Below are 57,671 nucleotides of genomic sequence, written 5' to 3'. Positions count from 1 at the left end.
TAGTTCAGCAAGTTATTGAACGCTTGAAAAATTTTGGGGCTGATTCCGTTAGGGAATTACATGGCCGCGAAGAAAATATTGTGTTTGAAGTGCCGAAAGAGTTACGAGTTGAAGTCAAAGAAATTCGCTAAATAATCACGATAAGTAAGAATAAAGTAGTGTGTATAATCTTTATTTAAAGTATTCATCTGACTGATCATCGTGTTAAATCAGGAAAAGGACTAACTTCATAGTGAGGGCTTATGGCTGATACAGATATTCGTGTTGCGATTGTTGGCGCTGGCGGGCGCATGGGACGTCAGTTGATTCAGGCTATTTATCAATTGGATGGTGTAGCTCTTGGCGCAGCTTTGGAGCGCTTTGGTTCTTCTCTGATTGGTACCGATGCCGGAGAGTTGGCGGGTGTTGGTCATACAGGTGTGACTGTTTGTGATGACCTGAAAAGTATCGTTGATAATTTTGATGTTCTTATCGATTTTACCCGCCCGGAAGGAACGTTGACTCATCTTGAAATTTGTCGCCAGAACGGTAAAGCGATAGTGATCGGTACAACGGGCTTTGATGAGGCTGGTAAACAGGCAATTAAAGAGGCTTCTGCTGATATCCCGATTGTTTTTGCCGCGAATTTCAGCGTGGGTGTAAATCTGGTACTTAAATTATTGGAAAAAGCCGCGAAAGTGATGGGTGAGTATAGCGATATCGAAATTATCGAAGCGCATCACCGCCATAAAGTGGATGCGCCATCAGGAACAGCTTTAGCAATGGGAGAATCTATTGCTCATGCTTTGGGGCGGGATCTTAAAGCGTGTGCTGTCTATGCCCGTGAAGGTTATACCGGTGAACGTGATCCGAAAAGTATTGGTTTTGCGACTATCCGTGCCGGGGATATCGTGGGTGAGCATACCGCTATGTTTGCAGATATTGGGGAGAGAGTAGAGATAACTCATAAGGCTTCCAGTCGGATGACGTTTGCAAATGGCGCTGTAAAGGCTGCTTTATGGCTAAGTGGTAAAAACAGTGGTCTTTTTGATATGAAAGATGTGCTGAATCTCGACTTACTTTGAAAGAAAATTTTTGTAATTTATTGATATCGCATAATTAAAAATTTTATTGTGCGATTTTTATTTCCTTTGTTTGATTTTATTATTTTTTGGTTTATTTTTTCTATTTTTGTCTTATTTTTAGCCTTAATTTTCTGCTTTTTTCTCTTTTTTATGATTATTTTCAGCTTTTCATCTGATAATCAAGTTTTCTATGCTGATTACCGTTTTCTAAATTAGTTTTGTTGCTGTTTTTAGTCTTATTGCATTAATTCACCCAGTGTAATGTGTAAAAAAATAAGAAAAGTAACATTTTTTGTAGACAACTCTCCCTCTCATCATTAGAATGCGCGCAATTTGCCAAAATTTTGCCTAAAAAGCAGCTTTGGCATTGATTTTGAGGAATAAATCTGAATTAATATGCACTAGTTGCGAGTAATTATTCTTTGGAGGGTGTTTTGGTTAAGTCAGCTATATTGGTTCTGGAAGACGGAACCCAATTCCACGGTCGTGCCATCGGTGCGGAAGGGGCGGCAGTTGGGGAAGTGGTTTTCAATACCTCGATGACCGGATATCAAGAAATTCTCACAGACCCTTCCTATTCCCGCCAAATTGTCACTCTTACTTATCCCCATATTGGTAATGTCGGTGTTAACTCAGTCGATAAAGAATCACTAAAAGTACAGGCCCAAGGGCTAGTGATTCGTGATCTACCACTGTTGACCAGTAACTTCCGCTGCGAAGAAACACTTTCCGATTACCTTAAACGCCATAATATTGTTGCGATAGCAGATATTGATACCCGTAAGCTTACGCGTTTATTAAGAGAAAAGGGTTCACAGAATGGTTGTATTATAGCAGGTAAGCAGATTGACGCTCAGGTTGCTCTGGAAAAAGCGCAAGCATTTCCGGGGTTGGAAGGAATGGATTTAGCAAAAGAGGTGACAACTAAACAGATTTATCCGTGGTTACAGGGAAGCTGGACGCTGGCGGAGGGATTACAGGAAGATAAGCAAGAACAGGATCTGCCTTATCATGTTGTTGCTTATGACTTTGGCGCGAAACGTAATATTTTGCGAATGCTGGTGGATCGTGGGTGCCGGCTGACAGTTGTTCCCGCCCAGACACCGGCTGAAGATGTACTGAAACTGAATCCAGATGGTATTTTCTTATCTAATGGACCGGGGGATCCGGCGCCTTGTGGCTATGCAATCGAAGCAATCAAAACCCTGCTTGAGACAGAGATTCCAATCTTTGGTATCTGTCTTGGACACCAATTGCTGGCATTAGCTAGTGGCGCTGAAACCATGAAAATGAAATTCGGTCATCATGGTGGAAACCATCCGGTAAAAGATCTTGAATGTAATGTTGTTATGATCACTGCCCAAAACCACGGTTTTGCTGTAGATGAGAAATCACTACCGTCAAATCTGAATGTGACTCATAAATCTCTGTTTGACGGTACGTTGCAAGGCATTCATCGCACGGATAAACCTGCATTTAGTTTCCAGGGGCACCCAGAAGCCAGCCCAGGTCCTCATGAAACAGCATCGTTATTTGATCACTTTATTGACCTAATTGAACAGTATTGTCAGAAAAATAATCGTCATAACACCAAGTAATCAGGAGAAAATAAAATGGCAAAACGTACTGATATTAAAAGTATCCTGATTCTGGGAGCTGGCCCGATTGTTATTGGTCAGGCTTGTGAGTTTGACTACTCAGGAGCACAAGCTTGTAAAGCGTTACGGGAAGAAGGTTATCGTGTCGTTCTGGTGAACTCGAACCCTGCTACCATCATGACTGATCCAGAAATGGCCGATGCTACTTATATTGAGCCGATCCACTGGGAAGTGGTACGTAAAATCATTGAAAAAGAGCGTCCTGATGCGATTCTGCCAACAATGGGCGGACAAACTGCGCTCAACTGTGCGCTAGAACTGGAGCGTCAGGGAGTTCTGAAAGAGTTTGGCGTTACCATGATTGGCGCTACCGCAGATGCGATTGATAAAGCGGAAGATCGCCGCCGTTTCGATATAGCAATGAAAAAGATCGGCTTGGAAACTCCGCGTTCTGGTATCGCCCATTCAATGGAAGAAGCGTTGGCAGTTGCTGATAAAGTCGGTTTTCCTTGTATTATTCGTCCTTCTTTTACTATGGGAGGAAGCGGCGGCGGTATTGCTTATAACCGTGAAGAATTCGAGGAAATTTGTGAGCGCGGTTTGGATCTTTCACCAACCAACGAACTCTTGATTGATGAATCTCTGATTGGTTGGAAAGAGTATGAAATGGAGGTCGTGCGGGATAAAAATGATAACTGCATTATCGTCTGCTCTATTGAAAACTTTGATGCGATGGGGATTCATACTGGTGATTCCATCACGGTCGCCCCGGCGCAAACGATGACGGATAAAGAGTATCAAATCATGCGTAACGCTTCGATGGCGGTATTGCGTGAAATCGGCGTAGAAACTGGGGGATCTAACGTACAGTTTGCGGTGAACCCAAAAAACGGCCGTTTAGTTATCATCGAAATGAATCCACGCGTTTCCCGCTCTTCTGCGCTGGCTTCGAAAGCGACAGGTTTCCCGATCGCTAAAATTGCCGCTAAATTGGCTGTCGGTTACACCCTTGACGAATTGATGAATGATATCACTGGCGGTCGCACGCCAGCTTCCTTTGAACCTTCTATTGACTACGTAGTCACTAAAGTTCCCCGCTTTAATTTCGAGAAATTTGCAGGGGCCAATGATCGTCTGACAACTCAGATGAAATCTGTTGGCGAGGTGATGGCGATTGGCCGCACTCAGCAAGAATCTCTGCAAAAAGCATTGCGTGGTTTAGAAATCGGGGCAACCGGTTTTGATCCGAAAGTCAATTTAGATGATCCAGAAGCATTGACTAAAATTCGTCGCGAATTAAAAGATGCAGGTGCTGAGCGTATCTGGTATATCGCTGATGCTTTCCGTGCGGGTATGTCTATTGATGGTGTTTTTAACCTGACTGATATTGATCGTTGGTTCTTAGTGCAAATTGAAGAATTGGTGCGATTGGAAGAGCAGGTGGCAGATCAGGGCATTAACAGCTTGACGGCCGACTTCCTACGTCATCTGAAACGTAAAGGTTTTGCAGATGCACGTCTGGCGCAACTGGTTGGTGTGGCCGAAAAAGAGATCCGTAAACTGCGCCACAAATATAATCTATATCCGGTTTATAAGCGCGTTGATACCTGTGCGGCAGAATTTGCGACTGATACTGCATACATGTATTCCACTTATGAAGATGAGTGTGAAGCTAATCCAAATAGTGACAAGCCAAAAATCATGGTATTGGGTGGCGGCCCTAATCGTATTGGGCAAGGGATTGAATTCGACTATTGTTGTGTGCATGCAGCCTTGGCGCTGCGTGAAGATGGGTATGAAACCATCATGGTGAACTGTAACCCGGAAACCGTTTCAACAGATTACGATACTTCGGACCGCCTCTATTTTGAACCGGTGACTTTGGAAGATGTTCTTGAGATTGTACGTGTTGAGCAACCAAAAGGGGTGATTGTTCAGTATGGTGGTCAGACTCCGCTGAAATTGGCGCGTGAACTGGAAATTGCCGGTGTTCCCATTATTGGCACCAGCCCGGATGCGATTGATCGTGCGGAAGATCGTGAACGTTTCAAACAGGCAGTCAATCGCCTTGGCCTGAAACAACCTGAAAATGCTACAGTGGCCACGATAGAACGCGCAGTTGAGAAGGCAAACATTCTGGGTTATCCGCTGGTGGTTCGTCCATCTTATGTTTTGGGCGGCCGTGCAATGGAAATCGTATACGACGAAGCTGATTTACGCCGTTACTTCCAGACTGCGGTCAGTGTCTCTAATGATGCCCCGGTATTGCTTGATTGCTTCCTTGATGATGCCGTGGAAGTGGACGTTGATGCTATCTGTGACGGTGAACGGGTATTGATCGGCGGCATTATGGAACATATTGAGCAGGCTGGAGTACATTCCGGCGACTCAGCTTGTTCACTGCCTGCTTACACCCTAAATCAGGAAATTCAGGATGTCATGCGTCAGCAGGTAGAAAAACTGGCATTTGAATTGGGTGTACGTGGCTTGATGAATGTCCAGTTTGCCGTCAAGGATGACGAAGTTTATCTGATTGAAGTTAACCCGCGTGCAGCTCGTACTGTGCCATTTGTTTCTAAAGCGACCGGTTTACCACTGGCGAAAGTTGCAGCTCGTGTGATGGTTGGTCAATCTCTGGCTGAGCAAGGTGCAACTGAGGAGATCATCCCGCCATACTATTCGGTGAAAGAGGTTGTATTGCCTTTCAATAAATTCCCCGGTGTGGATCCGATTCTTGGGCCTGAAATGCGGTCAACCGGAGAAGTGATGGGAGTTGGGCGTACATTTGCCGAAGCTTTCTCAAAAGCACTATTGGGGTGTAGCGCTAAAATTCCGCAAAGTGGTAGAGCGCTTCTGTCAGTGCGTGAAGGTGATAAAGGCCGGGTTGTGGATTTGGCCGCTAAGTTGCTGAAACAGGGTTTTGAACTGGATGCGACTCATGGTACTGCGGTTGTACTCGGTGAAGCCGGGATTAACCCTCGTCTGGTGAATAAAGTTCACGAAGGGCGTCCACATATTCAGGACAGAATCAAAAATGGTGAATATAGCTATATTGTAAACACGACTGCGGGTCGTCAGGCAATTGAGGATTCCAAACTTATTCGCCGTAGCGCATTGCAATATAAAGTACATTATGACACCACATTAAATGGTGGGTTTGCTACAACAATGGCACTAAGCGCAGATCCAACAGAGCAGGTGATTTCTGTACAAGAAATGCATGCGGCGATTAATAGCCAGTCCGTATTATGATTAATTGAAGTAATAAATAAGGTGCGCTTGAGAAAGCGCACTTATTATTTATTACTGACAAAATGCCGGATAAAAAAATCAGCGCTTTGTTAATAAATTGAACCCCAGCCTTTTAACTGAGGTGGTTATTATTTCTTATTTTCAGGGTAATTATAGTGGTCTGGGATCTTATAATTTTCAGGAATTTTCGGCCAATTATATCGATCTGTCCAACCTATCATTTCGATATCTTCAAAGATTCCATCAAAAAAATTACGTAAATTCATTGCATATATCCTAGCCATTACTAATGCTGTCTGAACTGCAACCATATCATTTTGGTCAAGGGCTTTTTTTGATACTGCAAACATGGATATCAATTTTTTGAGCTCATCTTGCAGTTCATCATCCAAATTTAACGAATAATCAAGGCTACCATCATTATCAAGCTTATTTTTTGAGATATTGCAAGCTGCTGCTAGCTCGACTAAAATCGTTTTTATGTCATTTAACTTGTTTATTTCAGTCAATTTTAAGTTTCCTCCCTTGACCAGCTTTGGTCTTATCCACATTTACTGGACTATCTAAATTAAGGGTTGCTTTAAAATTATTTTTACTATCAAAAAGTTCAAGATGATTTTTATGCGCACCATCCAGATACATTTGATTGTCTTTCTTGATTATATCACCCAGTTTACCCTGAGCTTGATAAATACTCTGCCCTAATATCGTTTGCTGGTTTTAAGTGTGCCGTCTTTAATCTGGTCCCAAATCTTGGCTGTTTAAAAAACTCTCCTATATTACTAACAGCACCTTTATTCGGCTGATAAGGCTGTTTATTCTTCCCAACAATCGAAGTAACCGAAGCTTTACCGCTGATAGCACCGCCAATACCGGCAGATTCTACCGCTTCTTTGGCTATTAATGCACCTTTTTCCCAGGCAGGCAGCGAGTTATACAACAGCCCTAAATCGTTCTGATTTTCTGTCGTCACAAACTGGCTGATGCGATGGGCATCTTCAGCCGATAAGTTAAACATCCATCTTAAGCCACTAATCGCATCCGCTGTTTTTATCCCACCGTCCATTTCAGCTTGATAGGTCAATGTACATAACCCACCGTTCCCGGCACAGGTAGACAACATTTCTGCCCGTTGCGCAGCGCTCAGTTTGTTGTATTTGTTCCAGATTGCTTCGGTAGGCGTTCCTTGCTTATTGGCTTCTTGGTGTATTACTAGCTTGTTTACGCACATCTGGTGATTATTGGTAAAAGGCCGAAAGCCCACGTGATGTGGGCTTTCGGTTCATACATGGTTGGGATTATTATTTACTAGATGGATAAATGTAATTATCAGGGATCTTTGGCCAGCCATTCAGACCAAGCAATACTTCTACATCTTCAGTTATTGCTTCAAAGAAACTAGATAAACTCATTGAATGACTACGGATTCTCAATAAAGCTGCTTGTGCAGTTACTTCATCTCTATTTTCTGTCGCATTAGCTAGCAACTCAGCGGTATCACACAATAAAGTTAAATATCTTTTTAGTCTTTTATCTAAGTGGTCATTGTAGTTTACTGATAGGTTATCCGTATCTATCGTACCAATAGATTTTTGGTTGAGAATAAGCAAAAAGTCTTTTTTCATTCTATCAAGAGGAATATGGTCTATCATTTTGGCAATCTCCGTCCTTCAGCCATAGCTTTTTGAGTTTTAACTTCATTGTACGAACCATCTAAATTAAGAACAGATTTGAATTTCCCATTCTTATCAAATATTTCAATATGATTTTTATGCATACCATCAAGATAATATTTATCACCTTTAGCTATATGATCTCCGACCACATCTTTAGCTTGATAAACACTTTGGCCTTGATAGATTTGGCTGGTTTTACTTGAGCTATTCTTTATCTGACTTCCAAATCCGGGTTGTCTAAAAAATTCTCCCATATTACCAACAGCACCCTGATTAGGTTGATAAGGTTGTTTATTCTTCCCAACAATCGAAGCAACCGAAGCTTTATTGCCGATATCTCCATCAGTTACTCAAGAGAGCTCCTTTCTGGAGGAAAAATTTAGATGGCTTTAACATGCTGGCAAATTTTTATTGGAGCCAAATACCGACTAAAAATCAGCACTTTTTTAATAAGTTGAACCCCAGCCTTTTAGCTGGGGTGGTTATTATTTTTTATTTTCAGGGTAATTATAGTGGTCTGGGATCTTATAATTTTCAGGAATTTTCGGCCAATTATATCGATCTGTCCAACCTATCATTTCTATATCTTCACATATATTCCCGAAAAAATTGCTTAGATCCATTGAGTTAGCTCGTGCTCGATTTAAAGCAGCTTGAACAGCGATCATATCTTCCTGATCAAGTGCTTTTTGTAATAAAGAAAAAGCATCCAATAATCGATTGATACTGAGATTCAGTTCCTCATCCAGATTGAGTGTATAATCTGTATTTCCTTCATCATATAATTCACGTTTGGGAATATTACAGATTTGAGCCAGTCTAACTAACGCTTCTTTTGATTCGTTCAATGAACTGATTCTAGTCAACTTTTAGCCTCCTTCCCTTTCCTGCACGAGTTTTATCATCGTTTATAGTCCCATCCAAGTTAAGAACGAACTTGAACTTATCTTTACTATCAAATACTTCTAAATGATTCTTGTGTGACCCGTCTAAATATATTTGGTCACCTTTACTAATATTGTCACCCATTTTGGTTTTAGCTTGATAAATACTCTGCCCCTGATATCGTTTGCTGGTTTTAAGTGTACCGTTTTTAATCTGACTCCCAAATCCCTGTTGCTTAAAAAATTCTCCCATATTACCAACAGCACCCTGATTCGGTTGATAAGGTTGTTTATTCTTCCTAACAATTGAAGCAACGGAAGCTTTACCGCCGATAGCACCACCAATACCGGCAGATTCTACCGCTTCTTTGGCTATTAGTGCACCTTTTTCCCAGGCAGGCAGTGAGTTATATAACAGCCCTAAATCGTTCTGGTTTTCTGTCGTCACAAACTGGCTGATACGATGAGCATCCTCAGCCGATAAGTTAAACATCCATCTTAAGCCACTAATAGCATCTGCTGTTTTTATCCCACCGTCCATTTCAGCCTGATAGGTCAATGTACATAACCCACCGTTCCCGGCACAGGTAGACAACATTTCTGCCCGTTGCGCAGCGCTCAGTTTGTTGTATTTGTTCCAGATTGTTTCGGTAGGCGTTCCTTGCTTATTAGCTTCCTGGAGCTCTCTCGCCAGATTGTAGGCATTCATGGAGTTCAGGTGGTTAAAGAGAATAACCATTTCTCCGGCATTGGCCCCACTGTTAGCGCCTTTGGCGCTATTGGTCGCAATGGCGCCTGCAACGCTGCCAATGATTTTGCCGCCCGCCTGAATTTTCATTGGATCATTGAATGTTTTATCCAATGTTATCGCGGCCAATTCTGCCGCTAATGCCCCGGCAGCCGCCCCTTTGGCATCACCGCCGCCAATTTCCGCCGCAAGGGCAGAAACCGCCGCGTGGCTGATGGCTTTTCCGGGTAAACCTAACACCTGACCATTCTTGCCAATCAACCCGGCACCCTCGGCGTTAATCTGGCTGCCAATATTAGCCAGTAATGCGGTGGTAAAATTGTCCTTAAAACTCCCGCCATTGATGGCTGTACCCAGGCTGGAACTGATAAGGGATTGACCTGCGATCCGTTGAGCCACTTTGCTCCAGTCCCTATTGCTCAGTTTAGGTAGTGTCGCTTTTGCCGGGTCAATTTGTGTGCCATTGGCGGCTTTATCCCATCCCATCACGTTATCAAAACCCGCCAGTGCGCCGCCAATTGCCATTGAAGTGACAGTTGATTTAACCGTATCGCTGCTTCCCATTACTTTTAAGGTTTTGGATAAGTCACCTTGATTATCCACCAACGCTACTGCTGCCTGAGAAGCGAGAGCGGCCATGCCGGAAGCGGTCGCGCCGTAAGCGACTGAACTCATGGCGGCGGCAGTGCTGGCAGTAGCGCCCGCTGCCGTGGCGGCTGAACCCGCGGTACTGGCGGCTGATCCGGCAACGGAAACCGTTAATCCGGCTCCCGCTGTCGCAGCGGCGACTGCAATCGCGATGACCGCAGAGACCACCGGATTTAGATGCTGACTTTTATAATCCCAACTGTCATAGGCATCTTTGACTAAATTCCATTGAACGTCTTTACGTTCATTGAGTCCTTTCAGCCAGGCGGTTTCCGGCGTATTGCCGAATATTGATACTGCATTTTGTAGCGCTTGACCATGTTGGGCTTTGATATCCGCGCTAACTCCTTTGGCCGCCTCTACGGTGAATTTTCCGCCGATATGAATAGCAGGGAGCACCCATTTGTTTTCGGTATAGCCTTTATCGGTCTGCTTGATATAAAAGCCTTTGGAATGGGTAATCGTCTGTTCAAAGGTACTGTTTTTGACCGCTTTGAAATTGACTTTACCGTGAGTACTGGTCAGTTTGGCATTTTTATTGGCGGCGATTTTACTGGCTTCATAGGTGCTGTCATCCCGGCTTAACAGATTGATATCGCCGCCAGCGGTAAATTCGGTGACTTTGTTCGTAACATCATGACGAGTGCGTGTGGTGGTTTTCTTTTTGCCGTACCACCTGCGTTTGGTTTCTGTTTTTTCATAGCGGCTGGATTCTTCCATCGCCTGAGCGTAGAGATAACCGCCTTTCGCCGCGATATCCATTGCCCCTTTGGACGCGAGTTTGGTGGCCTGGAATAGAATGCTGCCGTTTGAAATAACCGTCAGTATGCCGCCGCTGGTCAATTCAGTGCCGTTCTGAGTCACTGATTCGGTGGATTCACTGCCGTTTTCCCGATAAGTGTGATTTTGCACTGATTCTAAGCGCATATTGCCACCGGAGGAAAGTATGACATCACCACCCGAAGTCAATTTAGAACCCGCTGTGGTGATAGCGCCATTTGCCGCTATTGTCAGTTTTTTATCGCCCCGGATTTGAGCCATGAAATGGAGATTCTCTTTGTCGTTATCATTGCGATATTGAATTGGGGAATAAACATAAGTCAGGAAAGGTAATGTGATATTTCTGCCTGCGGATAATAATGTGTTTCCGTTGGCCTGTATCTGAATGGCTTTCCCGTTAATATCTCCACCACTCATTATGCTGATATTATTTTTTGCCGTGATTCTGCTACCTAATTCTATTGAACGTAAAGGTGGGACATAATTACCCGATAAGAAAAGCTCTTCTAGTCTATGAAAAATCAGTTCACGAGAATTGAGCGCAATATGCTTTGCCGCACTTAAATAAACATCTTTTCCGGCTGAGATGAAAGCCCCTTGAGTGAAAAGATTACCACCAGCCTTAATCATCAATGACTCTGAGGCAGTTAAAACGCCGGTCATGGGTAATAGAGGCTTAAAACTTGCTTTCTCTTGTTCAGGCAAAATAGCATTAAGTAGATTTTTATCCCATTGGTCTGGATGCATAGGACCCGTTTGTCGTGAGAATAGCAGTCCATTGTTTTCTATTTCAATATCATTATTTGCTGTCAGAGAGATATGAGTACTTGGCGTTAAATATGTATTTTGTAAAAGTAGATTTTTACCGGCGTTGATTGTTAAATTACCATGAGCCTCTAATGTATTCATTCTGCGGGTATTGTCTGCATTAAAATAACCGGTTTTTTCACTGCTCTGGAATCGTATATCTCCATTTCGGCTGATAAGAGTAATATTTTTTCCTTTTATCTCACTTTGCAGAGAATGAATATTATTGATGGCTGTCATAGATAAATTATTTGATGACAGCAGTGAGGCATCATTAAGATTAATATCTTTTTCAGATATAATATCTAATGCATTAATTGCCTTTATTTTATCAGTAATATTAATTTGACCGGCATGGAGAATAATATTTTCTGCTGATAATGTTGCTGGCCGTTCTTTAATATTAACTTCTGAGACCGTTTTAATGTCATAAGGAAGTGCGGTATTAATATTAATACTGTCTTTGAAATCAGCAACAATGCTACCTTTCGCGATGACGCTTGCTGGCTCAATGACATTGTCCTCATCATTCCAGATTTTGGTTTCTCCTGATTTTTTATAAGTATATACCGTTGGCGCGGGCTCAAGTTTAAGATCATAAATAATAAAATTATTGAGTGAACTTTTTCTTTTGCTTTCATTAATAAACCTATTTCCAGACAGGAAAATATCTTTTTCAGCCTTAATCTGACTGATTTGATTGGACACATTATTACTGTTAATGTAAGCGTTTTTTCCAGAGAAGATAAGACCGGGCTGAGAATTGTTTAATACAATACTGTTAATCCTGCTATTATTTAAATAAGCTTTTCCTGTCCCATCCTCTTCAAGGCCAATACCACTAAAATAGGCATGCCCAAACCATTTGTCAGGAAGGGGAGTCAACTCTGCTGTTATCGTATAGGGTGAGCCAAAAATACTGATATCACTAAAGATAGTCATATCTCTATCTGTGAAATCTGGCGTGGCTTGCTTATTTTGCATGACAAAGATATTGCGAGTATTATTCAATTCCTTTGTCCTGACGACCAAATCCCCCTTCACGGTTTTTATCGTCGCAGATCTATTCTCGACTAATTTACCTTTATTCCCCTGAGCATCTTTCTGTATCCACATATTATCATTGGCTTGTAGCAAAGCTTTGTCGCCTGTATTTCGCACAGTGTCGCCAAAGATCCGCATATCGCGACCTGCGGTTACACTGCCTTTATTCTCTAGCGTGGTATTTTCCAGAGTAATATCCCGTCCCGCTTGCACTTTAATATTTGGCGCAATATGGGTTTCTTTACCAACAATATTCAGGTCCGTTTTAGCTGTGATATTTCCCAGTTCAATTTTGCCATTGGCGTTTAAAGTAATATCACGCTGGTGACTGGTTAACTCTTTTAAATTCACGCCAACGCCATCTTCAGTGGCAACCAGTCGGATTTTATTGGCGTACATGCCGCCTAACGCTTTGGTGTCAATGGCTAATTGTGGTTTAGCACCCTCGCCAGCGACAGGTTTAACTGTGCCGTCTTTTAAGCTGATTCGGTTAGCGCCTTGCGTCAGAGACAGGTTATTCGCCTGAATTTTTCCATTCAGTTCAGTCGCCCGGCTGATAATATCGACATAATCTGTCGCCTTGCCATCTAACCCTTTGCCGCCAATGGTGATTTGGCCTTTTTTAACTTCCAATGCTTCCAACGCGCCCTGTTTATCAAATTGGGGTTTACCCGTGGTCAGCGTTGCACTCGAAGTATTAATAAAACCACAGCCATCACAAGTAATGCCATTAGGGTTGGCAATCATCACATTGGCTTTATTGCCGAAAATCTCCAACTGGCCTTGCAGATTAGATCGTCCGCTGCCGGTCACTTCATTAATAATCAGTTCCGCTGCTTTGCCATGCAGGTTAGGGTTAGCGTTAAGTTGTCCTGCCAGTTGTGATTTAGCCGTTTGAGTGGCGTTATTCAGTACGGCGCCTTGAGTGGCGACATTGAACTCTTTATAGGTGTTGTGAGATATCCCCGCGTCATTCGGCGTAGCAATATTCACCACCGGGACATTGCCCTGATTTTTTACCTGAGTCTGGTTATTATCCGGTGTGATTCCCGCGGCAATCGCCGGGTGTAGCGGCTGGATTGCCGTCAGGTAAATTAAAAGATAACTCGTGCCTCTCGCCACGGAGTTGATGAGTTTACTCATCGTACTTTCCCTTTTGTTTAATTTAAGTGTAAAAACGTCAGCGGCGCTGACCAATAAGTGACCTAATTATCTGTGGTCAGGCTTCGGTGATAAAATGATCATCTACCCACAGAGAATATTGATGATTTAATAGTGACATCATTAAACTATTCTAATGTGAAATTAATTGACTGTCAGAATGAATAGTACGAAATGTGATCAATGATCGGTTTTTTAATCCTGATAATGGGGAATCTATTATATTAAATGTCGTTAAATCACGATAAGGATGGAGATATTGTTACTTACGCCAGACATGACTCTTTCAGTTTTCGCGTGATGGTATCTGGCAATCGGGATAGGATGAGCTCCCACGATGAAAGGGCGGGTAAAAAATTTAATCATTAAAGGTAAGAGGCCGTGATTAAAGATTTTTTAAAGTGGATGAAAAACTCAATCCAATACTGATATTGGAAGAGAAAATGTCAGGAAAAACGGGTTTTAAGTTGATAAATTAGGTGGCATCACAGTGTTAACCCAATAACAAGAATAATGTACAGACTCGAATAAATCAGCGCTGGATTTTGAGGTGCGCTTTATTAAGCGCACTTTTTTATGTTGATTGAAAAATTAAAGAGAAAGAATCGTTGTCTGTTATCCCAGCGCCACTTTGACACCTAAGCCAATCAAAATAATGCCTAGTAGTTTATCGATAATTTTCTGAGTTTTAGCTAATCCGCGGCGTACTGGAGCACTCTGGATCAATATGACTAATAGCGGCCAATAGATGACCGACAATCCCCAGATAATAGAGGCATACCATAATTTCTCACCAACACCAGAATTGACGTTTAGCACTTGAGTAAATATTGCCAGAAAGAACAACGTTGCTTTGGGATTGAGCAAATTACATAAGAACCCCTGCATAAACGCTTTTTTGAAAGTAACAATTTGGCGTGGTTGATCATCGAAAGTGAGAGTGTTTCCACCGCGTGAAAGCAGGCTATTGATCCCAATCCAAATAAGATAAGCCGCTCCGGCATATTTCATCAGATTAAATAGCCACGGTGTTGTGGTGATAACAATAGCCAACCCGGCGACGCAATAAGCCATATGGCAAGTGATAGCGGCGATTAAGCCCACTACTGTCATCATGGCGGCAGAGCGTTGGTAACGTATGGCATTTTTGACTACCAGAAAGAAATCAGGACCGGGAGAGAGCATACCCAACGTTGAGATAGTGATGACGACTAGTGATGTTTCCAGCATAATGTACCCTATAGTTAATATTAGCTTTGTTATTATTTTGATCAATAAATGTCTTAAGTAATAAAGCAAGTATAAATTAATCTTTTGTACTTAAGAAAGCGTTGAGCCTATCGACTGGGTACATCCCTTTCCGTATAGTGTCATCAATTTTTATACTATTTGCCTATAAGGTGACTTAATGAATATCAGCTTGATCGCTGCTTTAGCTATGGATCGGGTTATCGGCATGGAGAATAAAATGCCGTGGAATCTGCCGGGGGATTTGGCCTGGTTTAAACGTAATACATTGAATAAACCCGTTATTATGGGGCGAGTGACTTATGAAGCCATAGGTCGCCCATTACCGGGGAGGCTCAATATTGTATTGAGTAATCAGCCGGGTAATGATGAACGTGTAACCTGGGTCAGCTCAGTTGATGAAGCACTGGCTGTGGCGGGTGATGCAGAAGAAGTTATGGTCATGGGCGGCGGTAAAGTTTATGACCAATTTATTTCACGAGCGAGCCGTATGTACCTGACGCACATCGATGCAGAAGTGATAGGTGATACGCATTTTCCTGACTATGAACCGGATGAGTGGGATTCTGAATTTACTGAATACCATGATGCCGATGAACTAAATTCTCACAGCTACTGTTTTGAGATTTTACAACGTCGCTTCTAATTTGATAGAACACGCCGATGAGCTTTTTTCACGGCGTGTCTGGCTTTAATGCTGTTTTACTGCGGTAATGACGATTGTGTGAAGTACTGTTTATCTTCCCAACGTAGCATTGTTAGTTGTCCTCCCCAACAACACCCTGTATCCAATGCATAAAATCCATCGGGCGTTCCTTGGCCTTCTAATGATGCCCAGTGACCGAAAACGATGGCATATTCTGATGAGATCTGGCGTGGCAGTTCAAACCAAGGCTTTAGTGGCGCAGGGGCGTTTTCGGGTTTATCTTTGCACAACATGTCCAATTGACCATTTGGAAAACAGTAACGCATACGTGTCAATGTATTGGTACTGAAACGTAAACGCGCCAGTCCAGAGAGTTCTGGTGACCAGTTGTTTGGCATATCCCCATACATGGAATTGAGAAATAGGGGGTAACTGCTACTGTTGAGCATGGTTTCAACTTCGCTGGCGCACATTTTGGCTGTTTCTAAATCCCATTGAGGCGTAATGCCGGCATGTGTTATGAGCAGCTTTAGATCATCATCGCACTGTAGTAACGGTTGTTTGCGTAACCAATTAATTAATTCATCGGCATCTGGCGCAGACAATAACGTATCAATTTTATCTTTAGGTTTATTACGGCTGATCCCGGCATAAACGCCCAATAAATGGAGATCGTGATTGCCTAATACCACTTTTGCGGCTGAGCCTAACTGTTTAACATACCGGAGAACTTTAAGAGAATCCGGGCCGCGGGCAACCAAATCTCCCGTTAACCACAACGTGTCCTTTTTAGGATCAAAATCGACTGTAGTTAATAAAGCACGTAATTCACGATAGCAGCCATGAATATCACCAATGAGATATGTAGACATAATCAATTAATCAGCGTTGGGATAGCTAGGCGGAAAACCGGTATGGCAACGCGAAATGGCTCACCATTGTGATCGACCATTTCATAATGGCCTTGCATAGTACCCAAAGGTGTTTCCAATATTGCGCCGCTGGTGTAACGGTATTCGGTCCCTGGCTGGATTATGGGTTGCTCACCAACAACGCCTTCCCCCTGAACTTCCGTTTGATGGCCATCACTGTTGGTAATCAGCCAGTAACGATTAATTAACTGGACCGGTTCGCGCCCAAGATTTCGGATAGTGATTGTATAGGCAAAAACGAAACGCTGTTGATCGGGACACGATTGGCTTTCTACGTAAACACTTTGTACCTGAATAGAAACCCTGGGCGTATTAATCATAATTGACTCCTGTTATGACTGCATTTCAGGTTGTTTTGATAGCCAGTTTGCCATTTTACAGTACTGCTCAACAGAAATATTCTCTGCACGAGTACTTGGATCGATACCAAGTTCTGTTAGCTGTTCTACAGTAAAAAGATCACCGAGGCTGTTACGGATGGTTTTACGCCGTTGGTTGAAAGCTTGAGTCGTGATCCGGCTCAGCATACGAATATTTTTGACGGGGTGAGGTATGCTTTTGTGCGGTATCAGACGTACAACGGCTGAATCGACTTTAGGTGCGGGAGTAAACGCAGTTGGCGGTACTTCCAGCACAGGGATAACCTGACAATAATATTGGGCCATGACACTCAAACGCCCGAAAGCTTTACTTCCGGGGCCAGCTACCAGACGGTTCACCACCTCTTTTTGCAACATGAAATGCATATCAGCAATAGCATCAGTATAGCTGAAAAGGTGGAACATTAACGGCGTGGAAATATTATAAGGTAAATTACCAAAGACGCGCAGCGGCTCCCCTCTTTGCTGAGACAATTCGCTAAAATTAACCGTCATGGCATCTTGTTGGATAATGGTAAGTTTATCTTTTAATTGTGGATGAATTTGTAGACGAGCGGCTAAATCGCGGTCGAGTTCAACGACGGTCATTTTATCCATTCGCTCTCCGACCGGTTCTGTCAATGCACCAAGACCGGGGCCAATTTCCAATACGGCCTGGCCGGGTTGTGGATTGATAGCGGAAACAATACTATCAATGACAAATTGATCGGTTAAGAAGTTCTGCCCGAAACGTTTACGGGCAAAATGCCCTTGGTGGACTCTGTTATTCATTACTGTTTTGTATCATTTTAATTGCTAAATTCAATGCGGTGATAAAGCTCCCCACATCAGCTTGACCTGTCCCGGCCAGTTCCAGCGCTGTGCCATGATCGACCGAAGTACGGATAAACGGCAGGCCTAATGTAATATTCACTGCTCTGCCAAAACCTTGGTATTTTAACACGGGTAATCCCTGGTCGTGATACATAGAGAGCACGGCGTCTGCATGTTGAAGATATTTAGGTTGAAACAGGGTATCTGCCGGTAAAGGGCCTTCCAGCACAATGCCTTCTGCTTTCAGGCTGGTTAATGCCGGAATAATGACATCAATCTCTTCCCGGCCCATATGGCCGCCTTCGCCCGCATGGGGATTCAGACCGCAGACATAAATACAGGGTTTTGCCAGGCCGAATTTTGTTTTTAAGTCATGGTTAAGAATAGTAATCACTTCCCGCAGACTATCGAAAGTGATGGACTTTGGTACATCAACAATAGGTAGATGCGTCGTTGCCAGGGCAACCCGAAGTTCTTCTGTCGCAAGCATCATGACAACTCGCTGGCATCCACTGCGATCGGCAAAGAATTCGGTATGGCCGATAAAAGGCACGCCAGCATCATTGATATTCCCTTTATGAACCGGTCCTGTGACTAATGCTGAAAATTCTCCGTTTAAACAGCCGTCACAGGCTCGTGCCAGTGTTTCGGTAACATATCTGCCGTTTTCTTGATTCAATTCGCCGGCGATTGCGGAAGCATGAAGAGGAACTGGCAATATTGTCAACGTCCCGGCAGCCTGTGGTTCGGAAAGGTTGTCAGCAGAGTATTCTTGTAATTGCAAAGGTAAATTAAGTTGTCTGGCTCGGTCGAGAAGCAGGTTGGGGTCTGCGCAAGCGACCAATTGCATTGGCCAACTTTGTTGAGCAAGAGCAACCGTTAAATCGGGTCCAACCCCGGCAGGCTCGCCGGGGGTAATAACAATCGGTTTATTAATAATAATCGGTTTATTGTTGTGCATCGCTGCCATCTAAAATTTTCACATAAGCTGAGGTGCGTTGTTCCTGCATCCAGCTTTGGGCTTCTTCGGTGAATTTACGGTTGAACAACATACGGTAAGCACGATCTTTCTGAGCAACATCTGTTTTATCAACTTTGCGAGTGTCCAGCAGTTGGATCAGATGCCAGCCAAAAGATGAATGAACAGGTTGGCTGATTTCACCTTTATTCAGGCGCATTAATGCGTCACGGAAAGCAGGATCATAGATATCAGGGGTGCTCCAGCCGAGATCGCCCCCACGTAGGGCGGAGCCAGGATCGTCTGAGAACTCTTTAGCAGCATCGGAAAAATCGGTTTTTCCACTGCGGATATCACTGGCGATTTGCTGCAACTTGGCGCGCGCCTGATCATCGGTCATGACAGGGGACGTTCTCAATAGAATATGGCGGGCGTGAACTTCAGTGACGGCGATGGTTGGGTTACCGCCACGGATATCATTGACTTTGAGAATATGGAAACCAACACCGGAACGGATTGGGCCAACGATGGCGCCTTTCTGAGCTGATTGCAGTTGTTCAGCAAACAGGGTTGGTAATTCTTCAAGTCTACTCCAACCCATATTGCCGCCTTTCAGCGCTTGTGGATCAGCAGAGTAGGCGATAGCTAATTTACCGAAATCAACGCCATGTTTAAGTTCAGACATAATTTTCTGCACTACCGTCATGGCTTTTTCCATTTGTGCCTGATCAGGGTTTTCTGGTAATGGGATCAGAATGTGGCTGATATTCAGTTCAGTATCGTTGGTGTTCTGGCTGCTAATTTGTTTGACTAAGGCGTCGATCTCCTGAGGCAGAATGGTGACGCGACGGCGAACTTCATTATTGCGCACTTCTGCTATCATCATCTCTTTACGGATTTGATCACGGTAAGTATCGAAACTCATGCCGTCAGCAGCAATGCGATGTTTCATTTGCTCCACAGTGATGTGGTTCTGAGCTGCAATATTGGCAATGGTAGAATCCAATGCTTGATCAGGAATAGCGATCCCCATCTGTTTTGCCATTTGTAGCAGGATATTATCCATAATCAGACGCTCAAGAATCTGATGACGAAGTATTTGTTCGTCCGGTATTTGCTGGCCGGCATGTTGCGCATCCAGTTTGACAGATTGTAAGCGGCTGTTGATGTCGCTTTCCAGTACCACTCCGTTATTAACAACCGCAGCAATTTTATCCATTTGCTGAGGCGCAGCGAAGGCAGTACTCACTGAAAACATCAATCCAAAAATGAGAGTTCTCCAGTTCTTCATACTTTTCCCATCATATGTAGGTTCCGCAATAGCGGATTTATCGTGTTTAATATCAAAATGTTATTAGCATCAGAATGCACGTTGGTATGGCATGATGCCAGACTTCAACATTTTCTGGCTACCCAGACTATGATTGTTGCTTAAGCCACGAAGTTCAAAGTTAAATGACCATTTGTTGTCATATTCGCTATTGTTGTCTTTCCAACCAACGATTTTACGCTCATAGCCAACGTTAACTGCCCAGCAACAAGTGTTGTACTGCAAACCCACTAACTGGCTTGCCGGTTGCTGTTTTTTGGTATCGTAGTAGTAAGCGCCGACGAAACCCCAGCGATCACTTAACGGCCAACTTGCAACCAGACCGACTTGAGAAATCCCTTGTTGGAAAGCCGGAGCACTCTTAGCTGTAGCTTGGATATAATCTCTGTCAACAAAACGATAGTTCAACTGCACAAGTCGGTCTGCATCACGGCGATATTCTAGTACTGCATTTCCCATTGTTACGCTGCTCAGGCGAGTATCGTATTGCATACCCCCTTTCAAGCCCCAGGAATCATTAATTTTCCAGTAACTATCACCTGCCCAAGTCATCATACCTGTACTATCTTTACTGTTGATCATGGTCTCTTTACCGGTGCGTGGACGTTCAAAGTAATAGATTTGACCTAATGACAGGTTAAAACGTTCAACTAAACCTTCATCATAAAGGCGGGTAGTGAGACCGGTAGTCACTTGATTGGCAGATGAGATACGGTCCAGGCCGCCATAAAAGCGGTCACGGAACAGGCCGGTATAGTCAGTTTGTAGTAAAGATGAGTCGAAGTTGTTGATATTATCTTGGTCTTTGTATGGAACATACAGATACTGAACCTGCGGCTCCAGCGTTTGGGTGTAATTGCTGTTCAGGTACGTTGAACGCTCAAACACCATTTTGGCTTCGCTTTTGAACTGTGGCAGAACCCGGTTAACAGATTCTTTATATTCAGCATTCTCAAGAGCCTTGGGAATATCCTGCTGATAATGAGTCGCCATCAGCTTAACTTCATTATTCATACTGGCCCAGCCATTAGAGAGCGGCAGGTTAATGGAAGGTTCCAGATGCCAGCGGGTGGCTTCCGGGTTATTTTTACCTACACTGGTGAATTTTGCCGCCTGACCATAGACTTTAAGGTCAAATGGCCCCAGATCGTTTTTGTAATAGTTCAGATCTAACTGTGGTTCAGCCCTGTAAGCTTTTCTACTGGTATCTTTGGAGAAAATCTGGAACTGTTTGGTTGATAGCGTGGCATTCCAGTTCTGTTGAGCATAGCCCAGACTGAATTTTTGTGTAGCATAGCCATCCGTGGTGGAACCATATTGAGAGCTGAAATCAGAAAAATATTCGGGATCGCTGACTTTGGTATAGTCGATATTAAAACGCCATACCCTATCCATCACACCACTGTGTCTCCAATAGAATAACCAGCGATTATCACTTTCTCTGGCGGTACGTGTGTTTGCCTTTTTGTCTTTGACATACTGCTCGTCGTTATTCAGCCAATCGAGAGCCAGGGTACCTGTGCCTGCTTTGGTTAAGTAACGGAATTCATTATCCAGTTTTAAACCACGCTGACTGATATAGTGTGGTGTAATCGTAGCATCATAATTCGGTGCGATATTCCAGTAATAAGGTAGCAGAAATTCAAAACCGCCTTTTTTGGAATAGCTGGCGTTAGGAATAAGAAAACCGGAACGGCGTTTATTACCGATCGGTAATTGAAGATACGGACTATAAAATACTGGAACGTTAGCCATTCTAAAACGGGCATTCCATATTTCGGCCACTTCTTCTTCGCGATCGAGAATGACTTCGGAGCCGACAACGCTCCAGCTATCATTACCAGGCAGGCAGGAAGTAAAAGTACCATTATCCAGAATGGCATAACGGTTTTCACCACGCAGTTTCATTTTATCTGCGGTGCCGCGTCCTTGACGCCCAACCATCTGATAATCACCCTGATACATATCGGTATCTTTATTATTTAAATTGGACCAGGCGCGTGGACCTTTTAGAATAATTTGAGGATCATCATAATGAACATTACCCGTTGCAGTCACGGTTCTTAACGGAACTTCATCTTCTGTTTGATCAAGTTGTACTTTATCTGCGGTCAGGGTCTTATTACCCTGTTTAATATTGACATTACCGATAAATTTAGCGGAACGTGGATAATCTGCTTGTGAATCATCTGCCAGGATATTGATAGGGAGTTGATTGAGCTCGCCATTAATTATTGGTTGATCATAAACAGGTATACCCAGCATACACTGTGCTGCGAGATCAGCATGTGCATGCTGACCATAAAGTGCGGCCCATACCGTTGTGGCCAGCAAAGTTGGATAACATTTCTTCATAGATATTTATGCGGTTCCGTCATCAGTGGCATTATGCCGGGCAAACCTCAAGAGACTAGCGCACTCGATGAATATGCGCCAGTGTAAAGTCATACCTTTACTTATCTTGCCGTTAGGCACGGAGCTGAATGAATAGTATGATAATGCAAAACTACACTCAGAGCATTGGTGAATTGAGGAGTATATGCATTATTGGGGAAAATTGCTTGGGCTGATCTTTGGTGTTGTGTCTGGAGCGGGCTTCTGGGGTATTGTTATTGGTCTATTTATTGGTCATATGCTTGATAGGGCCAGTGTACGGAGAAACCAAGGTTTTTTTGCAAATAATCAGTCTCGCCAACTGTTATTTTTCAGTAGTACTTTCCAGGTGATGGGTCATATTACTAAATCAAAAGGGCGGGTGACTGAAACAGATATCCAGCTTGCGAGCCAGTTAATGGAGCGAATGCAACTTCACGGACAAGCCAGGATAGCAGCACAGCAGGCTTTTCGTGAAGGTAAAGAGTCCAATTTTCCTTTGCGTGAGACACTAAGACAATTGCGTCGCGCCTGTTTTGGCCGGTCTGACTTAATTCGCATGTTTTTGGAGATCCAATTACAGGCTGCATTTTCTGATGGTCAGTTGCATCCGAATGAGAGGAAAGTGCTGTTTATTATTGCTGATGAACTTGGAATCTCTCGTAACCAATTTGAACAATTCCTTGCCATGATGGAAGGCGGCCGTAGTTTCGGTGATGGAGGCGAATGGCAGCAACGGCAGTATGGCGGTTATCAGAGGGCTGCGCAGGGGCCAACACTCGCGGATGCTTGTAAGGTGTTAGGTGTGCGTGAAAAGGATGACGCGACGACAATTAAGCGTGCCTATCGTAGATTGATGAGTGAACACCATCCGGATAAGCTGGTAGCAAAAGGTTTACCACCGGAAATGATGGAGATTGCTAAACAAAAGGCCCAGTCAATTCAGGCTGCTTATGATCTCATTAAAAAAGAGAAAGGTTTTAAATAGCCTGTTATTTTATTTTTAAAAACATGTTACTAATGTTACTCAATTTATAGGGGAATAATATCCCCTATAGCTGTTGAGTTTATTTTTTATTTCTCTAAAATATTAGAATATTTTATGTTTTATTTTGTTTTAATTTAGGAGGAATGAAAAAAATGGCAAATATCCGTGTTCTTTTGGCTTGTTGCGGCTTAGCCTTGTGTCTGGTATTGGCTTCATTGGATTCGGTTACCGTATTTGTCTATTAATCAAAAATCGGCTTTACACTGAAAATGCATTGGTGTTCCATAGACCGGATGTGTGATATATAGCTCTTGTGCATGTAATTGCAGGCGAGGCGCCATTGTTCTTGCCTGCTGATGAGCGTAAAACCGATCTCCCAAAATCGGGTGCTCAAGTGCTAGCATATGTACTCTGAGCTGATGTGAACGACCAGTTATCGGTGAGAGTTTTACTCGAGTTGCCTCATCTTCGTAAGCGAGTACTTCATATTCAGTTTGAGCTGATTTCCCGGTTTCAAAACACACTTTCTGCTTTGGCCGATTCGGCCAGTCGCAAATCAGCGGTAAATCGACAAGACCAGTTTTTGGTTCCAGACGTCCCCAAACCCGTGCAATATAGGTTTTTTCCGGCTCTCGTTCACGGAACTGGCGTTTCAATTCTCGCTCTGCGTCTTTGGTCAATGCAACTACCATTACGCCGCTGGTTGCCATATCTAGCCGGTGGACAGATTCTGCGGCTGGAAACTGTTGCTGTATCCGCGTCATAATACTGTCTTTATGTTCTTCTGCCCGACCGGGAACAGAAAGTAATCCGCTGGGTTTATTGACCACGATGATATGTTGATCCTGATAGAGCACATGTAACCAAGGATCGGTAGGAGGGTTATAAGCTTCCATTGAGGCTCCGGTAGCTGAATATTAGGGGAGGCTCGGAATAGGGTTCTTAGTAAAGTTTACCCCATCCCAGTTCAGCCTCCGGGTATTGCTAATATTTACTGATGCGTAACGACAACAAGGCGAATAGCATCCAGACGCCAGCCAGCCTGATTTAAGTTAAGCAGTAACTGTTGGCGATTGGATTCAATGGCTTCCAATTCATCATCACGAATATTTGGATTAACGGCCTTCAATGCTTCCAAACGGGAAAGTTCAGCAGTGAGATTTTCATCTGCTTGCTGTTTCGCTTGTTCAATCAATGATTGAGCTTGAGTTTCTACTAAACCTTCGGCCTGTTGCAAAATAGCGTGGACTTCTTTTTGTACCGCATTGACCAGTTTACTTGCAGTATGACGATTCACTGCATTAAGTTGGCGGTTAAAGCTTTCAAACTCCACCTGACCAGCCAGATTATTGCCTTTCAGATCCATCAGTATCCGCAATGGCGTTGGTGGAAGGAAACGGGTCAATTGCAGGTGTTTCGGGGCTTGAGCTTCAACGACATAGATCAACTCTACTAGCAGGGTTCCGACAGGTAATGCTTTATTTTTCAAAAGGGATACCGCACAGCTACCCGTATCGCCGGAAAGGATAAGATCCAACCCATTACGGATAATTGGGTGCTCCCAACTGATAAACTGGGCATCTTCGCGGGACAGTGACTGTTCACGATTAAAGGTGATAGTACAACCATCTTTTGGTAACCCAGGGAAATCAGGGACCAGCATATGATCGGATGGTGTCAGCACTATCATGTTGTCATTGCGATCTTCCTGATTGATACCAACGATATCAAATAAGTTGAGAGAGAAATTCACCAGATCAGTATCATTATCATACTCTGAAATTTTTTCTGCCAGCCGCAAACCATGTTCGCCGCCATTGGAGTTCATTTCCAGCAGCCGGTCACGGCCTTGCTCCAATTGCTGCTTGAGTTGCTCATGTTGTTGGCGGCACTGATCAATAAATTCACCAAATTTTTCTTGGCTATTGGGTTTGGCAAGATAGTTCAGCAGAGTTTCATAATAGTGATCGTAAATGGTACGACCGGTTGGACAGGTATGCTCGAATGCGTCCAGACCTTCGTGATACCAACGAATCAGGACTGCTTGAGCAGTATTTTCCAGATAAGGCACACTAATCTGGATATCACGGCTTTGGCCGATACGATCCAAACGTCCGATGCGCTGTTCCAATAAATCCGGATTGAATGGCAAATCAAACATCACTAATTGATTAGCGAACTGGAAGTTGCGGCCTTCTGAGCCAATTTCGGAGCACAGTAATACCTGAGCCCCTTCTTCTTCGGAAGCAAAATAGGCTGCGGCGCGATCACGTTCAATCAGTGATAGGCCTTCATGGAAAACAGCGCCACGAATCCCTTCGCGCTCACGTAGTACTTGTTCCAATTGCAGAGCGGTGGTTGCTTTCGCACAAATTACCAGCACTTTTTCATGACGATTAGCCATCAGAAAACCGAGTAGCCACTCTACGCGGGGATCAAAGTGCCACCAGGTAGCATTTTCGCCTTCAAATTCTTGATAAATTTGTTCTGGGTAGAGCATATCCCATGCGCGTGCTTCCAGCGATTTTTTAGCGCCCATAATATCGGAGACTTTAATGGCGGTCTGATATTGGGATGGCAGAGGCAACCTTATCTGGTGCAGTTCCCGATGGGGGAAGCCTTTCACGCCATTACGGGTATTACGGAACAGAATACGGCTGGTGCCGTGACGATCCATCAACATGGAAATGAGTTCACGGCGTGCCGTTTCACTTTCATCACTATTACTATTAGCGGCTTTCAGCAGAGGCTCAATATCCTGTTCACTAATCAACTCACCCATTAGGTTTAATTGATTATTATTGAGTTGTTCACCGGATAACAGCAGTGTGACAGCATCGGCAACTGGACGGTATTTTTGTTGTTCGTCAATAAAAGCTTGATAATCGTGGAAACGGTTTGGATCAAGGAGGCGTAGACGGGCAAAATGGCTTTCCTGCCCTAGCTGTTCTGGTGTTGCAGTCAATAGCAATACGCCGGGGATTTGTTCAGATAACTGTTCGACAACCTGATATTCACGGCTAGGCGCATCCTCGCTCCAGGCCAGATGGTGAGCTTCATCCACCACCATCAGATCCCAGTGGGCTTCAAGCATATGCTCAAAACGTTGTTTGTTACGGCGGACAAAATCCAGTGAACAGAGTACCAATTGTTCTGTTTCAAATGGATTATCACTATCGTGTCGTGCTTCGGTATAGCGGCTATCGTCAAACAAGGCAAAGCGCAGATTGAAACGGCGTAGCATTTCTACCAGCCATTGATGTTGAAGGCTCTCTGGCACAATCACCAGAACACGTTCAGCACGACCGGCCAGCAATTGCTGGTGGATGATCATCCCGGCTTCGATGGTTTTACCCAAACCGACTTCATCAGCCAACAGAACCCTTGGCGCGTAGCGTTTGCCGACTTCATTAGCGATATGAAGTTGATGAGGGATCAGGCTTGCGCGGATACCCCGCAAACCGCTTTCAGCCAGTTTAAATTGTTCGCTTTGATATTTACGGGCGCGAAAACGCAAGGCGAAGCGGTCCATGCGGTCAATTTGACCAGCAAACAGGCGATCCTGTGGTTTGTTGAAGGTAAGTTTACTGTCGAGGAGTACTTCGCGCAGACTGATATTTTCTTCCAGAGTATCAAGCCGTGTGCCTGTATAAATCAGCAGGCCATTTTCTAGTTGGACTTCATCCACTTTGAGTTGCCAGCCTTCGTGGCTGGTGACAACATCCCCCGAGTTAAACATAACACGGGTAATAGGAGAATCATTGCGTGCATAGAGGCGGTTTTCGCCGCTGGCAGGAAAGAGCAAAGTGACCATTCGTGCGTCCAGTGCAACAACGGTTCCTAATCCAAGTTCGCTTTCTGTATCGCTGATCCAGCGTTGACCGAGGGTAAATGGCATAAATTTTAACTCAGTTTCTGTTAGATAATGTTATTTATAAGTGGAGGACGACAGCTTTTTATTTGGTCTAACGGGGATAATGGGCAGACAGCAAGACACCCCGTTAATTCCCTTATCACTCGTCAAAGGGGCGATATGTTAATGGAAGCAAAGCCAGTCGTCACCTGCAAAAAATAGTCATCAGCCAAAAGGCATTACCATCTGTCCGGTGAGTAAAGTTGTAAAATCATCCTGTAAAAACGGCAGAATAGCATCAGCGATAGGCTGAAGCTGCTTATTGATATAGTGATCATAGTCCGGTGATGAATGCAGATTTTCCAGTGGTTCTGGCCCGGATTGTGTCATGACATAGCTTATCCAGCCACCATTTTGGTACTGCAAAGGTCGGTTATGTTGCAGATTATATTCATCTGCTAGCCTTGCTGCCCTTACATGTGGCGGTACATTGTGCTGATAGTCAGACAGTTTACGGCCTAATCTTTTACGGTAGGTTAGTTTATCATCAAATTTTCCTTCCAGGGTACTGGAAATGTAGCGGCGGATAAATTCTTGATAAGGCTTATTATGAAAAATCAGTGAATACAATTGCTTCTGGAAATCCTGCGCCAGAGGCGTCCAGTCAGTGCGTACTGTTTCCAGACCTTTATAGACCATACGATCACCACTCAGGCCGGCATAGCGTTTTTTGCTGCCTTGTTCAGCGCCACGGATGGTTGGCATCAGAAAACGGCGATAGTGAGTTTCAAATTCCAACTCCAGGGCGCTTTTGAGTCCAAAATGTTCTTGCAGGTGCTTTTGCCACCATTGGTTAACTGACTGCGCCAATTTTTTACCGATGCTAAGGGCAACCTCTTCTGTGTGTGCCTGTTTCAGGCATATAAAGATGGAATCGGTGTCTCCGTAGATAACTTGATAGCCTTGGGATTCAATCAGCTTTCTGGTCTGGAGCATAATTTCATGGCCGCGCATAGTAATAGAAGACGTCAGACGCGGGTCGAAGAAACGGCAGCCCTCCGCCCCAAGAACACCGTAGAAAGCGTTCATGATGATCTTCAATGCTTGTGACAATGGGGCGTTATGTTGTTTTTTGGCTTCGTCTCGTTCGTGCCAGATTTGCGTCACAATATCGGGCAGACAGTGTTGAGTACGGGAAAAGACGGCATTACAAAAACCGGGAACTGCATGTTGATTATCCGGTTGTGCTAGCCCTTCCACCATGCCGACAGGATCGATAAGAAAAGTGCGGATAATGGCGGGATACAGGCTCTTATAATCCAGTACCAGCACTGAATCATACAAACCGGGGAGAGAATCCATCACGAAACCGCCAGGGCTATTCTCTCCTGATCTTACGCCTGTATTGGGTGCGACATAGCCGATGCGGTGCATTCTTGGCATATAAAGATGGGTGAAAGCCGTTACTGAACCACCACTGCGATCTACCGCGAGACCGGTAACTGTTGCTCTTTCTAGCAAGAATTCCATTAAGTGGGTTTTATCGAAAATCCGGTTTACCAGAATACAGTCTTGCAGATTATATTGCGCTAGCGCGGGTTTATCCTGCTGGAAACGGCGGTCAATCTCATCCATGCGCTGATAGGGTGTATCAATGGCTTTACCTTCGCCTAATAGTTCCTGTGCTACATATTCCAGACTAAAAGAAGGAAAATTCCAGGTAGCGGTTTTCAGTGCTTCAATACCATCAATAATTAACCGGCCGGTGGTGGAAGCGAAAAAGTGCCCCGGTTTAAAGCCGTGCTCCCGCCATTCCAGTAACCCTCCGGCACGTCCAAATTTCAGCGGGACACCGTAGCGTTCAGCATGTTTTTGTAAAATTCGTAGATCGAACTGAATCAGGTTCCAGCCAATAATGGCGTCAGGGTCATATTTTTCCAGCCACTCGTTGAGTCTTTCCAGCATTTGCGGACGACTTGCTACATATTCCAAATCAAAATTTACCGGGTGTTCATTACCGTTAGCAGGGCCAAGCATAAATACTTTTTGCTGATCACATCCTGCTAATCCAATGGAATAAAGTTCTCCATGCTGGCTGGTTTCAATATCTAGGGATACCCATTTCAGTGTTGGGCGATAAGTCGGGTTGGGTTTCATTTGATAACTGCCATTAGGCGCCTGACTGAACCAGATGGGGGCAGTGATAAAACGTTCCATCATAAATCTGTCTGGTGGACGGATATCTGCTTCATAAACCTGAATTTCCTGTTGCTGTAGCACTTTCTCAATCCGTTGTAACTGCCGATATTGCTGGCAATAAAGTGCGGCAACAGGTTGGCGATTGAAATCTTTTAATGAGAGTGAGCGGAGATGGTAGCTGCGCTCTTGCGCCAGAATTTTTTCCACCCGCGGCATATTGGCTTGCGGGATAAAAGCAACAGCTTGTTGGTGAAGAATTTTTATATGACGCGGCCCCTGATCTGTCACCAGCCAGTATTTCACCTCAATACCTGAGGGCGTGTCCCGCCAGTGGCGTGTCAGTATAAAACCTTGTTCAGCATGATTCTGTTGCATCATAGAGGCTGGCGCTTATATTTGTTGAAAATGACCACAAATATAGCATTAGATAATGGTTATTTGTACAGTTGTTTGAACTCGCTATATCGTGATGTGATGTATACCCGTTATCTTTCAAACTGCTGCTTTGTTGGCTGCTTTCACTCACCCCAGTCACATAGTTATCTATGCTCCCGGGATTCGCTCCCTTGCCGTCGCGCTGCATCTTGAAATCCATTGGGTATAGATATTATTTTTGTTCTTGTAAGTTTAAGTTATTTATGGGGGTTATAATAAAGTTAAAAGGCGGGTTAAACTTATAAAACCGCTAGGTTAGACATCATTACGCTTATCCCGTCTAGCAATAAAGCATAAATCTAGCGTAGTAAGTATAGAACCAATAAAGAATAAAAATGGAGGCAAAAACAAAATAGCTTATTGATCTAATTTTATTGTTTTTAAATAAAGCATATGACTTGTAAAAACAGGCTATATAAAAAGGACTAAGTGGGATTAATATAAATATGGAAGTGATTATATCAATACCTCCATCTTCATATTGCCATATATCACAATCAATTGAGTTGAAGTCAAAAAAGTCTGTAACCCTAGGAAAAGCGAATGAGTTAATTAATCCAAAGGATAAAAAACTTAACATAAAAAATGTAAATATATCTGATATTTTCATTTTTTTTATCCTTTAAGTAAATTATCTAAATAATCTAGCCGCTTATATATACTTACTCCGTAAGAAATCCATTTTTTTTCATCATTAGTGCTTAATTCAGGAGGAGTGTTCATTATTCTTATGAAATCTCTCTTTTCTCTTGTTATACCACGGTTATATCTAGAACCAGCCATGATATATTGTTCTTTTGTTAAGTTCTTGGTATCTGCATTAGGATAATCATAGAGAATTAAATCTCTTAAATGACGAGCAACCATTTTAATATTAAATTCATCAATTTGAAGGCAAGTTGCAATTTCTAACTGGTCTGTTGTTGTTAATGTATTTGAGTCGAAACCCATCATATCTGCTACATGTCTTATCTGTATTGCAACTATACCCGTAGAAGTTTCATTTGAGCCTTTTGAGCGAGTTTTATCAAGATTAAAAGCCTGTTCACGCCATTGCCTCATTGCAATAGTGTTTAACTTCCACATATCTGGTTTACCGCCCGCTTCTATTCTGGCAACACCAGCCAAAAGATTTGATGGGATTTGTTCTATATGAGCATATTTTAAAATTAGGTTTCTGTTATATTTCACATATGCATCTTTATAGCCATCCAGATAATTTACTGAGCCTGGAATAAATTGATTAAGAAGATAAATTGAAGCATCTATTTCATCCCATCGCCTAAAAGATGGCTTGGAACTTGGGTCATATGTACAGAAATTATTACTTAATACCCTGTCACGCAATTTATTCATTCTTAATAAACCTCATCATCTCTGATGCTATAAGCAGAAGTACCCGCAATGTGATGACTCCACGTTATATTTTGATAAATGACAGAGATACTCTCTTCTGGCTGATTTTCTGCATGAGTTAAAGAGTGAGGGTAATTAGTATTAAAAGCATTTATTTTTGCTTTTGTTAATTCTATTGAATAAAATTTTTCTTGAGCACCTTCTGATGAAGTTCTATAAAAATCTAACAGGATATGAAGTTCTTCATTGTTTGAAATTGCTAATCCAAGTAAAGGAGAGGATTTATCGATAGGTTTTATGATATTAAAAGGATGATGACTTACATGCTGTACGCGAGTTAAAGAATGTGTAGCGGAGTAAACTAATATTTGATCCCTGTGGTTCTCTTGATATTTATTACCAATAGAATCAAAAGTAGAACAGCCTGCTGAAATTAACCCTTGGTTCTTTCCTTTTATGGTCGCATAAATCAAATTAGACATTATTAAATCCTTTATGAAAAATTAACACATAAAAAATACTTATAACAAAAAAGATTCATACCATCCAATTTTATTTTTAAAATATAGACCTTAGTCACAGAAGGAAATAATCGAAATACCAAGCCATATCCTATTCCTATTTATTCTAATAGAGATGGAGTTAATAACGCCTAATGAGAGTCAACCTTCCTTCCCAAAATAGCCGCCTCAGAAACAGTACCGGCAACCAGTGCATTTGTTGAACCGTCATAATGAATATTGCCATCAACAATTAATAAAGCACGATCAGCTATACGAGCGGCATCATCCAGATTATGCGAAACCATCAGTAATGTAAGTTGGCGTTCATGGCAAACTTGTTCCAGCAATACTAGCATTTCATTACGTAGAGCCGGATCAAGAGCAGAAAAAGGCTCATCAAGTAATAAGATTGGTTGCTGACGAACCAGACAACGGGCTAATGCCGCCCTCTGTCGTTGTCCACCAGAAAGTTGAGCAGGCAGGCGGGTAAGGCAATCTTCCAACGAAACTTGGGAGACTATTTGCTGTAATGTCTGTTTCTGCGTGCTATTAAGGCGTAACCCCGGATGTGAGCCTAGCCCAATATTCTGCTCAATTGTCAGATGAGAAAAAAGGTTGTTTTCTTGAAACAACATGGAAACCGGGCGTTGAGCCGGTGACGTACTGGTATGATTTCCCCCGTTCAGCCATAGGGAGCCTTTTTCTGCTGTTTGAAAACCGGCGATCAAGTTCAGGAGCGTACTTTTACCTGCGCCACTGGGACCCAGGATTGCGATACGTTCCCCGGCCTGAATTTGCAAGTCAAAGCGCATCACCAGATGTTCATAGCGGTAAGTCAGATTCTCAAGTTTAAGCATTACGTGGTCTCGGTAAGCGTTCAAGTAAACTAAACAGCGTAAAGCATAACAATAACAGTAATAAAGCAGTGATCGCGCCATCCTGACTACGGTAAGCCCCGATTTGTTGGTAGAGATAGAAGGGCAGGGTACGGAAATCTTCATTACCAAACAGCGCTACAACACCAAAATCTCCAATGGACAGGACACAAGCAAAGGCCAGCGCTTGTGCCAGCGGAACTTTCAGTGCTTTTAGTTCAATCCAGCGCAGTCGGTTAATACCTTGAATATTCAGGGAGCGACACAGTGGATTGTAGCGGGCCGCCAGATCTTTCATTGGATTATCCAGAACTTTCAGTGCATAGGGAATTGCCATCAGTGCGTTGGTTAAAATCACTAAACCATAGGGTGAACGGGGCAGACCAACGGTATCGTTGAGCAACAGAAAGAATCCTGTTGCCAATACAATGCCGGGCATAGAGAGGATCAACAAACCACTCATTTCCATTGCTTGGCCCCAACGGGGGGAATAACGCAAGAATAGCTCGCGGCTGCTCCACAGCAGCATCATGGTGAATAAAATACACAGTAACCCTGCACCTAAAGCAATCACCACTGAGGTGATAAATGCCTGCCACAATGCAGGTTGGCGTAATACGTTAAGCAACCCGCTGTTAAGGCCATCCACGATAACCGCCAATAATGGCGGCACGAGTAGTAATAATGCTGCGGTAATTAACAGACTGTCGCAGATTTTTCTCAACAAAGTATCCTGTGGATTACGCCATTGTTGTTGATTGCTGTAGCCAACAGATAAAGCACTGTTAAGTTTCTGACTGAGGAGCACAAGGCCTAGGCAGCAGATAATCTGAATCAACGCCAGTAACGCGGCGCGGTTGAGATCGTAGTCATAGCTTAACGCCTGATAGATTGCCAATTCGACAGTTGTTGCAGCAGGCCCGCCGCCTAATGCCAGCACGGTAGCAAAACTGGCGAAACAGAGCATAAAAATCAGTGCGCCAGTGGGTAGGATCTGGCGGCGTAGATAAGGCCATTCAACAAAACGGAAATGTTGCCATTCATTCATACCTAGCTGCGCTGCTAATTGCCGTTGTTCCACCGCGATATTTTCCAATGATTGCAGTAGAAGCCGTGTTGCTAGCGGCATATTAAAGAAGATATGCGCCAACAAAATTCCTGGTAAACCATAAGGGGTAAAACGGTAATTGATGCCGATCCATTCGCAGAACTGAGCCAGCCAGCCGGCTCTGCCATAAACCGTCAGAATGCCGAACAGAGCGACTAATACAGGCAAAACCAGCGTCATAGCACATAGGCGAAGAAATAGGATTCGGCCTGGAAAATGACGGCGATAGAGGGCCCTGGCAAGGAAAATAGCCGGGATAACAGAAAACAGTGCCGACAAGAAAGCCTGCCAGAAGGTAAAACGCACCACATGCCACAGATAGCTATCTTCTGCCAGTAAAGACCAGTTACGTTCAGGTGCATTAAACCAGAGCGCACCGAACGCTAGTAAGGCGATCAATAGTAAAAGACCGGAGGCAAGAGCCCCCGGCAACAGCCATCCGGCTATCAGCGGCTGACAGCGCTTTGCCATGCACGAATCCATTGGTTACGGTATTTTGCGACTTCTTCTGCGGGATATTGCAGTGATTTTTCAGGTATTGAAAGCTGTGAATATACTTCTGGAAGTGGAATATCAATGACCGGATACATCCAGTTAGTGGTTGGAATTTCCTGTTGGAAAGCTGGAGTCAACATAAACTGCATAAATTTCTGGGCAAGCTCCGGCTGCTTGCTGGAGGCTAGTTGTGCAGCCACTTCCACTTGCAGGTAATGACCTTCGTTGAAGGTAGCCGCAGCATAATCGTCTTTCTTCTCAGATAAGAGATGGTAGCCCGGTGAAGAGGTGTAGCTCAACACCATATCGCCTTCTCCTTTCAGGAACAGACCATAAGCTTCGCTCCAACCTTTGGTAACAGTTAGTGTTTTCTTTGCCAGTTTTTGCCAGGCTTGTGGGGCATCATCACCATAAATCTTTTGCATCCATAATAGCAAACCTTGCCCCGGTGTGCTGGTGCGAGGATCTTGATAGATCACTTTCCAGTTATTATCGCTATTGATCAGCTCATCCATGCTTTTTGGCGGGTTTGGCAAACTCTTTTTGTTATAAATGAAGGCAAAATAGCCATAGTCATAAGGAATGAATATCTGGTTGTGCCATGATATCGGCAATGCCAGCTTGCTGATATCCACTTGACTGTCAGTGAACAGCCCCGTTTGTTGAGCCGCTTGAATTAAGTTGTTATCCAATCCAAGAATAATATCCGCAGCAGTACGTTTACCTTCCATTCTTAGGCGATTGAGCAAAGAAACACCATCTTCCAGAGCAATCAATTTCAGTTCGCAATCACATTCAGCTTCAAACGCTTTTTTAATTGCGGGCCCGGGTCCCCATTCTGCGGCAAAAGAATCATAGGTATAGATTGTTAATACCGGCTTGGCCTGTACAACCTGACTCAATAGCAACATAGAGGCTGATAGGGCCGTCAGTACGATTAATTTGGAAAATAACGTCTTGAACACTTTGCTCTCCTTACATTAATGAGGATTGGCAAAGGATTTGAGGAAGCGCTAAACGGCAAGATAATGTCTGTGAAATAGTTAGCAGCTCAAATCCCTACGCCGGTATTTAGCCGGATCAGGTTCGGCGGGTTTACTCTCAGCAAGGCTGTTTTAAACAGCCAGCACCCCGTTGAGATGGCGCTATTGTAGAGATTTAGCTAGCGACTGCAAAGTCCAATGATAGAGGTTTACCACTTGAGGGTAGTGTGAAACAATTAGTCATCTTTCAAATTTAGTTTATCGAGGTAGTCTGGTGATCGATGATGATGGCTACCGCCCGAATGTAGGAATTGTAATTTGTAATCGGCAAGGCCAGGTTTTGTGGGCTCGGCGTTATGGGCAGCATTCCTGGCAATTTCCTCAAGGGGGCATTAATCCGGGGGAATCACCAGAACAGGCTATGTACCGGGAACTGTATGAAGAGGTGGGTTTAGGTCGGAAAGATGTACGCATTTTGGCCTCTACTCGTAATTGGTTACGTTACAAATTACCCAAGCGTTTGGTGCGTTGGGATACACGACCTGTCTGTATCGGTCAAAAACAGCGGTGGTTTTTATTACAACTGCTCTGTAATGAAGAAGATATTAATGTGCAACACAGTAATACCCCGGAGTTCGATGGTTGGCGTTGGGTCAGCTATTGGTATCCTGTCCGGCAGGTTGTCTCTTTTAAGCGTGATGTTTATCGGCGCGTGATGAAAGAGTTTGCTTCGGTTGTAATGCCAATGCAGGAAAGCTCATCTCTGCCACGTTCTTCGTATTCTTATCGTCGCAAAAGAAGTTAGGTGAGTTCTATGCTCATGCGCTTACGGGAAATTGTTGAAAAAGTTGCTATGGCGACTAATCTGGCCGAAGCGCTTGAGCTATTGGTGAACGAGACCTGTCTGGCGATGAACACGGATGTCTGTTCTATCTATCTTGCTGATCATCAACGGCGGTGTTATTACCTGATGGCAACCCGAGGGTTGAGGAAACCCCGGGGAAGGGCTGTCAGTTTGGCTTTTGGCGAGGGAGTCGTTGGACAAGTTGGTCAATTGTCTGAACTGATTAATCTGGCTGATATCCGCAGCCATCCAAGTTTCAAATATTTGCCTCAAGTTAAAGAGGATAGCTTTCGCGCTTTTTTGGGCGTTCCGGTGGTCTATCGTCGCCAGTTGCAAGGTGTTTTAGTCGTTCAGCAGCAGGAACAACGCTTGTTTAGTGAAACCGAAGAGTCCTTTATGGTGACGCTTGCGACACAACTGGCGGTGATCCTTGCTCAAGCTCAGACTAAGGGTTTGTTTGGTCAGTATCGGCAAACCAGAATTAAAGCGCTGGCAATTTCCAATGGCATCGTGATGGCTCAGGGATGGCAGGATTGCTCCCAACCCTCGCTTGACCAAATTTTTGAAGCTTCAACCCTTGATCATGCAGCAGAACGTTCTCGTTTAATTCAGGCGCTTGAAGATGCAACAGCAGAATGTCGTCGGCTCAGTAAACGTTTTACCGCGGGCTCTCAAAAAGAGAGTGCCGCGATTTTTAATCTTTATTCCTACCTTTTGAATGATCCTCAGTTGAAACAAGATCTGTTCTCCTGCGTTGAACAGGGATCTGTGGCGCAATGGGCGGTTAAACAAGTTATTGAGAAATACGCAGAACAATTTGCCAGTTTGCAGGATGCTTATATGCGGGAAAGGGCATCAGATCTACGGGCGCTTGGGCAGCGATTATTATTTCATCTTGATGATTCACTGACTGCCAGCCATCAGTGGCCTGAATGGTTTATTCTGGTTGCAGATGAACTGAGTGCCAACCTATTGGCAGAAATGCCGCAGGAAAGATTAGCCGGGGTTATTGTTCGTGATGGCGCTACCCATTCACATTCGGCCATATTAGTTCGAGCAATGGGTATTCCGGCCATTATGGGGGCAGATATCCAGCCGGAACTCCTGCACAATCGTATGCTGATTCTTGATGGTTTCCGTGGAGAAGTTTTTATTGAACCTGAACCACTGATTTCACAGGAATATAGACAGATTATCGAAGAAGAAAAAGCGCTTAGCAAACTGGCTGAGGGAGATGTTGATCAGGAAGCGCGGCTTAAAAGTGGTGAGCGCATTTTGGTTCAGCTTAATGCGGGTTTGAGCCTGAAATATGAGTTACAGATCAGTAATAGTATTGATGGTGTTGGACTCTATCGCACCGAAATACCCTTTATGCTGCATTGTGGTTTCCCGTCAGAAGATGAACAAAAAGCGCGTTATCATGAGATGTTGCAATTATTTCCCGATAAACCGGTGGTATTACGTACACTTGATATTGGTGCGGATAAACAACTGCCTTATATGCCGATTAGCGAAGATAATCCTTGTTTGGGATGGCGTGGTATACGGGTGACGCTGGATCAACCGGAGATTTTTCTTATTCAGCTTAGGGCAATGCTCAGAGCTAACGCTGATACGGGTAATCTGAAAATCCTGCTGCCAATGGTAACGAGTGTGGAAGAAATTGATGAAGCTAAGCGATTGTTAGACAGAGCGACAGAGGAAGTCGAGCAAATGCTGGCGCGCCAAATACCGATGCCTCAGCTCGGTGTCATGATCGAGGTTCCTTCGATGATTTTTCTGTTGCCACAACTTAAAAACAGAATCGATTTTGTGTCTATTGGCACCAATGACCTAACACAATATCTATTGGCAGTGGATCGGAATAACACTCACGTCGCTTCTCTTTATGATTGCTTGCATCCGGCGGTAATTCGGGCATTAAAACTGGTATTTGAAAATAGCCAGCGGGCAGGTCTTGCGATTAGTATTTGTGGTGAAATGGCAGGAACCCCGATGGGAGCGTTATTATTGATTGGTCTTGGCTATCGTAGCCTGAGTATGAGTGGTTGTAGTGTGCCAAGGATTAAGTATTTATTGCGTCATCTGGAGTTGGCTCAGGTTGAAAAATTAATGGCCGAGATACTACAAGCTGAAACCAGTCTAAGAATAAAGGAGTTGTCAGCAACGTTTATGGAGCAGCATGGGGTTGGCGGTTTGGTCAGAGGCAGCATTTAATCCGTTTAATGGCCTGTGCTATGATTCTCAATCACTTGCCTTAGGGCATTAATGTTAAATATTAAGTGGGGAAAGATGAGTAACAGCTACCTGGCATTTCCTAATATTGACCCGGTCATTTTTTCAATAGGTCCAATAGCCCTCCATTGGTATGGTTTCATGTACCTGGTAGGGTTTATATTCGCCATGTGGCTTGCGACACGTAGGGCAGCAAAACCCAATAGCGGCTGGGCAAAAAACGAAGTAGAGAACTTGCTTTATGCAGGGTTTGTTGGCGTATTTGTTGGAGGTCGTCTGGGCTACGTCCTGTTTTATAATTTCCCTGCCTTTCTCGACAACCCGCTTTATTTGTTTAAAGTTTGGGACGGTGGAATGTCTTTCCACGGTGGTTTGATGGGGGTTATCTGTGCAATGTGGTGGTTTGGTCGCAGAACGAAACGCCATTTCTTACAAGTTGCTGACTTCATTGCGCCGTTAGTCCCTTTTGGCTTAGGCATGGGGAGAATTGGTAATTTTATTAACGGCGAGTTATGGGGACGTGTCACATTGGATACGCCGTGGGCGATGTTGTTCCCAAGCTCCCGTGGTGAAGATATCGCACTGGCTGCAACGGACCCTTCATTGCTATCGGTACTTGAACAATATGGTGTTTTGCCACGTCACCCTTCACAGCTTTATGAAATGGCGTTGGAAGGGATCGTTCTGTTCATTATTTTAAATTTATATATCCGTAAACCTCGGCCGATGGGCAGTGTTTCTGGTTTATTCTTAATTGGTTACGGTATTTTCCGGGTAATAGTCGAATTTTTCCGCCAACCGGATGCGCAATTGGGTTTATTCGACGGGATCAGCATGGGACAAATTCTTTCTATCCCAATGATCCTGGCGGGAATATTAATGATGATATGGGCATACAAACACCAAGGTAATAAGGTACAAGAGGTAAAATGAAACAGTATCTGGATTTAATGACAAGAGTGCTTGCAGAGGGCACTCCGAAGGCAGACCGCACCGGAACGGGAACTCTCTCCATTTTCGGGCATCAGATGCGTTTCAATTTGCAGGATGGTTTCCCGTTAGTTACAACTAAACGTTGCCATATTCGTTCAATTATTCATGAGCTTCTTTGGTTCCTGAATGGTGATACCAATACTAAATATCTGCATGAAAATGGGGTGACTATTTGGGATGAATGGGCGGATAAAAACGGTGATTTGGGGCCGGTATATGGTAAACAATGGCGTGCATGGGGCACCACAGATGGCCGCCAGATTGACCAATTGAAAACCGTACTGGAGCAGCTTAAAAGCGATCCAGATTCACGTAGGATCATTGTTTCGGCTTGGAACGTTGGTGAACTGGATAAAATGGCATTAGCGCCATGTCACGCTTTCTTCCAGTTTTATGTTGCGGATGGCAAACTTTCCTGTCAGCTTTACCAGCGTTCCTGTGACGTATTCCTTGGTTTACCGTTCAATATTGCGAGCTATGCATTGCTAGTTCATATGATGGCGCAACAGTGTGATCTGGAAGTGGGCGATTTTGTCTGGACTGGTGGTGACACCCATCTTTATAGCAACCATATGGAGCAGACAAAATTACAACTCAGTCGTGAACCGCGTTCATTGCCAAAATTGGTGATAAAGCGTAAACCGGAATCACTTTTTGATTATAAATTTGATGACTTTGAAATAGTCGATTATGACCCGCACCCAGGAATAAAGGCACCGGTTGCTATTTAGTTGTTTGGTTATTAGCAATAATTTGGAGGGAGACTATTGAGTGTAAATTGTCTCCCTTTTAATTTTGATGATATAAACACAGACATGCAGAAGTAGAGAAAAAAGGCAGAGATCTACTTGGCAACTCAGAGTATTTGGAGCATAGGATGTTTATCATGAAAAATGGGATATCTGAATTGGAACGTGAGAAAGATCAGGCTGATATAAACGCAGAGCAGCAGGCCATAGCGTTGCTTAAAATCGCCATGCTGTCTAAGAAAGACATTATAGAAGGTAGAAAAATGACACTTGAAGAAGCACTTCGTAGGCTCAAGGAACGTCGGGCGTGATATACCCGTTATCTTTCAAGTTGCCTCTTTGTTGGCTGCACTCACTCATCCCGGTCACATCGTTATCTATGCTCCCGGGGATTCGTTCCTTTGCCGTCGCGATGCATCTTGAAATCCATAGGGTATATATAAAGCTAAAATTACTAAAACAGCCTACCAGACACTTTCTATTATTGAAGACTACAAGGCTTACACAATACTGAACGACTGCAAAATTTATCATTCTCTGTTTCTCCGGTAGTAGTCGGTTAACTTGTCGTATTCTGTGTGGGATACGATGTGTTTAATGTAACAATGCTCCATTGAAAACTCAATAAAGGCCAGTAACCGGACATTATTACCACCAATATCGATATACCACTATTGATCGCTATACTTAAAACAAGCTTCTCAATTAATTATTTTCTAGTCTGATATTATTTATCTTTATAGAATAAATTAATAGTAATAACATCCTCATGTAAAGCACTCAATCTTTTCTTTATTATTTCCATGAAGCTTCTTCCTCATGGCCATATAATCTTACAATGTATGGCAATAATAAGAAATAAAAATAACTATTCTAGTTGATTTTTGCGAAGCTCTACGCAATTTAAATGTAACAATAATATGTTGTTATTTTTTTATTGATGCACTCTCGCATAAAATTCAAATTTATATTTATTTTTCTTTGAAAGTAAATAGAATGTCTTACGAAAGGAAATAAGGAATTATCAATGGTAAATAATATGAATATAATCGGTCATTATAATATTGATAATCAATTAGGTTTTTCTTTATTGGAATTGATGATCGTTATTGTTTTGGTTTCAATATTTTCCTTATGGGGAGTGCAGGAATGGGGCTATCACCAGGAAAGAGCCAGATTACAAGACTCAGCACAAAAAATATTAACATTTATAACCAGACAACAATCTTTAGCAAATTACCTGAATAAAAGAGTCGTGTTGTGGTTGAAAATAGGAAAGGACTGGTGCATAGCGCTTTCTAATCCGGTATTGGCTGATTGTGATTTGGAAAATGTTGAGGGAATAAGTTCCCCCTATCAAGATGTTATTATCAGTTCAGCAACCAAGGATCAGATAGAGTTTCATGGAATAAGAAACACCATGATACCTGCGAGTTTTATTTTGGCGAATTCCGCAGGTGAAATATCTATTATTTTTTCTTCACGAGGTAGGATAAGATCATGTAGTAATAATAAATTTAACCAAATTCCAGCTTGTGATTAATTATATTTTTTCACTAAAATAAGCGATACTTTATTGTAACAATGAAACATAAAAACCAATCTGGAATGACATTATTAGAAGTTATTGTAGCAATGGCTATTGGTAGTATTATTCTACTAGCGATTGCTAAAAGTTATCCTATTTTAACTAAACAAATAATGGAGTTATATCAGAGATATCGTTTAGGCTATTTCGTTAAACAAACATTGCATATTATAGAAAAAGATATTCGCCGTGCTGGATATTGTCAGCATTATTGTGATGGAAAGCCAATATTCATCGATAATAAAAGTGATGAGAGTGAGGATTCATGTCTGATTATTGCATACGATCTTAACATCAATAGCCAATGGGAGCCGCCAGAACACAGTGAATCTGAATTCTTCGGCTATCGCCTTAACAATAAATCAGTCGAGTGGAAAAGGGGGGCGGGTAATTGTCAGGAAAATGGCTGGGAAAGGCTGTTTGATCCAAATGAAATAGTGGTAAATTCTTTTAAAGCTGAGAAATTACCTGCAAAAGATGGCTTAGTTTTTATCAAATTGACGTTTATTGCACATTGGTTTAAACATCCGTCGATAAACTACCAATATCAGTCAGTAATACGTTTGCGCAATATCAGGGGATAAGTACCGTGGCTGAGCATTCTTCGCATGGCTGCTTTCAATATCAGCAAGGTAATGTATTACTAATTTCAGTGTTGATATTATTGGCAGTGAGCCTGATGATGTTAAAGGCTTTACATCATCATCTGGATAACGCTTTAATCATGATGGTCGATGAACGCAGATATCTAAAAGCTTTTCAGCAAGCAGAATCTTCATTGGCATGGGGAATCGCTCAGTCATGGCCACTTGATAGTAATAAAATAGAAGAGTGGTATTGCCAGCAACAGCAAGAATTTCATTTGACCAGTTGCTTAAAAAGGCATTCGAGTCATTTTTTTCTACTGAAAGGTATGGCTGATGTGGCATCTGGGCAATCTGTCGGATTATATCAATGGATGAAATTACTTTCTGCTGGCGGAAGAGATTCTCTTATCCCGGTAGAAAGCGGTTGGCTGGACTTTTGTCCTGAGGCGGATGTGGGATTTTGTTTATGAAGTCGGATCTTTTTTATGAGCATCAAGCAGGTATGAGTTTGCCCGAAGTAATGATTGCTGTTATGGTTTTTTCGGTCTCTCTATTGGGATTAATGCGTTATCATCAGGCGTTATTATTTGGGTTTCAGCAACATTGGCAGCAATCAAAGGCGGATAAATTATCTTATGGGTATCTGGAACAATATAAATTAATTGCAGGTCAAAACCCTTTGCCAGAAATAATATTACCACCGGGATGGCACGCTGAATTTCAGACAACATATCCATTGTCTGGCTGCTATCAGCTTACAGTTATGGTAACAACATCTTATAATCAGCAAAGTAAAGCAAGTCGATGGATTTGTTCAAATGGGAGTTCTCATGTTCAAGGTTTATCATTCTAATCAATTAGATCTTCTTAAGGAATTGATAGCAATATTGATCGGGGATAACCCACTGACTGATCCATTTGCTCAGGAAGTCATTTTGGTACAAAGCCCGGGTATGTCACAGTGGCTGCAAATCCAACTGGCTGAAAGAATAGGCATATCAGCCAATATTTCATTTCCGCTTCCCGCTACGTTTATTTGGGATATGTTTACCAAAGTATTGCCTGATATTCCTAAAGAAAGTGCTTTTAGTAAAGATGCTATGACATGGAAATTGATGGCGTTATTGCCTCAATTGCTGCCAGAAGCGGAGTTTGTCGCGCTCAGGCACTACCTTGATCAAGATTTTGATAAACGGAAGATTCACCAATTGGCTGGACGGGTTGCTGATCTGTTTGACCAATATCTAGTTTATCGCCCGCAATGGTTGGAAAGTTGGCAGCAAGGCCAGCTTATTGATGGCTTGAGCGATAATCAGTTGTGGCAGAAAAGATTATGGCTGGAACTGACGAAATATACTCACCAGTTACAACAACCTCAATGGCATCGCGCTAATTTATATCAGCGTTTTATTTCGATACTGGAAAACAGTTCTGAACGAGAAAATAGTCTTGAACGAGAAAATAGTCTTGAACGAGGAAATAGTCCTGAGTTTTCAGATTGTTTACCGAAACGAGTATTTATCTGTGGTATTTCTGCCTTACCACCGGTCTATTTACAGGCTTTACAGGCACTGGCGCGGCATATTGATATTCATCTGATGTTTACCAATCCATGTAAATATTATTGGGGAGATATTCAGAATTATGCTTTTTTGGCAAAACTGAGTAGTCGTAAACCGCGCCATTATAAGAGTAAACAGGAGCTGGAATATTTTAAAGACCCTGATAATGCTCAATCACTGTTTAACGATGACGGTGAACAAGATGTAAGCAATCCCTTGTTGGCATCGTGGGGACGGTTGGGCCGTGATAACCTCTATTTATTGTCGCAGCTTGAGCAGAGTTCGGATGTTCACGCCTTTGTTGAATTAGAACAGGATAATCTATTACATCAATTGCAAAGGGATATTCTCTATCTGGAAGATCATGCCCAAATTGGTTCAACAAAAGAGACATTTGAAAATAGCCTGCAAAAAAGAGTGCTTGACCCGTTGGATCATTCTTTATCTTTCCATGTTTGCTATAGCCCTCAACGTGAAGTGGAAGTTTTACAGGACCAGCTACTGCGGTTATTGGAAGATAATCCATCGCTGACGCCAAGGGATATTATTGTAATGGTCGCGGATATTGACAGTTATACTCCCTATGTTCAGGCAGTATTTGGTAATGTCTCTGCTGAACGTTATATTCCATTTGCCATTTCTGATCGTAAAGCCCGTCAAGCGCATTCAGTTTTACAGGTATTTATTACGCTGCTTGATTTACCTCAAAGCCGTTTTACGACGGAGCAGGTTTTAGCATTGTTGGAAGTGCCAGCGTTGGCGAATAAATTTGACATTCATGAAGATGGTTTACGTTTATTAAGGCGTTGGGTTGAAGAGTCAGGCGTTCGTTGGGGGCTGGATGACGATAATGTAGAAGAACTATCTTTGCCGGTAACAGGTCAGCATACATGGCGTTTTGGACTTACTCGAATGTTATTGGGTTACGCAATGGATAGCCGGTCTGGCCCTTGGAAAGAGGTATTGCCTTATGATGAATCCAGTGGTTTAGCCGCAGAGCTTGCCGGCCAATTAGCTGAGCTTTTAATGCAATTGAGCTATTGGCGCAAGATTCTCGGCGAGAGCCGAACATTAACGGGTTGGTTACCTGTCTGCCAGCAGTTGCTGGAAATATTTTTTGCATCAGATAGTGAAACTGAATTAGTACTGGCGATGATAGAACAGCAATGGCAGAAAGTCATAGTCAATGGCTTGAATGCCCGTTATCAGGAAAGTGTGCCATTGGTTCTATTACGAGATGAATTGGCCCTTCAATTTGATAATGAAAAAATCAGCCAGCGTTTTCTCGCCGGATCTGTTAATTTTTGCACTCTAATGCCGATGCGTTCTATTCCCTTTAAGGTTGTCTGTTTATTGGGAATGAATGATGGTATCTATCCCCGTTCAATTCCACCGCTTGGATTTGATCTGATGGCGGAAAAAGGTCAGAGGGGGGACAGAAAACGGAGGGATGATGACCGTTATCTATTTCTTGAAGCCTTGATATCTGCCGAACAGTTCCTCTATATCAGCTATATTGGCAAGTCCATTCGTGATGATACGGAATGTAATCCTTCCGTGTTGGTGAATGAATTATTGGATTATGTCTGCCAAAGTTTTTGTTTGCCGGGAAATGAAAGACTGAATGTTGATCAAAGTGCTGCTCATGTCAGAGAACATCTGTTGTATCTTCATTCCCGCGTTCCATTTGCACCAGAAAATTTTATACCGGGCAGTTATCAGCAAAGCTATGCCGGGGAGTGGTTACCCGCGGCGACTGAGCAAGGCGCAGCATACGCTGAATTTTGCCAATCTATTGAAACGGCACAAATTCAAGAAATTACACTTGATAATTTGAACAGTTTTTACCGTCATCCCGTTCGGTTTTTTTTCCAACGTTGCTTGAAAGTAAATTTCGTTATTGAAGAAACGGAATTACCAGAGGAAGAGCCTTTCGTTTTAGATAATCTCCAGCGTTATCAGTTTAATCAGCTATTGTTGAGTGCACTCATTGAACAGCAATCGCCTGAACCACTTTTCAATCGGCTTCGTGCTGCTGGCGGGTTGCCTTTTGGCGCTTTTGGTGAGGTTTATTGGTTGAAGCAGCAAAAAGAGATGCAGCTTCTGGCGGATAAAATTCGTGAACAACAGATGGAAACTTTATCTGTTGATTTACATCATGATTTAGGCCAGGTAATGCTGACGGGGCGTATTAACAAAGTGCAACCAGATGGTTTGTTACGTTGGCGGCCAGCCAGTTTGACCGCCAATGATGGCATGCAATTGTGGATTGAGCATTTGGCTTACTGTCTTGCCGGAGGGAAGGGTGAAAGCCGCAGTTATGGGCGTGATGGCAGCGAATGGCGTTTTGCGTCTATACCTTTAGAACAAGCGAAAAATTATCTGAATCAATTGATTGAGGGTTATCAACGAGGAATATCAGCGCCTTTACCACTGTTTTGTAAAAGTGGTTGGGCGTGGCTTTCAGCATGTATGAATAAAGAAACAGGTGAGATTGATGATAGCGATGAAATTCAATCAAAAGCTGAAAGCCGGCTATTGAAGGCATGGCTTGGAGATCAGGGACGTACAGGCGAAGGAGATGATTCTTATATTCAGCGGGCTTTCAGGCAAATCGATGAATCATTTTTAGCAAAACTTAAACAGGAAGCGCTCAATTATTTGTTACCGATGGCGCGAAATCAGAAACATAGGGAGAATATCGGATAATGCATAAACATTTTGTTCGCATGATTACTGTAATGTTCCTGCTCTTTTGGGGAACAGTAAGCTATGCGCAAACACCACAGTGGAAGCTACTGCAAGAGACAATTTATAAAAGCGAAAATGATCATCGTCAGTATCAGGGAATCAGATTGGCAAACAATATGACGGTCTTGCTGGTATCTGATGAGAAGGCAACCAAATCTCTGGCAGCGGTAGCAATTCCGGTTGGTAGTATGGAAAACCCTGACAGCCAGCTTGGGCTTGCACATTATCTGGAACATATGGTTCTGATGGGATCTGGACGTTACCCACAGTCAGGTGATTTATCTGAATTTTTGCAAAAGCATGGTGGTAGTTATAATGCCAGCACAGCTTCTTACCGCACGGCTTTTTACCTTGAAGTAGAAAATGAGGCGTTAGCTCAGGCTACAGATCGTCTGGCTGATGCACTGGCTGAACCATTACTTAATCCAGTGAATGCAGATCGGGAGCGAAACGCTGTTAATGCAGAGCTGACAATGGCGCGTTCTCGTGATGGGATGCGGGTTGCTCAAATACGGGCAGAAACTCTGAATCCTAAGCATCCCAATGCCCGTTTTTCTGGTGGTAATTTAGAGACATTGAAAGATAAACCGGGGAGTAAATTACAGACAGAACTGGTGGATTTCTATCAGCGTTATTATTCGGCCAATCTAATGAAAGGTGTCATTTACGGTAATCAGCCTATCGATAAATTGACTCAAATTGCTGTTGATACTTTTGGTCGGATACCTGACAGAAAAGCGAGCGTGCCGCTGATTGCTGTTCCGGCAGTCACGGAAAAAGAGAAAGGGATTATCATCCATTATGTCCCAGCCCAACCGCAAAAAGCGTTGCAACTGGAGTTCAGCATTGACAATAACAGTGCTGATTTCCGCAGTAAAACTGATGAATATCTCGGTTATATGATAGGCAACCGTAGCCTGAATACATTATCAGATTGGCTACAAACTCAAGGGCTAGCAGAAAGTATCAGTGCTGGTGCGGAGCCTATGGTTGATCGTAATAAAGGTATCTTTTTTATTTATGTGACGTTGACAGATAAAGGGCTTGCACAACGGGATCAGGTTATTGCGGCTATTTTTGCTTATATTAATTTGTTAAAACAAAAAGGCATCCAGAAAAGTTATTTCGATGAGATCGCGAAGGTTTTGAATCTGTCTTTCCGGTATGGCTCCATTGTTCGTGATATGCATTATATCGAATGGTTATCGGATGCAATGTTGCGAGTTCCTGTTTCCAATGTACTTAATGCCGGTTATTTGGCTGATGACTATGACCCGGAAGCAATTGCTGCCCGGCTTGCTGAATTGACCCCTGAAAATGCAAGAATCTGGTATATCAGCCCAAAAGAGCCGCACGATAAACAGGCTTATTTTGTTCAGGCGCCTTATCAGGTTGATCGGATTACATTACAGCAACGGATGGAATGGCAGCAGTTAGAAACGCAAATGAACTTTTCTTTGCCTGTGCCAAATCCTTATATTCCTGACGATTTGAAGCTGATAAAAGCAGATAAGAGTCAAAAACATCCAGAGATGATCCTTGAACAGCAGAGTGTCCGTCTGCTCTATATGCCGAGCCAATATTTTGCTGATGAGCCTAAGGCCAGCATTACGTTAGATTTACGTAATGCAAAAAGTTTGGATAGTGCCCGTGAGCAGGTTACTTCCTCTTTGCTTGATTATTTGGCAGGGCTTTCCCTTGACCAGCTTAGTTATCAGGCTTCTGTTGCTGGAATGAATATTTCTACTAATTCATCACAGGGACTGCAACTGGGGGTAAGTGGTTACACTCAAAATCTGCCAGCGCTTTTAACCTCTTTAATCAGTCATTACATGGCGTTCACGCCAACTGAGGAGCAACTGGCACAAGCTAAGTCTTGGTATCGTGAGCAGATAGAGGTTTCTAATAACGCTAAAGCTTATGATATGGCTATGCAGCCGTTGAAGCGCCTTTCTGTGGCGCCTTACACTGAACAGTCCACTCGTTTAAAAGCGCTGGAGACTATCACGGTTCAGGATATTGTTACGTATCGTCATGAAATGATAAAAAATGCTGCTTTGCAAATGATGATAATTGGGAACTTGACCGAACAGCAGAGCAAAGTGATTGCTGAATCTGCCCATAACCAACTGGCCAATCAAGGAAATGACTGGTGGATTGGGGATAAAGTGGTGATCGATAAAAATTACCCGGTTAATTTCCAGCGTGTTGGCAGCAGCACAGATGGCGCTTTAGCAGAGGTTTATATTCCGACGGGTTATGACCGTATAGAAGGTTACGTTTATTCCAGTTTGTTAAGCAATATGCTCCAGCCGTGGTTCTATGAACAGTTAAGGACAACAGAGCAACTGGGGTATGCGGTGTTTGCTTTCAATACCAGTGTGGGGGAACAGTGGGGATTGGGTTTCCTGCTACAAAGTAATAGTAAACAACCAAAATATTTGAATCAGCGTTATCGAGATTTCTATCAGAATGCCGGTAATAAATTGAAAGCAATGTCTCAAGCTGATTTTGAACAGTACAAGAGTGCGCTGATTAATGAAAAGCAGCAACCGCCACAAACTTTCTATGCCGAAGTTGCCCGTTTCTCTGGTGATTTCAGCCGCAATAACTTTAATTTTGATAGCAGAGATAAAATGCTTGAGATCCTAAAGAAAACTACACAGCAGCAACTGATTAAGTTCTATCGGAATGCGGTAATCAAACATCAAGGGTTGTCATTGATTTCACAAGTGATTGGTAAATCAGGAAGCTTGGATGGATATGCGAAATTGAAAGGTTGGAAGACCTATCAGAATGTGACTGAATTTCAGAAACGGTTACCTGTTGAGGTAAGAGATCAGTGATCACAGAGATATCTGTTCACAGGCTTAATGTATTAACTCTGCCGCTGAATGGTCAGCGGCTGATCGAAGCATCGGCCGGGACAGGTAAAACCTACACTATCGGTATCTTATATCTGCGTCTTCTGCTTGGGTTGGGGAAAGATGCTGCTTTTTCACGGCCTTTGAGCGTGGAAGAAATTCTAGTAGTAACTTTTACTGAGGCAGCAACAAATGAGTTACGTGGGCGTATCCGTGAAAATATTCATAAACTTCGCCTTGCTTGTATTCGAAACGAAGTAGAAGGTGCAGAACCAGCCTATCAACAGCTATTGGATGAAATCCCAGATAAAGAGCGGGCGGCTATCTGGTTACTGGCCGCAGAGCGGCAAATGGATGAAGCCGCGATTTATACCATTCATGGTTTTTGTCAGAGGATGTTGGCGCATAATGCTTTTGAATCTGGGATCTTGTTTGAACAGACATTAATTCAGGATCAACAGCCATTAGAACGGCAGGGGTGTGCCGATTTTTGGCGGCGCCACTGTTATCCATTGCCATTATCAATGGCACAGGTAATCAGCCAGGAGTGGAGTGGGCCGGAAGCTCTGCTGGCTGAATTACACCCTTATTTACAAGGGGATATGCCATATATTGTTAATGCGCCGCACAGTGATGAAACGCTGTTAAGTCGTCATGAAAAAATTACCCAGTTGATCAGCGATGTTAAATACCAATGGAATGAAGTTGCTGGAGAATTGCACGATTTAATTGCGAGTTCTGGTGTTGATAAAAGAAGTTACAGTAGTAAGCATTTACCAAATTGGCTGAATAGTGTCACGGATTGGGCTCAAGTACCTACAGAGGATTATCTGTTGCCAAAAGCGTTGGAGAAATTCCGGCAGTCAGTATTGGCAGAAAAGACAAAGAAGGGCGAGGTTCCTGAACATTCACTTTTTGTGGCGATAGATGATTTATACCAGCAACCACTCACTTTACGTGATTTGATTATCTCCAGAGCTATTACTGAGATTCGCCAGTCAATCCGTCAGGAAAAATTAACACGTGGTCAGATGGGGTTTGATGATTTACTTACCCGTCTTGATGATGCTCTGAAAGGCCCTGGCAGCGATTTGCTTGCTGAGACTATCCGTCGGCGCTATCCGATTGCGTTGATCGACGAATTTCAGGATACCGACCCACAGCAATACCGGATTTTTCATACTATTTATGGCACTCAGTTTGAAAATGGATTGCTATTTATCGGCGATCCTAAACAAGCTATTTATGCATTTCGCGGCGCAGATATTTTCACTTATATTCGCGCCCGTTCTCAGGTAAGTGCTCACTATACTCTGGAAACAAACTGGCGCTCTGCTTACTCAATGGTACAGGCAGTAAACAAACTGTTTATGCGTTCAGAAAATCCATTTTTGTTTGAGCAGATCCCTTTTATTGAGGTTTCTGCGGCAGAGAAAAACCGAGAACTTTCTTTTAGCTGTGATGGTGAAGAGCAGGCCGCACTGAATTTCTGGTTACAACCAGGAGAAGGTGTTTCTACCGGAGATTATGAGCAAACGATGTCACGGCTCTGTGCTGCGCAAATTCGTGATTGGTTGCAGGCAGGTAGTGAAGGACGTGCTCTGTTACATCAAAGTGAGAAAGCCCGGCCTGTGACGGCGGCTGATATTACGGTTCTGGTGCGTAGCAGAAAGGAAGCTACACTGATCCGTAATGCGCTTAACCTGTTATCTATCCCTTCCGTATTTCTTTCTAACCGAGAAAGTGTATTTGCTACCGCAGAAGCCAAGGACATTCTCTGGCTGCTGCAAGCGGTGTTATCACCGGAAAAAGAACGAGTTTTGAGAAGTGCGCTTGCCAGTGGTTTGTTTGGTTTGACCGCTCGACAGATAGACAAACTAAATCATGATGAAAAGAGGTGGGATCAGTTAGTTGATGAATTTGATGGCTACTTTCGTCTCTGGCAACGCCGTGGTGTGTTACCTATGTTACGAGCGGTAATCGCCAACCATCATATTGCTGAGAATTTGCTTGCCAGTTATGACGGTGAACGGCGTTTGACGGATGTGATGCATATTGGTGAGTTGTTGCAGGAAATTTCTTTACAACTTGACAGTGAACATGCAGTCACCCGCTGGTTGGCTCAGCAAATCTCTCATCCTGATCCACAATCTGAAAGTCAGCAGATGCGGCTGGAAAGTGATCGTCATTTGGTACAAATTTGTACTATCCATAAATCTAAGGGGTTGGAATATCCGCTGGTATGGTTGCCATTTATCTGTAATTTCAGGGAGCAGAAGCGGGCGATATATCATGATCGTACAAGCTTTAATGCTTGCCTCGATATCTTTCCCGACGACGAGACGATTGAGCTGGCGGAGCAAGAGCGATTGGCAGAGGATTTGCGTTTACTCTATGTCGCATTGACGCGTTCTGTTTACCATTGCAGTGTCGGCGTGGCTCCGCTGATAAAAGGCAATAAGAAAAAGGTCGGCGATACTGATCTGCATCAGTGCGCTCTGGGCTACCTATTGCAAAAGGGAGTGAAAGGGGATGCTGATTTTTTGGCAACATCGCTTAAAGAATTAAGTGGGGATGGCATCGTCATATCATCAATTAATGAGACTGATGGTCATCCTTGGCAGTCGCACAGTAAAAATGACTTAGTCCTGTCGGCCAGGCAATTTAAACGCAGAGTGCAGGATGACTGGCGTATTACCAGTTATTCTGGTTTACGAAACTCTGTGGTTCATCGTGGCAATGCTTCCGCTTATTTTGCTGGAGAAGAATCTATCGACGTGATTGTTCAGTCTATTGCGCCGAAGCTTGATGTTGATGCTAGTGGTGAAAAGCAGTTAGCAGAACAACCTGAAATGACACCGCATACATTCCCTCGGGGAGCCTCCGCGGGGACTTTTTTACACGCTATTTTGGAAGAGATTAGTTTCAGCCAACGACCTGATGAGAAATGGTTGGCAGAACAACTGCAATCAGCCGGATTTGATGAACGCTGGAGTGGGACATTACAGCAATGGATGGCCGATATTTTTACCATTCCATTGAATGATGAAGGAGTGCAGTTGGCAAAAATTCCGCTGCATCATCAACAGGATGAAATGCAGTTTTATTTGCCGGTTGAGCAACTTTTGCGATCTCAGACGTTGGATACACTGATGCGTCGTTATGATCCGATTTCTGCTCGTTGTCCCCAACTGGAATTTCAGCAGGTGAAAGGGATGCTGAAAGGGTTTATTGATTTGGTTTTCTGTTGGCAAGGCAGATTCTACGTGCTGGATTACAAATCAAACTGGTTGGGAGAGGAGAGCCAGTTTTATACTCGTCAAGCAATGGAAACTGCCATGATTGAGCATCGTTATGACCTGCAATATCAGCTTTATACACTGGCATTGCATCGTTACTTACGTCACAGGCTGGCTAATTATGATTATCAACAACATTTCGGCGGCGTGATTTATCTGTTTCTGAGGGGGATAGATAAACAACAGCCGGGGAATGGGATTTTCAATTGTCAGCCATCGGCTGAATTTGTTGATGCTTTGGATCTGCTTTTCAGTGGCAATGAACAGTCTGAGAAAGAGAAAAATTGATGATTTCGTTATTACAACAGGCAGTAAACCTCAGGCTTTTGCGTTCATTGGACTTACAGTTTGCTCATGCATTGATTGAGGATAAAGATCCTGTTTTGTTGTTAATCATGGCGTTGTTGAGCGCTGAAACAGGTACCGGGCATGTTTGCCTGCCGGTTAATCGGATAACGCCAGAATACTTTTTTGATGGGCGACATCGTGAATTTGCGGAGCAGTTGTGGCGGGTTGCGGGAAAACCTGATGAGCAGAGTTTGCTGATAGCACTGGAAAATTGTGCTGCGGTTAGTGATGGATTTCAACCAACGCCTATTGTGTTTTCCCATGACCGGCTTTATTTGCAGAGAATGTGGCAAAGTGAATGTCAGGTGGCCGCTTTCTTTGCCGGCAATCAACCAATCGATAATATTCAGGAACAGCAACTGAGAGCTGTTTTAGATGAATTATTCATGCTGCCTGAGAAAATAGTGGACTGGCAAAAGGTGGCAGCGGCTGTCGCGGTGACTAGCAGAATTTCGGTTATTTCTGGTGGACCGGGAACCGGGAAAACTACCACCGTTGCTAAACTGTTGGCGGCCTTAATTAAACTTGATCCTGACAAAAAACGGGTTATCCAACTGGCAGCCCCGACTGGAAAAGCGGCTGCCAGATTGACCGAATCTCTTAACAGCGCGGTTAAAAAATTGCCGCTGACGGAAAAACAGTTTGCATGCCTGCCCGATCAGGCACAGACGATTCATCGTTTGCTAGGAGCGCAGCCTGATAGCCAGCGATTACGCTATGATCGGGATAATCCACTGAGTTTGGATGTGCTAGTGGTAGATGAAGCTTCAATGGTGGATTTACCCATGATGGCAAGGTTGATTGATGCATTACCTACGAAAGCGAAACTTGTTCTGCTTGGTGACCGAGATCAATTGGCATCAGTGGAAGCAGGAGCGGTGTTGGGTGATATTTGCCGTTTTGCAGAACTGGGATATAGCGTAACGAGGGCACAACAACTAAGCAGATTGACAGGATGTCGGTTAGTGGCAGGCGATCAGCAAAATATCCCAGAGGTTCGTGATCGTTTGTGTCTTCTACGTAAAAGTTACCGCTTTAATGTGGATTCTGGAATTGGTCAATTGGCTGCGGCCGTTAATCAGGGAAAGAGTCGACAAGCTCTCTCTATTTTGCAGCAACCGTTGAAGGATATCTGTTTTTACCCGTTGTCCGACGATGAAGATTATCAGCGATTGCTAGCAGAAACGGTATCGGGTTATCACCCTTACTTGCATCTGGTGGCAAAGCAGGCACCTGCCAAAGTGATTTTAGATGAATTTAACCGCTATCGTTTGTTATGTGCGCTTAGAGAAGGTCCATTTGGCGTCAGTGGACTTAACGAGCGTATAGAACAGCTACTGCATCGTCAGGGGCTTATTCGTCGCCCAGTCGGGATTTTCAGCCGTGGTTATACAGGCCGGCCCATCATGATATCGCGTAATGACAGCACACTGGGCCTGTTTAATGGTGATATCGGTATTATGCTCAGAGACGAAAATCATGAACTGCGCGCTTATTTTCAGTTGCCTGATGGACAGATTAAAGGAATCCAGCCAAGTCGTTTGCCACAACATGAAACTGCATATGTGATGACCGTACATAAATCACAGGGTTCAGAATTTGACCATACAGCTTTGGTATTGCCAACGCAATTTGTGCCGGTTGTCAGCCGTGAATTGGTGTATACAGCGATAACCCGCGCCAGAGAAAAACTGACTCTGTATGCACATGAAGCGGTATTGCGTCAGGCAATCCAGACACCAACTCAAAGGCGAAGCGGGTTAGCAGAGCGGCTAAGAACCGGGTATAGTTGAGCAGGGTGGGAAAGTCTTGTTGAGGGTATCGTCGGACTAATCCAAAGTAGAAATTTTTGAAATCGCGATAATGTGACATATGAAAAGCAATCACAATGGTCATAATCTCGCTGGCACTCATGCGGCCATGACGTCTGCGCTGACGATGTCCTTCCTCGATACCCTGTTGTTCCCAGAGTGGAATGAATACACGGCAAAAATCATCGACATCACAGAAGAGTTCAACTAGTTTATCCATGCCTGTTCCTAATAAGATCGTTTTTTTCTTGGTCGGAAATTTTGATCTTGGAACAGGCACTTAGTTCCATTTTTTTATCCAGAGTTCAGGTTAATTAATCTAAACGGATATCTCTGGAGGATTAGCTGTACTAGATTAGATAGTTAACAATTGTTTTTACATCTACCTCGGTAATTACTCTAATACAATTAAGAACCTATCCCAAAAGGAATTGTTATATTCTAGAACGGATAATTTCTGAAGGTATAGCGAGTATGACAAACAACAAATGGCGGTTCAATGATGAGCTTTGGGAAAAAATGAGGCCACTTATCCCCGAGCATAAAACTCAGCATCCGCCAGGGACACACCGCAAACGTGTTGATAACCGCGCCGCTATGGATGCCATCTTCTTTGTGCTCAGAATGGGCTGCCAATGGAACGCCCTGAATGCAACAGAAATCTGCTCGTCCAGTTCGGCTCACCGGCGTTTTCAGGAATGGCGTGACGCCGGCGTTTTTGAACGCTTCTGGCAGAACGGTTGGCTGGCCTGCGAGCCCCTCGCGCTCATCGACTGGTCGTGGTTATCGCTGGATGGCTGCCTGACCAAATCCCCGTTAGCGGGGGCAAAAAAACAGGCCGTAACCCCACAGACAGAGGGAAACAAGGCGTAAAATGCAGCCTCATAACAGAGGCTAGCGGGCTTCCTCTTTCACTCGTTGTTGGCGCCGCAAACACTCACGATCTCAAACTGGTTGCAGAGACGCTTGATGCGCTTCAGACAGGCAAGCCGGGTAAAAAGGTCAGGCTGTGTCTGGATAAGGGATAGGATGCTGAATGGCTGAAAAGCTATCTACAAAGTCGGCATTACGAGCCGTACATCCAGTCTCGCAAGGAAGAATCAGATGCCTGCCAAAATACAGGCTTGAAAGCTCAAAGATGGGTTGTCGAGAGGACTCATAGCTGGATGAATCGCTTTCGTCGGATCCTGACCCGATGGGAAAAGAAGGTTGAAAACTATGAAGCTATGTTACATTTTGCCTGCGGGATTATCGTTTGGAATAAAATCCTATTGGGATGGGCTCTAAGTTCGTTTCAGATTCTTTTTGACCAGGTTTATTTCCCATCAAATAATTTGTTTGTCAGTGTACGCCCGCAACACTATTTATCCTGATGAATTTGCTCATTATTGTTATGTTATAACTAGATGTCTAGATTGGCTTGAAGGCTTTCAAGAACACTATATGGTTTTCTTATAAGTTGTCATCCAATGAAACTCATATAAAATCATTTTATGGGAATGGTTGTAGATCCTATTAATTTGAGGTTTATGCGAAATTTAAATGAAAAATATTGGCTTAAATGGCTATTGTCATATTTTAATTTTAGTTAGTGTGTTATTTTGTTTTGTTAAAATAATTTGTTATTCTGCGCAAATGCCAATTAATGTTTTATATTATGCTTTTTACGTACGTTGTCTATAAAAGGTAGTTTTGTTGTAGTTGTTTCATGCGTTATGTGCGCTCTCTGTTAATCCTGAATTATCTCTTATAAATTCTATTTGGGTGTTATTTTATTCATATTTTCTAATGTGTTAATTTTTTTAATGCTTTTTGTTGATAACCAAAATTTGTTGATATATTTTTCTTGAAAACCCTATCTTAATCTTTGGTGAATATATGGAATTCATATCTGTTAGTGATGTTGCAAAAAGAAGAGCAAAAAGAAGCGGACGTTCCTCAGTAGTCAGTGGGATTACGATTACACAAGTTTATTACTATGAAAGGGAAACACCGTCTAGAGTTATGACTATTAGAATCTCTGAAGATATTGTTACTCGGGCTAGATTAAAACGAGGTGATAAAATTGATATTGGTTTTTCTCCCGATGGAAAAACATGGAGATTAAAAGTCATGCCACAAGATTCTCTGGGAGGATATAGCATGACTACATCAACCAAAATATCCAAAAGTGGTATTCTTCGGCTGACATGGTATAAAGGAATTCCTCTATTTGGGGATAACCCCAAAGTAGCTAAGTCTAGGGTACATTCTGATTCTAAAATAATGAAGGTTTCTCCTGCAGAAGTCATATTTTCTATTTCAGAACCATTAATAGAAGAGATGGTTCCTGATGAGGTTATCCCTGTTGTGGTTTAATGTTCTTGGATACATAATTGAGGATGCTAAACTCTAGTAATTATAGATAAGGTGCTCAATAAAAGGTAAATGCTCTTTTTCTACTGGATTCAAATATGAAGTTGCCAATTTGGTACTTGTCAGAGATTACACCATAACCTGAACTTGTGAGGCGATGAATATGAGCAGAACAACCACACAATGTTAGGCACATAATTGTGTAGTGAACGCGAGGGTATGCTGAAAATAGCCTGTTGAGGTTGCTATACTTAGGGTTTAAATGTTCGAAAAAGGAATGAGTGGTGCTAATTTAGCATTAGAATTTGATATGATTATAGTTCACGGCTAGAGATTTATCCTTGATAATATAACTACGTTGTAATGGTTTCTTAATGTGATGCAGAATTATATTATGAATGTTTTCAACACCTTTGGAAATAGCAGGCTATAACAGTTTTACATGACTCCATGTCTTCAAGATACAGGTTTTGATGTTGTTTAGATCCTCTCTGAGGAACTAGATAAATTTTCTAGTTCCTTTTTACCAATGAGTTTGGTGCTTTCTA

The 57,671-nt window shown here is 43.2% G+C and carries 43 protein-coding genes, 2 pseudogenes and 1 riboswitch (1 of these 46 cut by a window edge); of the genes and pseudogenes, 21 read left to right on the top strand and 24 right to left on the bottom strand.

Translation table 11 applies throughout. From position 1 onward, the window contains the following. From ispH to carB, 4 genes are all read left to right on the top strand, one after another. On the top strand, positions 1 to 131 hold the 3' end of the coding sequence (gene ispH / locus TI10_RS12975) for a 4-hydroxy-3-methylbut-2-enyl diphosphate reductase (protein WP_049583748.1). It extends 823 nt beyond the left edge of the window; 131 of the gene's 954 nt are visible here — the last part of the coding sequence; the start codon falls outside the window, past its left edge; the stop codon is at positions 129 to 131. A gap of 111 nt (positions 132 to 242) precedes the next feature. Continuing rightward, entirely contained in the window at positions 243 to 1,064 is an 822-nt protein-coding gene (gene dapB, locus TI10_RS12970) for a 4-hydroxy-tetrahydrodipicolinate reductase (RefSeq protein WP_049583747.1), read from the top strand. A gap of 434 nt (positions 1,065 to 1,498) precedes the next feature. After that, positions 1,499 to 2,662 carry a glutamine-hydrolyzing carbamoyl-phosphate synthase small subunit gene (gene carA, locus TI10_RS12965; RefSeq protein WP_049583746.1) on the top strand — a complete coding sequence of 388 codons (1,164 nt, stop codon included), beginning with the start codon at positions 1,499 to 1,501 and terminating at the stop codon, positions 2,660 to 2,662. 15 nt (positions 2,663 to 2,677) lie between these two features. After that, entirely contained in the window at positions 2,678 to 5,914 is a 3,237-nt protein-coding gene (gene carB / locus TI10_RS12960) for a carbamoyl-phosphate synthase large subunit (protein ID WP_049583745.1), read from the top strand. Between the two features lie 128 nt (positions 5,915 to 6,042). Here carB and TI10_RS12955 read toward each other — a convergent pair whose 3' ends face one another. The 8 genes from TI10_RS12955 to TI10_RS12925 form a co-directional block, all read right to left on the bottom strand. After that, a complete protein-coding gene (locus TI10_RS12955; RefSeq protein ID WP_049583744.1) occupies positions 6,043 to 6,423 on the bottom strand; it encodes a DUF6853 family protein in 381 nt (126 codons plus the stop codon). Continuing rightward, positions 6,416 to 6,556 carry a hypothetical protein gene (locus TI10_RS25060; RefSeq protein WP_155416478.1) on the bottom strand — a complete coding sequence of 47 codons (141 nt, stop codon included), beginning with the start codon at positions 6,554 to 6,556 and terminating at the stop codon, positions 6,416 to 6,418. The genes TI10_RS12955 and TI10_RS25060 overlap by 8 nt, the downstream gene beginning before the upstream one ends. Positions 6,557 to 6,587: 31 nt before the next feature. Then, entirely contained in the window at positions 6,588 to 7,145 is a 558-nt protein-coding gene (locus tag TI10_RS12950; protein WP_049583743.1) for a hypothetical protein, read from the bottom strand. Between the two features lie 70 nt (positions 7,146 to 7,215). Next, the gene (locus TI10_RS12945; protein ID WP_049583742.1) at positions 7,216 to 7,566 is read right to left on the bottom strand and encodes a hypothetical protein; all 351 of its coding nucleotides are present in this window, start codon (positions 7,564 to 7,566) and stop codon (positions 7,216 to 7,218) included. Beyond that, on the bottom strand, positions 7,563 to 7,844 hold the full coding sequence (locus tag TI10_RS12940; RefSeq protein ID WP_049583741.1) for a hypothetical protein: 282 nt from the start codon (positions 7,842 to 7,844) through the stop codon (positions 7,563 to 7,565). Before TI10_RS12940 ends, TI10_RS12945 begins: the two co-directional genes overlap by 4 nt. A gap of 231 nt (positions 7,845 to 8,075) precedes the next feature. Continuing rightward, entirely contained in the window at positions 8,076 to 8,456 is a 381-nt protein-coding gene (locus TI10_RS12935) for a hypothetical protein (RefSeq protein WP_049583740.1), read from the bottom strand. After that, a complete protein-coding gene (locus tag TI10_RS12930) occupies positions 8,449 to 13,644 on the bottom strand; it encodes a DUF637 domain-containing protein (protein WP_080985047.1) in 5,196 nt (1,731 codons plus the stop codon). The genes TI10_RS12935 and TI10_RS12930 overlap by 8 nt, the downstream gene beginning before the upstream one ends. 633 nt (positions 13,645 to 14,277) lie before the next feature. Further along, positions 14,278 to 14,892 (bottom strand): LysE family transporter, encoded by a 615-nt coding sequence (locus TI10_RS12925; RefSeq protein WP_049583739.1) that lies wholly within the window; start codon positions 14,890 to 14,892, stop codon positions 14,278 to 14,280. A 178-nt stretch (positions 14,893 to 15,070) separates the two neighbouring features. Here TI10_RS12925 and folA point away from each other — a divergent pair, with 178 nt between their 5' ends. Next, on the top strand, positions 15,071 to 15,556 hold the full coding sequence (gene folA, locus TI10_RS12920) for a type 3 dihydrofolate reductase (RefSeq protein WP_049583738.1): 486 nt from the start codon (positions 15,071 to 15,073) through the stop codon (positions 15,554 to 15,556). Positions 15,557 to 15,612: 56 nt separating this feature from the next. Here the strand turns inward: folA and apaH are convergent, their stop codons facing one another. From apaH to lptD, 6 genes are all read right to left on the bottom strand, one after another. Then, complete coding sequence (gene apaH, locus TI10_RS12915; RefSeq protein WP_049583737.1) at positions 15,613 to 16,428, bottom strand: bis(5'-nucleosyl)-tetraphosphatase (symmetrical) ApaH; 816 nt, start codon at positions 16,426 to 16,428, stop codon at positions 15,613 to 15,615. Between the two features lie 2 nt (positions 16,429 to 16,430). Continuing rightward, positions 16,431 to 16,808: a Co2+/Mg2+ efflux protein ApaG gene (gene apaG, locus TI10_RS12910; RefSeq protein ID WP_049583736.1), complete on the bottom strand. Its 378-nt coding sequence runs from the start codon at positions 16,806 to 16,808 to the stop codon at positions 16,431 to 16,433. A gap of 12 nt (positions 16,809 to 16,820) precedes the next feature. Continuing rightward, positions 16,821 to 17,639 carry a 16S rRNA (adenine(1518)-N(6)/adenine(1519)-N(6))-dimethyltransferase RsmA gene (gene rsmA, locus TI10_RS12905; protein ID WP_049583735.1) on the bottom strand — a complete coding sequence of 273 codons (819 nt, stop codon included), beginning with the start codon at positions 17,637 to 17,639 and terminating at the stop codon, positions 16,821 to 16,823. Continuing rightward, the gene (gene pdxA, locus TI10_RS12900) at positions 17,632 to 18,651 is read right to left on the bottom strand and encodes a 4-hydroxythreonine-4-phosphate dehydrogenase PdxA (protein WP_049583734.1); all 1,020 of its coding nucleotides are present in this window, start codon (positions 18,649 to 18,651) and stop codon (positions 17,632 to 17,634) included. Before pdxA ends, rsmA begins: the two co-directional genes overlap by 8 nt. Then, positions 18,629 to 19,930: a peptidylprolyl isomerase SurA gene (gene surA / locus TI10_RS12895; protein ID WP_049583733.1), complete on the bottom strand. Its 1,302-nt coding sequence runs from the start codon at positions 19,928 to 19,930 to the stop codon at positions 18,629 to 18,631. The genes pdxA and surA overlap by 23 nt, the downstream gene beginning before the upstream one ends. A gap of 69 nt (positions 19,931 to 19,999) precedes the next feature. Continuing rightward, positions 20,000 to 22,324: an LPS assembly protein LptD gene (gene lptD, locus TI10_RS12890; RefSeq protein ID WP_049583732.1), complete on the bottom strand. Its 2,325-nt coding sequence runs from the start codon at positions 22,322 to 22,324 to the stop codon at positions 20,000 to 20,002. 184 nt (positions 22,325 to 22,508) lie between these two features. On the opposite strand from lptD, the gene djlA reads away from it, so the two are divergent. Further along, positions 22,509 to 23,330 carry a co-chaperone DjlA gene (gene djlA / locus TI10_RS12885; protein WP_049583731.1) on the top strand — a complete coding sequence of 274 codons (822 nt, stop codon included), beginning with the start codon at positions 22,509 to 22,511 and terminating at the stop codon, positions 23,328 to 23,330. Between the two features lie 245 nt (positions 23,331 to 23,575). On the opposite strand, the gene rluA is transcribed toward djlA, so the two are convergent. The 8 genes from rluA to thiB form a co-directional block, all read right to left on the bottom strand. Beyond that, positions 23,576 to 24,226, bottom strand: coding sequence for a bifunctional tRNA pseudouridine(32) synthase/23S rRNA pseudouridine(746) synthase RluA (rluA, locus tag TI10_RS12880; RefSeq protein WP_049583730.1), 651 nt, complete (start codon positions 24,224 to 24,226; stop codon positions 23,576 to 23,578). A 95-nt stretch (positions 24,227 to 24,321) separates the two neighbouring features. Next, positions 24,322 to 27,228, bottom strand: coding sequence for an RNA polymerase-associated protein RapA (gene rapA, locus TI10_RS12875; RefSeq protein ID WP_049583729.1), 2,907 nt, complete (start codon positions 27,226 to 27,228; stop codon positions 24,322 to 24,324). A gap of 180 nt (positions 27,229 to 27,408) precedes the next feature. Then, a complete protein-coding gene (locus tag TI10_RS12870; protein ID WP_049583817.1) occupies positions 27,409 to 29,757 on the bottom strand; it encodes a DNA polymerase II in 2,349 nt (782 codons plus the stop codon). A gap of 675 nt (positions 29,758 to 30,432) precedes the next feature. Next, positions 30,433 to 31,173 carry a hypothetical protein gene (locus tag TI10_RS12860; RefSeq protein WP_049583727.1) on the bottom strand — a complete coding sequence of 247 codons (741 nt, stop codon included), beginning with the start codon at positions 31,171 to 31,173 and terminating at the stop codon, positions 30,433 to 30,435. Between the two features lie 2 nt (positions 31,174 to 31,175). Beyond that, the gene (locus tag TI10_RS12855; RefSeq protein ID WP_036776964.1) at positions 31,176 to 31,655 is read right to left on the bottom strand and encodes an Hcp family type VI secretion system effector; all 480 of its coding nucleotides are present in this window, start codon (positions 31,653 to 31,655) and stop codon (positions 31,176 to 31,178) included. Positions 31,656 to 31,825: 170 nt separating this feature from the next. After that, a complete protein-coding gene (gene thiQ, locus TI10_RS12850) occupies positions 31,826 to 32,533 on the bottom strand; it encodes a thiamine ABC transporter ATP-binding protein ThiQ (RefSeq protein WP_049583726.1) in 708 nt (235 codons plus the stop codon). Next, positions 32,526 to 34,130 carry a thiamine/thiamine pyrophosphate ABC transporter permease ThiP gene (thiP, locus tag TI10_RS12845; RefSeq protein ID WP_049583725.1) on the bottom strand — a complete coding sequence of 535 codons (1,605 nt, stop codon included), beginning with the start codon at positions 34,128 to 34,130 and terminating at the stop codon, positions 32,526 to 32,528. The genes thiQ and thiP overlap by 8 nt, the downstream gene beginning before the upstream one ends. Next, positions 34,106 to 35,119 (bottom strand): thiamine ABC transporter substrate binding subunit, encoded by a 1,014-nt coding sequence (gene thiB / locus TI10_RS12840; RefSeq protein WP_049583724.1) that lies wholly within the window; start codon positions 35,117 to 35,119, stop codon positions 34,106 to 34,108. The genes thiP and thiB overlap by 25 nt, the downstream gene beginning before the upstream one ends. Before the next feature lie 73 nt (positions 35,120 to 35,192). Further along, positions 35,193 to 35,298: riboswitch (TPP riboswitch) on the bottom strand. Between the two features lie 113 nt (positions 35,299 to 35,411). On the opposite strand from thiB, the gene rppH reads away from it, so the two are divergent. From rppH to TI10_RS12815, 5 genes are all read left to right on the top strand, one after another. Further along, positions 35,412 to 35,942 (top strand): RNA pyrophosphohydrolase, encoded by a 531-nt coding sequence (gene rppH / locus TI10_RS12835; RefSeq protein ID WP_049583722.1) that lies wholly within the window; start codon positions 35,412 to 35,414, stop codon positions 35,940 to 35,942. 9 nt (positions 35,943 to 35,951) lie between these two features. Continuing rightward, positions 35,952 to 38,198 (top strand): phosphoenolpyruvate--protein phosphotransferase, encoded by a 2,247-nt coding sequence (ptsP, locus tag TI10_RS12830; RefSeq protein ID WP_049583721.1) that lies wholly within the window; start codon positions 35,952 to 35,954, stop codon positions 38,196 to 38,198. A gap of 75 nt (positions 38,199 to 38,273) precedes the next feature. Then, positions 38,274 to 39,149 (top strand): prolipoprotein diacylglyceryl transferase, encoded by an 876-nt coding sequence (gene lgt / locus TI10_RS12825; protein WP_049583720.1) that lies wholly within the window; start codon positions 38,274 to 38,276, stop codon positions 39,147 to 39,149. After that, complete coding sequence (thyA, locus tag TI10_RS12820) at positions 39,146 to 39,940, top strand: thymidylate synthase (RefSeq protein WP_049583718.1); 795 nt, start codon at positions 39,146 to 39,148, stop codon at positions 39,938 to 39,940. The genes lgt and thyA overlap by 4 nt, the downstream gene beginning before the upstream one ends. A 146-nt stretch (positions 39,941 to 40,086) precedes the next feature. Beyond that, the gene (locus tag TI10_RS12815) at positions 40,087 to 40,269 is read left to right on the top strand and encodes a hypothetical protein (protein ID WP_244161578.1); all 183 of its coding nucleotides are present in this window, start codon (positions 40,087 to 40,089) and stop codon (positions 40,267 to 40,269) included. 219 nt (positions 40,270 to 40,488) lie between these two features. On the opposite strand, the gene TI10_RS23775 is transcribed toward TI10_RS12815, so the two are convergent. Then, the gene (locus tag TI10_RS23775) at positions 40,489 to 40,617 is read right to left on the bottom strand and encodes a type II toxin-antitoxin system HigB family toxin (RefSeq protein ID WP_265378715.1); all 129 of its coding nucleotides are present in this window, start codon (positions 40,615 to 40,617) and stop codon (positions 40,489 to 40,491) included. Positions 40,618 to 40,985: 368 nt separating this feature from the next. Here TI10_RS23775 and TI10_RS12810 point away from each other — a divergent pair, with 368 nt between their 5' ends. From TI10_RS12810 to recD, 8 genes are read left to right on the top strand one after another with little or no spacing between them, the layout of a single operon-like run. Further along, on the top strand, positions 40,986 to 41,501 hold the full coding sequence (locus TI10_RS12810) for a prepilin peptidase-dependent protein (RefSeq protein WP_080985046.1): 516 nt from the start codon (positions 40,986 to 40,988) through the stop codon (positions 41,499 to 41,501). 41 nt (positions 41,502 to 41,542) lie between these two features. Beyond that, on the top strand, positions 41,543 to 42,130 hold the full coding sequence (locus TI10_RS12805) for a prepilin peptidase-dependent protein (RefSeq protein WP_049583715.1): 588 nt from the start codon (positions 41,543 to 41,545) through the stop codon (positions 42,128 to 42,130). A 5-nt stretch (positions 42,131 to 42,135) separates the two neighbouring features. Continuing rightward, a complete protein-coding gene (locus TI10_RS12800; protein WP_049583714.1) occupies positions 42,136 to 42,603 on the top strand; it encodes a YgdB family protein in 468 nt (155 codons plus the stop codon). Further along, on the top strand, positions 42,600 to 42,986 hold the full coding sequence (locus TI10_RS12795; RefSeq protein ID WP_049583713.1) for a prepilin-type N-terminal cleavage/methylation domain-containing protein: 387 nt from the start codon (positions 42,600 to 42,602) through the stop codon (positions 42,984 to 42,986). Before TI10_RS12800 ends, TI10_RS12795 begins: the two co-directional genes overlap by 4 nt. Continuing rightward, a complete protein-coding gene (recC, locus tag TI10_RS12790) occupies positions 42,964 to 46,404 on the top strand; it encodes an exodeoxyribonuclease V subunit gamma (protein WP_049583712.1) in 3,441 nt (1,146 codons plus the stop codon). The genes TI10_RS12795 and recC overlap by 23 nt, the downstream gene beginning before the upstream one ends. Beyond that, positions 46,404 to 49,292 carry a pitrilysin gene (ptrA, locus tag TI10_RS12785; protein ID WP_049583711.1) on the top strand — a complete coding sequence of 963 codons (2,889 nt, stop codon included), beginning with the start codon at positions 46,404 to 46,406 and terminating at the stop codon, positions 49,290 to 49,292. Before recC ends, ptrA begins: the two co-directional genes overlap by 1 nt. Beyond that, positions 49,292 to 52,897 carry an exodeoxyribonuclease V subunit beta gene (gene recB / locus TI10_RS12780; RefSeq protein WP_049583815.1) on the top strand — a complete coding sequence of 1,202 codons (3,606 nt, stop codon included), beginning with the start codon at positions 49,292 to 49,294 and terminating at the stop codon, positions 52,895 to 52,897. The genes ptrA and recB overlap by 1 nt, the downstream gene beginning before the upstream one ends. Continuing rightward, a complete protein-coding gene (recD, locus tag TI10_RS12775) occupies positions 52,897 to 54,750 on the top strand; it encodes an exodeoxyribonuclease V subunit alpha (protein WP_049583710.1) in 1,854 nt (617 codons plus the stop codon). Before recB ends, recD begins: the two co-directional genes overlap by 1 nt. Here the strand turns inward: recD and TI10_RS25995 are convergent. After that, positions 54,728 to 54,988 (bottom strand): annotated as a pseudogene (locus tag TI10_RS25995) (IS982 family transposase); the annotation flags it as partial. The gene recD and the pseudogene TI10_RS25995 overlap by 23 nt on opposite strands. Positions 54,989 to 55,242: 254 nt before the next feature. Here TI10_RS25995 and TI10_RS24465 point away from each other — a divergent pair. Next, positions 55,243 to 56,045, top strand: a pseudogene (locus tag TI10_RS24465) (IS5 family transposase); the annotation flags it as partial. Positions 56,046 to 56,646: 601 nt separating this feature from the next. Next, positions 56,647 to 57,126, top strand: coding sequence for a hypothetical protein (locus tag TI10_RS12765; protein WP_049583708.1), 480 nt, complete (start codon positions 56,647 to 56,649; stop codon positions 57,124 to 57,126). Positions 57,127 to 57,671 lie beyond the last annotated feature (545 nt).

Origin of the sequence: Photorhabdus luminescens subsp. luminescens (assembly GCF_001083805.1) — a bacterium.
Lineage (GTDB): Bacteria > Pseudomonadota > Gammaproteobacteria > Enterobacterales > Enterobacteriaceae > Photorhabdus > Photorhabdus luminescens.
Note: the sequence above shows the minus strand (reverse complement) of the source record. Positions and strands in the feature narration are given on the sequence as shown.

Coding starts and splice junctions, on each gene's coding strand:
- dapB (WP_049583747.1), top strand. CDS start 243: ATGGCTGATACAGATATTCGTGTTGCGATTGTTGGCGCTGGCGGGCGC.
- carB (WP_049583745.1), top strand. CDS start 2,678: ATGGCAAAACGTACTGATATTAAAAGTATCCTGATTCTGGGAGCTGGC.
- TI10_RS25060 (WP_155416478.1), bottom strand. CDS start 6,556: ATGTATCTGGATGGTGCGCATAAAAATCATCTTGAACTTTTTGATAGT.
- TI10_RS12950 (WP_049583743.1), bottom strand. CDS start 7,145: ATGTGCGTAAACAAGCTAGTAATACACCAAGAAGCCAATAAGCAAGGA.
- TI10_RS12945 (WP_049583742.1), bottom strand. CDS start 7,566: ATGATAGACCATATTCCTCTTGATAGAATGAAAAAAGACTTTTTGCTT.
- TI10_RS12940 (WP_049583741.1), bottom strand. CDS start 7,844: ATGGGAGAATTTTTTAGACAACCCGGATTTGGAAGTCAGATAAAGAAT.
- TI10_RS12930 (WP_080985047.1), bottom strand. CDS start 13,644: ATGAGTAAACTCATCAACTCCGTGGCGAGAGGCACGAGTTATCTTTTA.
- TI10_RS12925 (WP_049583739.1), bottom strand. CDS start 14,892: ATGCTGGAAACATCACTAGTCGTCATCACTATCTCAACGTTGGGTATG.
- folA (WP_049583738.1), top strand. CDS start 15,071: ATGAATATCAGCTTGATCGCTGCTTTAGCTATGGATCGGGTTATCGGC.
- apaH (WP_049583737.1), bottom strand. CDS start 16,428: ATGTCTACATATCTCATTGGTGATATTCATGGCTGCTATCGTGAATTA.
- apaG (WP_049583736.1), bottom strand. CDS start 16,808: ATGATTAATACGCCCAGGGTTTCTATTCAGGTACAAAGTGTTTACGTA.
- rsmA (WP_049583735.1), bottom strand. CDS start 17,639: ATGAATAACAGAGTCCACCAAGGGCATTTTGCCCGTAAACGTTTCGGG.
- pdxA (WP_049583734.1), bottom strand. CDS start 18,651: ATGGCAGCGATGCACAACAATAAACCGATTATTATTAATAAACCGATT.
- surA (WP_049583733.1), bottom strand. CDS start 19,930: ATGAAGAACTGGAGAACTCTCATTTTTGGATTGATGTTTTCAGTGAGT.
- lptD (WP_049583732.1), bottom strand. CDS start 22,324: ATGAAGAAATGTTATCCAACTTTGCTGGCCACAACGGTATGGGCCGCA.
- djlA (WP_049583731.1), top strand. CDS start 22,509: ATGCATTATTGGGGAAAATTGCTTGGGCTGATCTTTGGTGTTGTGTCT.
- rluA (WP_049583730.1), bottom strand. CDS start 24,226: ATGGAAGCTTATAACCCTCCTACCGATCCTTGGTTACATGTGCTCTAT.
- rapA (WP_049583729.1), bottom strand. CDS start 27,228: ATGCCATTTACCCTCGGTCAACGCTGGATCAGCGATACAGAAAGCGAA.
- TI10_RS12870 (WP_049583817.1), bottom strand. CDS start 29,757: ATGCAACAGAATCATGCTGAACAAGGTTTTATACTGACACGCCACTGG.
- TI10_RS12860 (WP_049583727.1), bottom strand. CDS start 31,173: ATGAATAAATTGCGTGACAGGGTATTAAGTAATAATTTCTGTACATAT.
- TI10_RS12855 (WP_036776964.1), bottom strand. CDS start 31,655: ATGTCTAATTTGATTTATGCGACCATAAAAGGAAAGAACCAAGGGTTA.
- thiQ (WP_049583726.1), bottom strand. CDS start 32,533: ATGCTTAAACTTGAGAATCTGACTTACCGCTATGAACATCTGGTGATG.
- thiP (WP_049583725.1), bottom strand. CDS start 34,130: ATGGCAAAGCGCTGTCAGCCGCTGATAGCCGGATGGCTGTTGCCGGGG.
- ptsP (WP_049583721.1), top strand. CDS start 35,952: ATGCTCATGCGCTTACGGGAAATTGTTGAAAAAGTTGCTATGGCGACT.
- lgt (WP_049583720.1), top strand. CDS start 38,274: ATGAGTAACAGCTACCTGGCATTTCCTAATATTGACCCGGTCATTTTT.
- thyA (WP_049583718.1), top strand. CDS start 39,146: ATGAAACAGTATCTGGATTTAATGACAAGAGTGCTTGCAGAGGGCACT.
- TI10_RS12815 (WP_244161578.1), top strand. CDS start 40,087: ATGTTTATCATGAAAAATGGGATATCTGAATTGGAACGTGAGAAAGAT.
- TI10_RS12810 (WP_080985046.1), top strand. CDS start 40,986: ATGGTAAATAATATGAATATAATCGGTCATTATAATATTGATAATCAA.
- TI10_RS12805 (WP_049583715.1), top strand. CDS start 41,543: ATGAAACATAAAAACCAATCTGGAATGACATTATTAGAAGTTATTGTA.
- TI10_RS12795 (WP_049583713.1), top strand. CDS start 42,600: ATGAAGTCGGATCTTTTTTATGAGCATCAAGCAGGTATGAGTTTGCCC.
- recC (WP_049583712.1), top strand. CDS start 42,964: ATGTTCAAGGTTTATCATTCTAATCAATTAGATCTTCTTAAGGAATTG.
- ptrA (WP_049583711.1), top strand. CDS start 46,404: ATGCATAAACATTTTGTTCGCATGATTACTGTAATGTTCCTGCTCTTT.
- recD (WP_049583710.1), top strand. CDS start 52,897: ATGATTTCGTTATTACAACAGGCAGTAAACCTCAGGCTTTTGCGTTCA.
- TI10_RS12765 (WP_049583708.1), top strand. CDS start 56,647: ATGGAATTCATATCTGTTAGTGATGTTGCAAAAAGAAGAGCAAAAAGA.